Origin of the sequence: Streptosporangium sp. NPDC050855, assembly GCF_044456585.1 — a bacterium.
Taxonomy (GTDB): domain Bacteria; phylum Actinomycetota; class Actinomycetes; order Streptosporangiales; family Streptosporangiaceae; genus Streptosporangium; species Streptosporangium longisporum.
The window spans coordinates 1,381-59,051 of record NZ_JBITFY010000019.1; the positions used below are offsets into that span (position 1 = coordinate 1,381).

Here is a 57,671-nt window from a genome sequence, read left to right on the forward strand (position 1 = left end):
CCGCGGCCGCCCGCCCCCCCCGCCGGCCGCGGCGGGGGGCGCCCCCCCCCCCCCCCCCCCCCCCCCCCCCCCCCCCCCCCCCCCCCCCCCCCCCCCCCCCCCGGCGGGGGGCAGCGAAGGCGACGACGAAGGCCGACGGGTGAAACTTTCATCACACCGGTACGTCCCGCCAGGTGAGGGGCCCTCGAAGCTCCTGCTCCCCGGACACCGCCTGCCGCATCGGATTTCCACGATGCTTCGCACTCTTGACGCCCTCCGTCTTCCCTGTGTTTACTCCACCTCATCGCCGATGTTCTTCCGGAAGACGCCCACCCCGTAGATGTTAACGCTAACACCCTCTCATCCCATTAATTGAGGTGGAATGCCTTCCCGGCAGGCGGATCCGCCGACCGCGGCCGGGACCGACGAAAGACTTTCAGCGTCTCCTGGCTCACCGCGCCGGTCGTAAGCCGTTGCTCTCAGTTCCCGAAGAAGGTTGGGCATGCTTAATTGGAAACGGTTGGTCTCCGCGGCGCTGGGAGCCGTGACGATCCTCGTCCTGACGGTGGGGGTGACGGCGACGTCCGCCGGCGCGGAGTCCAACGGCGGGGTGCGCGTCATGCCGCTGGGTGACTCGATCACCGAGGGCACCCAGGTGCCGGGCGGGTACCGCATCGGCCTGTGGCAGCGTCTCGCCGCCGGCCGGTACACCGTCGACTTCGTCGGTTCGCAGTTCAACGGGCCGGGCTCGCTGGGCGACCACGACCACCAGGGGCACCCCGGCTGGCGCATCGACCAGATCGACGCGAACATCACCGGCTGGGCACGGACCTACAACCCGCGCACGGTGCTGCTGCACATCGGCACCAACGACATCCTGCAGAACTACAACGTGGCCGGTGCGCCCCAGCGGCTGTCCACCCTGATCGACCGCATCACGGCGACCGTGCCTGACGCGGACGTGTTCGTCGCCACCGTCATCCCGCTGTCCAACGCCGGTCAGGCGGCCGCCGCCCGTACCTTCAACGCGGCCGTCCCCGGCATCGTGCAGGCCAAGGTCAACAGCGGCAAGCGCGTCCACCTGGTCGACATGCACTCCAAGCTGACCACGTCCGACCTGATCGACGGCATCCACCCCACCGCCGGTGGCTACGACAAGATGGCCGCCGCCTGGTACGCGGCGCTCCAGGCCGTTCCCGGCAGCATCGGCCGGCCCGGCGCCACCCCCAGCCCGACCCCGTCCTCCCCCGCGGGCCCGATCCGCGGCGTGGCCTCCGGCCGCTGCCTGGACGTGGCGAACGCCTCCCAGGCCAACGGCGCCGCCACGCAGCTCTGGGACTGCAACGGCCAGGCCAACCAGCAGTGGGCCTCCACCTCCGCCGGTGAGCTTCGGGTGTACGGCGGCAAGTGCCTGGACGTCAACGCAGGGGGCACCGCCGACGGCACCGCGGTCAACATCTGGGACTGCAACGGCCAGAACAACCAGAAGTGGCGCCTGAACGCCGACGGCACCATCACGGCCCTCGGCGCCGACAAGTGCCTGGACGTCTCCGCCTACGGCACCGCCAACGGCAGCAAGATCCAGATTTGGACCTGCCACGGCGGCACCAACCAGAAATGGGCCCGCGCCTGACACGAAAATCCGTGAACGCCCTCGCCGGGAGCCCCGACGCTCCCGGCGGGAGGGACCGTCGTTGATCACCCTGTCCCCGACGCTCCCGGCGGGGACGGACCGCCGTTGATCACCTCGTCCCCGCCGACCGGGGAAGAACATTTTCACGTCGCCCCGCCCGGCCGGACGGGTACGGCGGAGCGAATGCGCGCCGCTACGCGCTGCGCCAGGTCGTACTCTTGGACACGTGGCAGAGGAAACAGACGGCGCGAGTGAAACTCCGCGCGCAACGGGCTATCGGCCAGGGTACGAAGTGGCCGCGGAGCGAGTGCTGGAGCTGATCACTCAAATGGGCCTGCAGCCCGGTGATCGGATGCCCACCGAGAATGAGCTGGCCCGCCAACTGGGAACCAGCCGGACGGTCGTGCGCGAGGCGGTGAAAATACTCTCGGCACTGGGCCGCGTACGTGCTCAGAAAGGCCGTGGCCTCTATGTGGCCGCGGATGAGGGAATGCTCGGAAGCGGTCACTGGGCCTCTTCCTTCCTGCCCACGGACCTCGATCACGTCTACATGCTCTTCGAGTTCCGCCGTACCCAGGAGATGGAGACGAGCCGGCTGGCCGCGCGCCGTGCCACGCCCGTGGAACTGGGCGACATAGAAAAGGCCGCCGGGCGCTGCCGTCACGGGTTCGAGATCGGACGCGAGGACATTTTCAACGAAGGCGACGACGCCTTCCACACCGCGATCGCCGTCGCCTCGCACAACATGTTCCTGCAGGCGGCGGTACGGGAGGCCCGCAGGCTTCAGGCCCAGTCCACCATCATCGGGCTACGCGGTTCCATCGGCGGGCACGGGGCCAAGGCCGTCGAGGAGCACGAGGCCATTCACCGGGCGATACGCATGGGTGACGCGGAGGCCGCGGCCCAGGCGGCGGCGGTGCACATAGACAACACGCTGGAGGACTACCGCAAGGAGATCCAGCAGCGCATCTTCTCGCCGGTCCAGTGACCCTCGTGGTCGTTCTCGTCCCTGCTTCGGCGAGCGGGGTGCGGCCGCACTCGCCGAAGCAGGAACCGTGATCCACCCTGTTGAACACACGCGGCCCACGGTCACGTCGCACATGTGATCCGTGTCGTCGGCGAGTGACCGGGACAGCGTTCGTTCACCGTCGACGGCGCATTTTTCTTTTTCGCCGTACGATCACAAAAAATGTCATCGCATGACGGTTCTTCCCACCAATGCGCCGCCGACGGCGAAGGCGACGTCTCCTCGCCGACTCCACCAGACCGGGAGGAACGGCCGCCAGGGACAGTTTGGAAACCATTCCAAGGCCATGTCAAGCCGAGCGAAATTCCGGCCGTATTGATCGTCGCTTCCGATGGACATCGGCCGGGGCGGCCCGGCACACCTCGCCGGACGGGGGTCCACGGGTCCGTCGCCCTGCCTGACCGGCATGTCCTGCGGGAACGAACGGAGAATGTGTCCGATCAATCCCCTGTCGCTCGGCTGGTAAGAGTGGGATTGCAGGGGATGCGTCGGGATGAAAGTTTCAGCGATCCCGGAGGGCCGCCCCACCCTCGGCGCCTCCCGCGAGCCCGGCAACGGGGCCCGCGACCTCTGCTCTCACGTTCGCCGGTGACGGCGGTACCCCTGCCCGGCATCGAACGGGGGCGGTTCACCGCTCCATCCCCGGCCCTCGCGCCGGGAGCGATGAGCGGGCCTTCGGCCGCCGCGCGTCCCGCCGCGGGAGCCCATCGCCGCGGGAACGGGCGCCCGCGGCCTCTCGGCGGCCTCTCGGCGGCCTCGAAAAGCGGCGGCGTCCGCCATGGACGGACCGATGGGACCGGTGGTCAACGGCCACTCGGACGTCATGAATTCGCCCGTCAAGTGGGAAATCGCTTTTCTTGCGTCATGAAAAATCATGCGTCCTCAGGCAGGGACGCGTACGGCATGGACCTTGTCGGCGACCGTGTCCTCCGGGCGGATTCCCCAGCGGATTCCCATCGGCGCCATGAAGGAATTCCCCAGGTCGGGCCGCATTCATCCGCCGCACGGCTCATCGGCCGCCCGGCGCCGGACGGAGAATCGGGACGTGATCTCTGCACGACGGATCATGGCGTGACGGGCTACAGTGAACGAACGTTACGTCTCCATCGCCGATCGTGTCGGTGGAGGCCCATCCTCTGGAGTACCGATGACCGATACCACGAATGGTCTGAGTGCGCAGGCGACCGATCGGCCGCCGGGCGCGCGGATCGACCCGACGATTCCCCATCCGGCACGCATTTACGATTACCTGCTGGGTGGCAAGGACCACTTCGCCGCCGATCGCGAGGCGGCGGAACAGCTCGTCAGGGTCTCACCCGGCACACGCGAGGGCGTACGCGCCCATCGGGCGTTTCTTCGGCGCGTCGTCCGGTATCTCGCCGAGGAGACCGGGACCACGCAGTTCCTGGACATCGGCACCGGCATTCCCACCCAGGGGAACACCCACGAGATCGCTCAAGGCGTGAATCCCGCGTCCCGCGTGGCCTATGTCGACAATGATCCCATCGTCCTGGCTCATGGGCGGGCGCTCCTGACGAGCAGCGAAGAGGGAATGACGACGGTGATCGAGGCCGACATCCGGGATCCCGACCGGATTCTGGCGGACCCGCAGGTCAATGAGGTCATCGATTTCGACCGGCCGGTCGCGCTCATCATGGCCGGTGTTCTGCACTTCATCACCGACGATGACGGACCCGCCGGATTGATCGAGCGATACAAGGCGGCCGTACCGCCCGGAAGCCATCTGCTGCTTTCCCACATAACGCTCGACTTCGCGCCCCAGGTGGACAGCGACGAATTCACCAAGCCCTACGACAAGGGCACGGCGCCCATGGTCCCGCGCACTCACGCGGAGATCGAAGGATTCTTCCGGAACTGGACGATGGTGGACCCCGGACTCGTCGAGGTGGTCGAGTGGCGTCCCGCCGAGGACGAGTACCGGGAGGCCATTCCCGGAGGCGGCCACGCCTGGGCGTACGGCGGGCTGGCCGTCAAGCCGTAGAGGCCCGCACCTCGGCGTCTCGAACCGCACCGGACCACCCGCGGACGATTTTTCACCCCGTTCACGGCCACGATTATGTTAACGCTAACAACATGACGCCCGGGGTGCCGCCGAAGTCGGCGGCACCCCGGGCCTGCGCTGTCCTCTCCGTCGGCGGCGGCCGTGCGGTCCGAGGGCCCCGGAGCCGCGCCCAGGGCCCCGGCACCACGGGCGGAACCGGTGGCCAGGGCCCGTCCCGAAGGGCCGGGGCGTCCGAAGGCGTGAAACCCCCTGTGGCGCCCGGCGGAGCGGTCTCACGAAGGAGAAGGCCCCACCGGCCCGGCTCGTGTCCACCGAAGCCTCAGGTCCACCGAAGGCTCACGGCCACCGAAGGCTCGCCGCCATCGAAGGCTCACGGCCACCGAGGGCTCATCGCCACCGGAACTTCAGAGCCACAGGGGGTTCACGGCCACCGCACGTTCACCACCACCGGAGGTTCGCGGCCACCGGAAGGATCGGCTACTGGAAGGAGCGGCTACTGGAAGGAGACGTCGTCCATGAGGAAGGAGTCGGTTCCCGAGGCGGTCTCGACGTAGAACCTCGCACCGGTCAGGGTCCCGGTCCAGGACACGGTCGCCGTTCCGGTCAGCTGGGTCCAGCCGCCCGTGTTCGCCGTGGCGGCCGGGGTCAGCGCGACGTAGCTCGTCGTGCCGCCGGCCGTGACCGCCAGGGTCGCCCGCACGTCGGGGGTGCCGGACTGGGAGCGGACCCACACGCTTGTCGTGTAGCTCTTGCCGTTGGTCAGTTTGCCGGTGACGTCCTGGCTGGGGCCGTTCCACGAGGCGGTGCGGCCGGTGCTGGCCAGCGACTGCGACCCGCCGTGGGCGGTACCGCTGGAGGCCACCGTGCCGCCGAAGGCGGTCCAGCCGGTGGTGCCGCTCTCCAGGGTGCCGTTCGTCAGCAGGTTCCCGCCGGTGCCGGCCGGGGTGAACTGCCACCAGTTCAGGTTCATCAGGTAACCGCTGCCACCGGTGAAACGCAGGTAGAGGTCGTGGGTGCCGGTCGCGCCGCTCACCGGGCAGGTGACGGTCGACCAGGTCTGCCAGCCACCGGTGCCGGGGACGGTGCAGGTCCCGACGAGGGTGCCGGTGGCACCGCCCAGGCGCAGCTCGATGCGTCCGCCGCTGGTCCCCGACGCGACGCGGGCCGAGTACGAGGACGCGCCGCCACCGAACGCCACGCCCTTCACCTTGATCCAGTCGCCGTTCTCGATGAACCCGACGTTCATCCCGCCCTCGCCGGTGGGCTCGGTCTCGATTCCGCTCCCCCAGGCGATCGTCTCCGCCTCCTGGCGGACGTACGGGTTCAGCGTGCCGATCTGGGGCGCGCCCGCCGCGGTCATGTCGATGGTCGGGATCGTGCCGTTGCCGTTGTAGGTGAACTTCTCCACCGCGACCGAGCGGGTGAAGCCGCCCCCGCCCGGGAGCGCGCCGTTGTGGTAGAAGAAGTACGAACCGCCCTTGAAGTCGATCACTCCGGCGTGGTTGGTGAAGCTGCCGCCCTGCCTGGGCATGATCGTTCCGCGGTACGTCCAGGGGCCGGTGACGCTGGGCGCGGTGGAGTAGGCGATGAACTCACCGCAGCACTCCGCGGCGAACACGTTGTAGTACAGGCCGTTGCGCTTGTAGATCCAGGGGCCCTCCTCGTAGAGCGTCGGACGGCTCGCGTTCCCGGTGCGGGTCCCGAACCCCGCGGGGGTGAGCGGGACGTAGGTGATCCCGCCCGAGTACGAGATCATGTCGGCGTTCAGCCGGACGTACGCGAGGCGCGGGTTGCCCCAGTACAGGTAGGCCTGACCGTCGTCGTCGATGAACACGCTCGGGTCGATCTCACCGTTCTTGACCAGCGGGCGCCCGATGGCGTCGGTGAACGGGCCGGTGGGGCTGTCGGAGACCGCCACCCCGATCGCCATGGCTCCGGTGGCGCGCTCCTTCACCGGGACGTACCAGTAGAACTTGCCGTTGCGGTGGATGGCCTGTCCGGCCCAGGCGTCCGCGCCGGCCCAGCCGAAGGTGGAGACGCTCATCGGGGAGCCGTGGTCGGTCCAGTTCACCATGTCCTCGGAGGACCACACGCGCCAGTCCTTCATGGTGAAGTACGTCGAGCCGTCCTCGTCGTGACCGGTGTAGAGGTAGACCCGGCCGTTGTGCACCAGGGGCGCGGGGTCCGCGGTGTAGATGTGCTGGACGATGGGGTTGTCGGCCCGGGCCGATGCCGGTACGAGGGTCGTGGCCAGCAGCAGGACCACGAGTGTCAGCAGGCGGAGTGCCGGTTTCACGGGCGTGCCTCTTTCCTTGCGGGAGCGTGGGGAGCCCAGGCGCGACCGCGTCGGCGCCCGGACCTGTCGGCGGTCGGCAGGGGAGTCGATCCGGACCGGCGGGACCGTCCGCCGGGGCGGCCGTCGTCATGAGACCTCTCCCTTCGGGCGGGCGACCGGGAGGACGTCGTGCGGCCGATCGGGCACACGGCTTTGTTAGCGTTAACATTCAACGCCCGGCCTCCGTCACCGGACCATCGGGAAACGCGTGTGTGGCGGAGTACATCGAACGTGCCGCCGGCGTGTCAACCGCCGTCCCCGCCCGCGTCCGCCGGACAGGTGCCACCAGGGCGTTTCACAGTACGTTAACGTCCGGCCGGTGAAAGTTTCAAGGACGGCCCCGTGCGACCGGCGCACGTCATGGCACGTCCACCCGGACGGTGCCGGGCCGCTCCGTCCACCGGCGGAAACGCGGTGATCATGTCCGGCCTGCCGTTTCCGGAGGCCCGTCTCACCGATCGATAACTTCTCTTGACAGTAACTTAGCTACCCCCAACACTCCTGCCATGACTTCGGACCGACCGCGGATACGTGTGCGCAACATCGGCACCTGCGCCGGATCGACATCCGCCTCCCCGTCGCGCCGCCCCACCGCCCCCTCCTCCGACGACGGGTCGCGGCAGGCGCCGGCCCACGTGATGGTGACGGGCGACACCGGCTCCCGGCCGCACCTGTCCGCGGACCTGCTGAGGTGGCGTCATCCGGGAGTCATCGGCGTGGTCGGCGTCGATTCCGCCCTGTACGGGCCCACCTCCATCCGGCACGGCATCGAGCGCGCGGCGCGGGCGGCCCAGCTCATGGTCAACGTCCACAACGCGCCCGCCCACTCGGCGGCCGCGGTCGCGACCGGTATCGACGCCCTCCGTGAGCAGATGGCCGACGGTGTGATCGTCATAGCCCCGCTCCACCGCCCGGACCTGGAGCCGATGCCGGCCGACTTCCCGGTCGTCGACGCCGGAGGAGGCCTCGGAGGGCGGGTGCCCATGACCGCGGTCGACCAGCGGCGGGGCGCCGCGCGCGCGACCCGGCACCTGCTCGGCCTGGGCCACCGTACCGTGTGGCACATCGCCGGGCCGTCGTCGTGGATCGACGCCACCGAACGCCTGGCCGGCTGGCGGCAGGCGCTGGAGGACGCGGGCCGTGAGGTGCGCCCTCCCCTGACGGGCGACTGGACGGCGCGTTCCGGTTACCAGCTCGGCAGGCGTCTCGCCCGTGACCACGACGTCACCGCGGTGTTCGCGGCCAACGACTCGATGGCCATCGGTCTCCTGCGCGCCCTGCGCGAGGCCGGCCGCCGCGTGCCCGAGGACGTCAGCGTGGTCGGCTTCGACGACCTGCCGGAGTCCTCCTACACCTGGCCCCCGCTGACCACCGTGCGGCAGAACTTCGCGGAGGTCGGCACGCAGGCCCTGCGCATGCTGCTGCGACGCATCGAGCGACCGCTCAACGGGCGGGCCCGCGCGCACTTCCGCACGTCGGCGACGGTGAATCCCAAGATGGTGTTCCGGGCCAGCACCGGCCGCCCCGCCCGCTGACGCCGTGAGCGCGACGAGCCGCTCCCGGTGCCGCCGTCCGGGAGAGTGCCGCGTGTCACCGTGTCACCGTGTCAGAGCGTGAACGGGTTCTCGCCGGAGGCGACGGCCGCGAACAGCGCCGACCCGGCCTTGGCGTACAGGTGCCGCTGCAGCGACGGCCCGAAGCTCACCCGCGCGACGCCGAGCGCGGCGAGCTCGGCCAGCGACAGCTTCCCGCCGTACCCGACGTTGACCGGCCCGGACACGCCGTCGGTGAGCGCCCGGACCACGTCGGGAGCGCCGGCGGCGATCGGATAGACACAGTCCGCGCCGGCCGCCAGGTAGCGGGCACCGCGCTCGAGGGTCGCGGCGAGCCGCTCCTGCGGTGACCCGGCCTGACGCAGGAACGAGTCCGTGCGGGCGTTGACGACCAGGTCCACGCCCTGCGACGTGGCGGCCTCACGCACCGCGGCCAGGAAGTCCGCCTGCTCACCGATGTCGATCATCTGCCCGGTGGACGGGTCGGAGTCCTCCAGGTTCAGCCCGGCGGCCCCGGTCGCGGCGAACCGTTCGACCAGCTCGGCCGGTGCCAGCCCGTATCCGCGCTCGAAGTCCACCGTCACCGGCAGGCTCACCACCCGGACGATCCGCTCGGTCGCGGCCAGCACCTCCCGTACGGGTGTCGCCTCGCCGTCCTCGTAGCCGAGAACCGCCGCGGTGGCGGCGCTGCTCGTGGCCACGGCCGGGAGACCGGCCGCCTCGACCATCCGGGCCGAGGCCGCGTCCCAGACGTTGGGCAGCACCAGCGGATCGCCGGTCACGTGCAGCGAGCGGAGCAGGGCGGCCTGGGTGGAGGGGGTGGCGGTCGTGGTCGTACCGATCGTGTCGCTCATGTCGTCCTTCACATACACGGTGGTGAGAAAGGCGGGCTTGCGGTGGTGTGCGGAGACGGCGGGCCCCGACCCGCGCGACCAGATCCTGGCGATCTTCGACGCGGTCTTCACCCAGGTGAGCTCCGAGCAGTACCGCGGCTGCCCGATGCTGATGGCGCTGGCCGAGTTCCCCGACGCCGACCTGCCCGCCCATCGCAGCGCGGTCGCGGCGAAGTCCTGGTTCCACGAGACCATGGGCGAGCTGACCGGCCGGCTCGGGGTCGACGACCCCGGCGAGGTGGCCGACCACCTCACGCTGGTCTTCGAGGGCCTGCACGCGTCGGGCCAGTCGCTCGGCCCGCAGGGCCCCGCCCGCCGGGCGCGGAGCCTGGTCGAGCTGATCCTCTCGGCCACCGCACCGCGACCGGACGCGCCGTGAAGCACCCGGTCATGAGCAAAACAGTATGACAGTGGTCATGCGTGACGACAGGATTGCCTCATGACCGACAAACGTATTGATCCCCCCTTCATCGCCGACGAGCGCTCCATGCTCCACTCCTGGCTGGAGTGGCACCGGGAGACCCTGGAGGTGAAGTGCGCCGGGCTCTCCGACGAGCAGCTCCGCCTGCGTTCCGCCGAGCCGTCCTCGCTCTCCCTGCTGGGCCTGGTCCGGCACATGGCCGAGGTCGAGCGGAACTGGTTCCGTAACGTCCTCAACGGCGAGGGGGTCGGCCCGTACTACTACACCGACGACGACCCCGACGGCGACTTCGACAACCTGGAGACGACCAGCGCCGAGGAGGCGTTCGCCCGCTGGCGTGCCGAGATCGCCCACGCGCGCGAGGTGTCGATCACCCTCCCCCTGGACACGATCGGCAAGACGCAGCGCCGCGACAAGGACGTCTCGCTGCGCTGGATCCTCATCCACATGATCGAGGAGTACGCCCGGCACAACGGCCACGCCGACATCATCCGCCAGCGGATCGACGGGGTGGCCGGGGAGTAGGGTCCCATGCCCGTGGAGACCGGCCGGGCGGGCCGCCACGGCCGCCGTGGGCGACCGGCCCGCGGGGGGCGGTTCAGCGCGGGGCGGGCATCTCCGCCAGCACCGCGGTGATCACCCGGTCCAGGCCGGCGAGGTTCGCCGGGCGGGCGACGGCCGCCTCGGCGAACCGGGCGAGCAGCCGGGCGAAGACCTCGCGGTCGGACTCCTCCCAGTCGGACATCAGGTCGTTCAGGTAGGCGCGCCGGTGGCGGACGACCGCCTCCAGCACGCGCAGGCCCCGCTCGCTCAGCACCAGCCGGGCCCGCCTGGCGTCCACGGCCGACTCCTCGCGCTCCACGAACCCGGCGCCGATCGCGTCGTTGACCAGCCTGCTGGCGGTGGAGGGGTCGACGTCCAGCTGCTCGGCGACCGCGCCCACGGTCACCTCGGGCACGTCCAGGCTCAGCTTGTGCACGGCGTGCACGACCATCACGTTCGACATGTGCACCGGCCGCTGCGACTCCGCGGCCCTGCGCGCGCGCAGCGGGCGCGACCAGATCCGGCGGAGCCGGAACAGCGCCACGTCGACCAGCGCTCCGGGCGTGCCGTCGTTCACCGGATCAGCCGGACAGGCGGACGGGGTTGACCAGGTCCGCGTACATCAGCAGGCCCGCCATGATGACCATCAGGAAGGCGATGGCGTACGTGAGCGGAAGGGCCTTGGCGATGTCGACGTGCCCGGGGGCGGGGCGGCGGGTGACGCGGGCGAAGGCGCGCTTGAGCCCCTCCCAGAGGCCGCCGGCGATGTGGCCGCCGTCCAGCGGGAGCAGCGGGATCAGGTTGAACATGCCGATCGCCAGGTTGAAGCCCGCCAGCAGGTTGATGAAGACGACGACCTTGTTCTCCAGCGGGATGGCCGCGGCGGCGATCTCACCTCCGATGCGGCTCACGCCGATCACGCCGATCGGGCCGTTGCGGTCGCGTTCGTCACCGGAGAAGGCGGCGTGCCAGACGCCGACCATCTTCTCGGGGAACCTCATCAGGGACGCGGCGGTGGCGGAGGTGAGGTCCCCCATGTGCGCGGCGACGGCACCGAGGTCCTGCCGCTCGATGACGATCTTCGGGCTGACGCCGAGGTACCCGACGCCCTTCTCGATCTTGCCCGGCTCGTCCAGGGACTCGCGGTCCTGGGCGATCAGGGAGGCGTTGACGGTCAGGTCCTGACCGGCGCGCCTGATGCCGATCGCGATCGGCCCGGCCCCGTGGTCGCGGATGGCGCGGGTGGCGGCCTCCCAGCTCGCGGCGGGCCTGCCCGCCACCGAGACGATGACGTCCCCGGGCCTCAGCCCGGCGACGCTGGCCGGGCTCTGCCGGTCGGCCGCGGTGCACTTCGGGTTCTTGGCGTAGTCGGCGGCGGACTTGACGCACTGCGGGATCGAGGCGATCTCGGTCTTCTGCGTGGGGACGCCGAATCCCATGAGCACCACGCCGAACAGGATGAACGCCAGCACGAAGTTCATCGCCGGGCCGCCGGACATGATGATGACCTTCTGCCACCAGGGCTTGCGGTAGAAGACCCGGTCCTCGTCGCCCGGCCGCACGTCCTCCAGGGCCACGTCGCGCGCGTTCTCGATCAGGCCCTGCCAGGGACCGGTGGAGACCGAGCGCACCTTGCCGGGGGCGTCGGTGGGCCGGGGCGGCAGCATTCCGATCATCCGGATGTAGCCGCCGAGCGGGAGCCACTTGATGCCGTACTCCGTCTCGCCGCGGCGCCGTGACCACATGGTCGGGCCGAAGCCGACCATGTACTGCGTGACCCTGACGCCGAACAGCTTGGCCGGCACCAGGTGGCCGATCTCGTGCAGCCCGATCGACACCATCAGTCCCACGAGGAAGACGACGACCCCGACCACGGAGAGCCAGCTCACAGGTTCATACTCCCATCGCGGTTTCCCCGACAACGCCCCATAAGAGGTTAGCCGAAGTATCCGTCCCGCACGCTCCCCCGCCACCGCGGTGTTCCCCGGCGGATACGTCGCTCCCTTTACCGACGGCAGGGAGATCATTGACAATGAGCGATCGCACGATCACTCTTTGGCAAGGTGAGATGAGGATGGTGTCGAGGTGAGGAAGGAGCGTCTTGATCGGGATCGTGGTCGCCGAACACCTGCCTCTGGTCCGGCGTGGACTGGTGGCGTCCCTGGAGGGCGAGGCCGACATGAAGGTGGTGGCCGACGTGGCCACCGGTGAGGAGGTGCTCGCGGCCGTGCTGCGGCACTCCCCCGAGGTGGCCGTCGTCGATCTCGGCCTGCCACCGGCCGACGGTCTCGACGTCGCGCGGCGGCTGCACGAGGAGGCTCCCGGCTGCGGGGTGCTGCTGCTGTCGCACGACCCCAGCCCGGGCCAGGTGCGGCGGGCCTTCGCCGCCCACGCGCTCGGGTTCATGAGCCTGCGGGTGGGCCCGGAGCAGCTCGCCGGAGGCATCCGCCTGGTCGCGTCCGGCCGCCGCGCGGTCGACTCCGAGCTCGCGGTGGCGGCCCTGAGATCTGCGGAGAACCCCCTGACCCCCCGCGAGCTGGACGTGCTCCGGCTGGTCGCCCGGGGCGCGACGTCGAACGAGATCGCCGAGGCGCTCTTCCTCTCCGTGGGAACGGTCCGAAACCACCTGTCCAGGATCATCTGCAAGACCCAGGCGCGCGACCGTCTCGACGCCGCGCGCATCGCCGGCGAGTCCGGATGGCTCTGACGCCGCCCCGGGGTCTCCCGGAGGGCGAGGTCCCGGGGTCTCCCGGAGGGGCGAGGTCCCGGGGTCTCCCGGAGGGGCGGCCCGGACGGTGATCCGTAAGGCGGCCCGTACGGGTCAGGGGCGCCAGATGAGGATGAGGGCGCAGTCGTCGTTGTGGCCCGCCGACATGGAGGCCACCAGGTTGCGGGCGCCGTCGCGGAAACCGGTGGGCACCAGGCGCTCGGCCTCTCCCAGCAGGCGGTCCAGGCCGGCGTCGATGTCGCGGCCGGGCTGCTCGATCAGGCCGTCGGTGTAGAGCATCAGGGCGTCGCCCTTGCGGAGCATCCCCCGGTCGGTCTCGCAGTGCAGGTCGGGCACGACGCCCAGGACGACGCCCTTGGCCGTGGAGACCTTCCACGTCCCCGTGCCGGACTCGAACTTGACCACCGGGGGGTGGCCGGCCGAGGTGATGACGTACTCGCCCGTGGCCAGGTTCAGCCGCAGGTGGACCGCGGTGACGAAGCCCTCGGCCTCGCGCTGGCGGTGCAGGTAGGCGTTGCAGGCGGGCAGGAAGTCGTCGACCGAGCCGAGCAGGCCGCCGAAGGTGCCCGAGAGCATCAGCGCCCGCGTGCCGGCGTCGACGCCCTTGCCCGACACGTCGACCAAGGCGAGGTCGAGCGTGTCGCCCTCGCGGATGGAGACCAGGAAGTCGCCGCCGAAGGAGGAGCCTCCGGCCTGCTTGAGCACCACCTTGGAGCCCCAGTCCTTGGGCAGCTGAGGCAGGTCCCCCTGGCTTTTCAGGCGGTCGCGCAACTCCAGCAGCATCGCGTCGCCGCGCAGGCCCTGCACGCCGAGCTTTCCGCGGGTACGGGCCATCAGCGCGGCCAGCACGGCGGTGAAGCCGAAGGTGACCAGCAGGCCGGGGCCGATGTGCCCGACCCCTCGTACGACGGCCACGTAGACGAGGGCGGCGGCGACCGCGCAGAGCAGCTTGGCGAGGCTGTTCAGGCGGAGCTGGAGCCCCGCCACGAGCGTGACCGGGATCATGAGCGCCGGGGAGAACCACTCCATGGAGACCCTGGCGGCCAGCCCGCCGATCAGCAGGGTCAGCAGCGTCAGGGTGATGAGCAGGTTGCGGTCGCGCGCCAGCGGGCCCCTGCGCAGCAGGCGCACGAGGGGAACGAGCAGCGGGATCCGGACCAGGAACGCGCGGAGCGCCGGAGGGAGCAGCGGCACCGGACGGGAACTCATGATGCGCCTGACTGTATCCGGCCCTCCCCCCTTTGGGCAGTCCACTTGACCAACGCCTTGATCATTAAGCATGGATATTAGATGGCCGGAACCGTTTGTCCTCTCTACCATCCGAGGGATGAGCCTGAGCCTGCGTCCGGTCGCCGAGACCGAGTGGCCCGACTGGATCGCCCTGGACGAGGAGGCGTTCGGCAACGCGATACCGCCGCACCGCGCGGAGCTGTACCGGCGCAACACCGAGTTCGGCCGCTCGCTCGGCGCCTTCGACGGTGACCTGCTGGTGGGCGTCACCGCGGTGTGCAGCCTCACCATGGCCGTGCCCGGCGGGCCGATCCCGGTCGGCGGCGTCACCGCGGTCGGGGTGCTGCCCTCGCACCGCCGCAGGGGCGTGCTGTCCGCGCTGATGACCCGTCAGCTCTCCGACCTGCACGAGGGCGGCGAGGCCGTGGCCGCGCTGCACGCCTCCGAGGCCGTGATCTACGGACGGTACGGCTACGGCAGGGCCGCCGACGGCCTGAGCGTCCGGATCCCGACCGCGGGCGCGGTCTTCACCCGGCACGCCCCGGCCGATCCCGCGCTGCGGCTGCGCGTCGTCCGGCCCGCGGACGCCAGGGACGTCTTCGAGAAGATTCACGCGGCCGTGCTGGACCGCCGCCCGGGGCTGTACGCCCGCACCCCCGCGCGCTGGGACGCGGTGCTGAGCGACGAGGACTCCGACCGGGGGGAGGGGGCGTTGCGCGCCGTGGTCGCCGAGGACGACGAGGGACCGCGCGGGTACGCGCTGTTCCGGATGAAGGCGAGCTGGGACGAGCACGACGTCCCCGACGGCGAGCTGCGCCTGCGGGACCTGTTCGCCCTGGATCCGGCTGCCTACGCGCTGCTGTGGCGTCACGTCCTCGACCGTGACCTGGTCTCGCACGTCACCGCGGTCCGGCCCGGGGACGACCCGCTGATCCACCTGCTGGCCGACCCCCGCGCGCTGCGCGCGCGCTGGGCCGACGAGCTGTGGTTCCGCCTCGTGCACGTCGGCCGCGCCCTGCCCGCGCGCCGCTACAGCGCGCCGGTGGACGTGGTGATCGAGGTCGAGGACGCGACGTGCCCGTGGAACGCGGGCCGCTGGCGGCTGACGGCCGGCACCTCGGACGCCCGCTGCGAGCCCAGCGCCGACCCGGCCGACGTGACGCTGCCCGTCTCCGCGCTGGGCGCGGCCTACCTGGGCGGACGCCCGCTGGAGGCGCTGCGGGCGGCGGGGCTAGCGCGCGAGTCGCGTCCGGGGGCGCTGCGCGAGCTGTCCGTCGCGATGTCGTGGGAGCCCGCCCCCTGGAGCGGCCTGATCTTCTGAGCATCGTCTCCGGAACCCGGATGTCCGGTACGGCCGGAACGGGGCGGGTTATGGTGGCGGCATGGCACTGCAGAGCTTGCAGATCAACACGATCACCGCGATGCGGGCGCGCGACGTGTCGCGCCCGACGCGCGAGCAGCAGGAGAGCGCGGACCGCCGCCCTCTGCGCGACGAGACGCCCCGTAAGGAGCCCGCCCGCCGCGAGCCGGCGCGCAGGGAGCCCGTACGCGGGGAGACCGCGCGCCGGGAGCCGCCGCGCGGGGAGTCCGCGCACCGCCACCGCTGACCCGCCCGGCCGGGGACCGGACGGTGGAGCGGGACACCGGGATGCGGGACCCCGCGGGATGCGGGGGCGGGGTGCCGGGCGCCTAGGGCGTGTCGTCAAAGTTTCATAGCCACATCAGCAGTGACGCGAGGGTGACTGCGGCCTGGTAGGACTCGGCGGTCTTTTCATAACGGGTGGCGATGCCGCGCCACTGCTTGAGCCGGTTGAAGCAGCGCTCCACGACGTTGCGGCGCTTGTAGATGTGCTTGTCGAAGACCGGCGGCCGCCCGCCCCGGCGGCCGCGCCGGGTGCGGTTGCGGATCTGATCGGCGCGCTCGGGAATGGTATGGGCGATACCGCGCCGCCGCAGCCAGGCCCGGATCGCCTTGGAGCTGTAGCCCTTGTCGCCGATGAGGTGATCGGGCCGCACTCTGGGCCGCCCTGCGCCCAGGCGCGGCACCCGGATGGCCTGCACCAGCTGCATCAAGCGGGTGCAGTCGTTGATGTTGCCGCCGGTCACCAGCAGCGCGAGCGGGCGGCCTCGCCCGTCACAGGCCAGGTGAATCTTGGAGGTCAGGCCGCCCCGGGAGCGTCCGAGCGCCGCCGTCGTGTGCCCCCTTTTCGCGCCCCGGCGGCATGCTGATGGGCGCGCACGATGGTGGAGTCCACCGCGACCAGCCAGTCGATGTCGCCGGCGGCATCGGCCCGGGCCTGAGCCGCCTGCAGCATCGCAGTGAAGGTCCCGTCGGCGGCCCAGCGGCGAAAGCGGGTGTGCAGCGATGCCCACGGCCCATAACGCTCGGGCACATCCCGCCAGGCCACCCCGGCCCGGAACTTCCACACGATGCCGTTGAGAATCCGCCGGTCATCGGCCCTGGGCCGCCCCATCCGCGAGGCCGGCAGCAACGGCTCCAGCGCCTGCCACTCGGCGTCCGTCAGCTCATAGCGTCGCACCACGTCTTACATGCTGCACGATTCCCAACCACTTTGACGACACGCCCTAGGGCAGCGGCGGCAGCAGCCCGTCGGTCTCGTAGGAGGCGAGCTGCGCGATCCTGCGGCCGTGCCGCTCGGCACCGGAGTAGGGGGTGCCGAGGAAGATCTCGACGAACCTCGCGGCCTCCTGCGGCGTGTGCATCCGCGCGCCCAGGCTGATCACGTTGGCGTCGTTGTGCTCGCGGGAGAGCCTGGCAGTCTCCTCGCTCCAGGCCAGGGCGGCGCGGACGCCGCGTACCTTGTTGGCCGCGATCTGCTCGCCGTTGCCCGAGCCTCCGATCACGACGCCCAGGCTGCCGGGGTCGTTCACGACCCCCTCGGCCGCGCGCAGCACGAACGGCGGGTAGTCGTCCTCCGCGTCGTAGACGAAGGGACCGCAGTCCGTCACCTCGTGGCCGTGTTCCTTCAGCCAGGAGACGACGTGGTTCTTGAGCTCATAGCCGGCATGGTCGGCACCGATGTAGACACGCACCGGGCCAGTTTCGCAGGTACGCGGGGACGGCTCCACCCGGCCCCGGCTAGAGTAACGGTCACTGACCTTGCCCGCCCCTTACAAGAGAGAGCCCCCACATGCGTGACATCCGAGTGGTCGGCGACCCCGTCCTGCGCACCCCCGCCGAGCCGGTCGCCGACTTCGACCGCGACCTGCGCCGCATGATCGACGAGATGTTCGACATCATGTACGCCGCGCGGGGCGTCGGCCTGGCCGGGCCGCAGATCGGCGTGTCGAAGCGGCTCTTCGTCTACGACTGCAGCAGCCGCAAGGGGCACATGATCAACCCCGAGCTGGTCGTGGACGACGACACCGAGGTCCTCGACGAGGAGGGGTGCCTGTCGGTGCCCGACCGCGAGACCCGCGCCCCGATCTACGCCCGGACGCCGCGGGCCGCCGGGGTGACCGTGCGGGGCCTGGACCGGCTGGGACGGCCGATCCGGATCAGGGCCAGGGGGATGCTGGCACGCTGCTTCCAGCACGAGACCGACCACCTGGACGGCAGGCTGTACGTGGACCGGCTGGCCAGGGACGCCGCGCGGAAGGTCCTGCTCCAGGCTCCCTGACCCCGCTCCCCCGCGTCCCCGTTCCCCGTTCCCCGTTCTCCGTCCCCCGCCGGCTCCCGGCCCGGCGGGCGCGGCGGCCGGCGAGGACGCGGGCGCCCACCGCCTCAGAGCTGGACGGCCTTGATCTCCAGGTACTCCTCCAGCCCGAACTCGCCCAGCTCGCGGCCGAGACCGGACTGCTTGTACCCCCCGAAGGGGGCACGGGGGTTGAACTTGCCGCCGTTGACCGCCACCTGGCCGGTCCGCAGCCGCCGGGCGACCGCGACCGCGCGCTGCTCGTCGCCCGCCCACACCGCCCCGGCGAGGCCGTACGGCGTGCCGTTGGCGATGGCGACCGCCTCGTCCTCGCCCCGGGTGTAGGGGATGATCGCGAGGACCGGGCCGAAGATCTCCTCCTGCTCGACGACCATCCCGGGCTCCACCCCGGCGAACACCGTGGGCTCGACGTAGAAGCCGCGCTCCGCGGGCCGGTCGGCGCCTCCGGTGACCAGCCGGGCCCCCTCCTCCTGGCCCCGGTTGATGTAGCGGACGACCCTGTCGCGCTGCGCGGCCGACACCAGCGGGCCGAGCCTGGTCGCCTCGTCGAAGGGGTCCCCGACGGTGTACGTCCGCGCGGCCTCGACGGCGAGCCGGACGGCCTCGTCGTACCGGTCACGGTGAACGATCATGCGGGTCCAGGCCGAGCAGGTCTGGCCGGAGTTGAGGAAGGCGTTGGCCACCGTCACCTTGACCGCCGCGCCCAGGTCGGCGTCCGGCAGGACCACGCTGGCGGACTTGCCGCCGAGCTCCAGCGCCACCCGTTTGATCGCCCCGGCGGCGAGCGCCGCGACCCGCCTCCCGGCCGCGGTGGAGCCGGTGAACGACACCATGTCCACGCCGGGATGGGTGACCAGCGCCTCGCCCACCCCGGGGCCGTGGCCGCTGATCATGTTGAACACCCCCGCGGGCAGGCCGACCTCGTCGAGGATGTCGGCGAACGCGAAGGCGGCCAGCGGCGCCACCTCACTGGGCTTCAGCACGACCGTGCAGCCCGCGGCGAGCGCGGCGCCCACCTTGCAGACGATCTGGTGCAGGGGGTAGTTCCACGGGGTGATGGCGGCGACCACCCCGGCCGGTTCCCTGAAGATGCGGGAGTTGCCGACCTGCCCGCCCTCGAAGTCGTAGGTCTCGGCCAGCTGGGCGTAGGAGGCCAGCACCCCGGCCGGCATCAGCGTCTGCACCCTCGTCGCCACGCCGTACGGCGCGCCCATGTCCGTGGCGATGATCCTGGCGATCCGGTCGGAGCGTTCCCGGATCAGCTCCGCCGCCGCGGCGAGGATCCTGCCGCGCTCGGCCGGGGGCGTCTCGGACCAGGAGGGCAGGGCCGCGCGGGCGGCGGTCACGGCCGCCTCGACGTCGGCGGGCGACCCGGCGGGCACCCTGTCGAGCGTTTCCTCGGTCGCGGGATTGATCACGTCGATGCCCTCGTTCGACGCGGACGGCCGCCAGGTCCCGTTCAGATAAAGGTGACGCATGTTCCTCATCCTGGCGTGCGCGCCGTCATAACGCGAGGCCCGCCGCCGTGGGGCGGCGGGCCTCGCGGGCACCGGGGAGAAGGGGACGCGGCGGATCAGCCGAAGATCGGGGACCGCGTCCTGGAGCGCTTGAGCTCGAAGAACCCGTCGGTGCCGGCCACCAGGACCACCCCGTCCCAGAGCCTTCCCGCCTCCTCGCCCTTGGGCGCGGGCGAGATGACCGGGCCGAAGAAGGAGACGCCCTCGACCGAGATCACCGGGGTGCCGACCTCCTGGCCGACCCGGTCGATGCCGTCGGCGTGCGAGGCGCGCACGACCTGGTCGTACTCGGTGGAGTCCATCGCGTCGGCGAAGTCGCGGTCCAGCCCTGCGGCCTCCAGGGCCTCCTCGACGGTCTCGCGGAGGGTGTCACCGCCCTTCCTGTTCTGGTCGTGAAAACGGACACCGAGCTCGGTGTAAAGGCGTCCGACCGTCTCGGAGTCGTACTTCGCCTGCACGGCGGCCACCACGCGGACCGGGCCCATGGCGTCGGCGATCTGCGCGCGGTAGCTCTCCGGGACGTCCTTGTCCTCGTTCAGTACGGTGAGGCTCATGATGTGCCAGCGCGGCTCGATGGGCCGTACCTTCTGCACCTCCAGCAGCCAGCGCGAGGTCATCCACGCCCAGGGGCAGAAGGGGTCGAACCAGAGATCCACCGGGGTTCGCTCTGTCATGTTCTTCGACTTCCTGATAGTGAGGCTCTGTCGATGGCCACAACCGGAAGGACGGAGTTCCCTATTCCGTGCGGGGATTAATACCTTGACGAGCAGATTTATTCTCGAATTTGGGTATCAGTCGGCCGGTTGATCCGAAGCGGCGTTCCACGGCCTTACATGGCAGGATTCAGTCACCCCTTAGCAATGGAGCGGGGGATGTTGTGAAGAGGGAGCGGTAGTGGCAGGCAATCTGACCCGTGACGAGGCGCGCGAGCGCGCACGGCTGCTCAGCGTGCAGTCCTATGCGGTGGAGCTCGACCTGACCGAGGGTGAGGAGCGCTTCGAGAGCGTCACCACGGTCCGCTTCACCAGCACCCGCCCGGGTGCGGGGACCTTCATCGACCTGGCGGGGGCCAAGGTGCGCAGGGCGGTGCTGAACGGCACCGAGCTGGACGTGAGCGGTTACGACCCGGAGACGGGACGGCTGCCCCTGACCGGGCTGGCCGAGACCAACGAGCTGCTCGTGGACGCCGACTGCTCCTACACGCGCACCGGCGAGGGCCTGCACCGCTTCGTCGACCCGGTCGACCGGAGCGTCTACCTGCACAGCCAGTTCGAGACGGCCGACGCGCACCGGATGTACGCGTGCTTCGACCAGCCCGACCTCAAGGCCACCTTCGAGCTGACCGTGCTGGCCCCGTCGGGCTGGGAGGTCATCTCCAACGCGGCGCCGGACGCGGCCGAGGACCTGCCCGAGCACCGGGGCAAGCACGGGGCGCTCCAGGCGGCCAGGCGCTGGCACTTCCCGCCGACCCCGGTGATGTCGACCTACATCACCGCGCTGTGCGCCGGGCCGTACCACCGGGTGACCTCCGAGCACGACGGCATCCCGCTGGGCCTGTACTGCCGGGCCTCCCTGGCCGAGCACCTCGACGCGGAGAACATCTTCGAGGTCACCCGGCAGGGCTTCGACTTCTTCCACCGGATCTTCGGCGTCCGCTACCCGTTCGGCAAGTACGACCAGCTCTTCGTCCCCGAGTTCAACGCCGGGGCGATGGAGAACGCGGGCTGCGTGACCTTCCTGGAGAACTACATCTTCCGCTCGCGCGTCACCGACGCGGTGATCGAGCGCCGCGCCGAGACGATCCTGCACGAGATGGCGCACATGTGGTTCGGCGACCTGGTCACCATGCGCTGGTGGGACGACCTGTGGCTGAACGAGTCGTTCGCCACCTACGCCTCGGTGCTCTGCCAGGCCGAGGCCACCCGGTGGGGCCAGGGCGCCTGGACGACCTTCGCCAACGTCGAGAAGTCCTGGGCCTACCGCCAGGACCAGCTGCCCTCCACGCACCCGATCGCGGCCGACATCGTCGACATGCACGCGGTCGAGGTCAACTTCGACGGGATCACGTACGCCAAGGGCGCCTCGGTCCTGAAGCAGCTCGTCGCCTACGTGGGCCTGGAGAACTTCCTGGCCGGGGTCCGCGCCTACTTCAACGAGCACGCCTGGGGCAACACCACGCTCGCCGACCTGCTGGGCGCGCTGGAGCGCACCTCCGGGCGCGACCTGTCCTCCTGGTCGAAGGAGTGGCTGGAGACCTCCTGGGTCAACACGCTGCGCCCGTCGTTCACCACCGACCCCGAGGGCCGCTTCCTGGAGTTCGACGTGCTCCAGGAGGCGCCCGCCGACCACCCGACGCTGCGCTCGCACCGCGTCGCCATCGGCCTGTACTCGCTCACCGGCGGTGAGCTGGTCCGGGTCCGGCGGGTGGAGCTGGACGTGTCCGGGGCGCGCACGGCCGTGGCCGAGCTGGTCGGCGAGGTCCAGCCGGACCTGATCCTGATCAACGACGACGACCTGACCTACGCCAAGGTCCGGCTGGACGAGCGCTCGCTGCAGACCCTGGTGAACGGCGGCATCACCGCGTTCACCGAGTCGCTGCCCCGCGCGCTGTGCTGGTCGGCCGCCTGGGACATGACCCGGGACGCCGAGATGTCCACCCGCGACTACCTCGCCCTGGTCGTCTCGGGGATCAGGTCGATCACGGACATCACGGTCATGCAGACCGTGCTCCGCCAGGCCCGCCTGGCCGTCCAGCAGTACGCCGACCCGGCCTGGCGCGCCGAGGGCATGGCGCTGCTGACCTCCACGCTGCGCGACCTGGTGGGCTCGGCCGAGCCCGGCTCCGACCAGCAGCTCGCCTACCTCAACGCGCTGGCGGCCGGGGCCACCTCGGACGGGGACCTGGCGTTCCTGCGGGGGCTGCTGGACGGCGAGACCGCGCTGGAGGGGCTGACCGTCGACGACGACCTGCGCTGGACGCTGGTCGGCGCCCTGGTCTCGGGCGGGCTGCTCGGCGAGGAGGACATCGCGCGGGAGCTGCGGCGTGACCCCACCGCCACCGGTGAGCGCATGGCCGCGCTCTCCCGGGCCGCGATCCCGACGCCCGAGGGCAAGGAGGCCGCCTGGTCGGCGATCACCGAGGGCAAGCTCAGCGGGGCCGTGCTCCGGTCGACCGTCATGGGGTTCATGGACCCCAACCACCCGGAGCTGCTGGAGCCGTACCGGGAGAGGTACTTCGCCGAGATCGGCAGGATCTGGAAGACCTGGACCTCCGACAGCGCCCAGAACTTCGCCAACGGCTGCTACCCGGCGCTGTCGATCTCCCCGGAGACGATCGCCAGGACGCAGGACTTCATCTCGGCCGAGGAGCCGCCGCACGCCCTGCGGCGGCTGCTGCTGGAGGGCGCCGACGGTGTCGGGCGCGCGCTGCGCGCCCGGGCCAGGGACGCCTCGCAGGCCTGACCCGTCCGGTCCGGGGGCCTGCCCCGGACCGGCCGCGCACCTGCCCGGGGCCGGCTCGGACCGGTCCCGGGCCGGCTCGGACCGGTCCCGGGCCGGCTCGGACCGGTCCCGGGCCGGCTCGGACCGGTCCCGGGCCGGCTCGGACCGACCCTGGAGTGGATCAGGAACGGCCCTGACCGGCCGGGCCGCGTGAACCTGACGCGGCCCGTCCGGTCAGGGCCGTTCCTGTCGTGTTCATCCGTGCCACCACGCGTCCCTACATGTCCTGCCGTGTCCCTTCATGGACGGACAATTCCTCTGCCGCCTGCCGGCCATGAGAGGGTGACCGGGTGGAATCGGCACGTGATCTGCTCATCTCCCTGGCCCGGCGGTACGCCTTCGGCGACGTCGGGGCCCTCGCCTCGGGCGTGGTGGAGGACGCGGACGACATCGAGGCGACCTGCGAGTTCGCCCAGCGGCTGCTCTCCCTCGACGCGGAGGACTTCGCCATCGAGGCGCGGGCCGTCCCGGGCGACCTGCGCAGGCGGGCACGGGCCTGCACGATGCCGCAGACGCCCCGCGAGCAGCCGCGCGGCGCGCTGGAGTCGCTGCTGCCCGCGTACGAGCTGCTGCTGGAGGTCATCGCGGTCCGGTGGCATCGCCGCGAGCTGAGCCCCATGGTCGCCGCCCTGCACATCGCCAGCGAGTACCTCCCGCTGCTGGCCTTCGAACCGGTGCTCGGCAGCGCCGGTGACCCGGCGCGCTGGCCGGAGGGCCTCACCGCGCCGGGCAGCAGGTTCGGCGTGATCGGCGACCGCGAGTGCGACCACACCAAGCCCGAGCAGTCGGCCGCCAACCGGACCCTGCGCGTGGCGGGAGAGCCCGCCGAGGGCTGGCGCGCCTACTTCGACCGCCAGCACAGCCAGGTGGCCGGGGCGCTGGGCACCTGCGTGGCCGCCTGCCGCAAGCCCTGCACCGCGATGGACTGGGTGGAGCCGGACCGGCGCGAGGACCTCGCCCTGCGCTCCAAGGTGGCCCTGGCCTTCGCCGAGACCCCGCTGGTGCGGCTGCGCCACGCGGCCCCGGTGGGGCACGGGTTCGGGGTGCCCTCGCCCGAGGAGGTCACCGAGGCGTGGGAGCGCAGCCGGGCCGGGCTCGCCAAGTCAGAGGTGGGCCGGCAGGCCTCCCTGGACGACGGGTTCCCGCTGCCGGGACTTCCCTCCCTGTTCTCCGCCGTCGCGAGCGCGCCGGTGGCGCCGTCGACGCTGCTGACGGACATCAGCACCCACCTGGTGGGGCTCCTGCACGCCTGACCCCGGACGCGGACGCCCGGGGGTCCAGGGGCCGGGGGTCCTGCGGACCGGGCGCGGACCGGGCGCGGGACGCGGGACGCGGGCGCGGCACGGTCGCACGAGCCGGGCGCCATCCGGCCCCGGGACGCGGGCGCGGGTCCCCAGGGCGGGTCACGCCCGGTTCACAGCGGGGTGCCGAGGAGCACCGGCAGGACGCAGAAGGCGATGGAGAGCAGCATCAGCAGGACGCTCCGGCGGATGTAGCGGTGCTTGGCGTCCGCCAGGGCGTTGAGCCTGCGGATCTCCAGCACGATCAGGTCGATCCGCGGCCCGCCCCCGGGCCCCTCCCCCTCGGCCCCGTGCGCGGCCCTGAGGCGGCCGGTGAAGCCCCGCAGGTAGCAGCGGCGTCTCTCCAGCGCCCTGCCCGCCAGGTTCGCGATCGGCGGGCACAGGGAGCCGACGAGCACGAGGAGGCCCATGACCCAGAGGAAGGCGCCGGTCCACCACAGCCATCCGGTCTGGCCCGGCAGCTCGCCGGGCCTCCAGTGACCCGTCGTCACCCCGGTGACGACGGCCCCGGCCGCGGCGCCGGTGGCGGCCAGCAGGACGGCCGCCGTCTCGTTCTCCCGGCGCACCCTGCGGCGGGCGTCCGCGAGCGCCTCCCGGACGTAGTCGAGGATCATGTCGGGCCGCCGCGCCCTTTCGGCGGCCTCCCTCGCGATGCGCGCGAGGTGAGAGGCCGGTCCGGTCCACGGGGCCGGACCGGCCGGACCGGCCGGACTCATGGGGTCGGTCCGGCCGGGGAGCCCGTAGGGAGGGGCACCGGCGGGACGGGCCGGGCCGGTGGGACCGCCGAGCCGGACGGGACCGGCCTGCGCGCCGGAGCCCGTGCCCGCGGGCCGGTTCCCGGAACCGGCGGGATCGGCAGGACCGCTGGGATCGACGGCCCCGGCCGCTCCGTCCGGATCGGTGAAACCGGCCGGCGGCGTGTCCCACAAGATCCTCGTCACGAGGTGATTATCCGGGAGAATCACCGTCCCGCGGTGCGGCAGGGCCCACCGGAGGGCGTTCCGGGGCTCGTCACCGGCGATCGCCCCTGCCGAGCGGAGCCGGGGGCGCCCGCGGCGGCGCACGGCCGAGAACGGTATCGGCGGGGTCGGCGGCACGGCCGGTGGCGGGGTCATTCGCGCCGGGCCGCCCGGTCGGCGAGCAGCAGGACCCCGGTGACCAGCCCGCCCACCAGGTCACCCAGGCCGAGGACCGCGGCCATCGCCGTCGCCGCCGACCGGCACTCGGCGTCGGGCAGCCACCGCCTGGCCGCGGTGCCGGTGACGATCTCCAGGGCCCGTGCCCGCTGGTCCACGAAGACGAGCACGGCCCGGTCGGCCTCCTCGCCCAGCGCGGCGTGCAGCCGCTCGCAGAAGTGCCGGCGCGGGCCGATCGCGGGCCCGAGGTAGGCGGCGAAGCGCAGGCCCGTGCGGCGCTCCGCGGCGCGCAGCGCGTCGCGCACGTCGTCCCCCTGCGCCGAGGTCAGTGCCCACATCCCCGTCTCACCCCGTCTCCCCCGCCTCACCCGGCCTCGTCGTGGGTCGTCGGACGTCACCAGGCCGCCGACGCGCCACCGGTGTGACGTCCGGGCTCCGAGGTCTCCGCGAGCGCGACCCAGTCGGTCTCGGGCGCGGCACGGCCGGACGGGGACCTGCTGGTCAGCACCAGCACCGAGCCGGTGATCCCGCGCTCGCTGCCGTGCGGGCCGCCCAGCCAGACCGCGCCCGCCGAGGTGCCCCTGGCGGCCCGGTCGCGCATCCTGCCGGGCATCGTCACGAGCAGGGTGATGAGCAGGAACAGACCGCCGGAGACCCCGATCAGGAAGCCGCAGACCTCGATCGCGCTGTCCACACCTCAAAAGTAACCCGGCGCCGACGATCAGTCGAGGGTCACCACGCGGCGGGCCTGCGCTCCCCCCAGAAACCGCCCCGCGCGGCCTCCAGCTGGGACGACACCGAGATCAGGGTGCCCTCGTCGCCGAACCGCCCGGCCAGCATCACGCCGATCGGCAGCCCGTCGGGGCTCCAGTGCAACGGGAGGCTGACCGCGGGCTGGCCGCTGACGTTGTACATGGCCGGGAAGGCGGCGAACCGCTTCATCCGCTCGAAGGTCTCCTCGGGGCCGTCGACGTCCTCGAACCAGCCGACCGGCCGGGGCGGCTGGGTCACGGTCGGGGTGAGGACCGCGTCGTAGGCGTCGGTGACGAGCAGGCCGAACCGGGTGGCCAGCTGCAGGGCCGACTGGGCCTGCAGGAAGTCCGGGGCCGGGGTGGCGAAGCCGCGCTCGCGCAGCCAGGCGGTGAGCGGCCGGAGCCTGTCCTGCCTGCCCGGCTCCACCGGGTGCATGCAGGAGAAGGCATACCAGAGCGTTACGAACTGGGGCACGATCTCCGGCCCGAACGGCGGCGCGATGTCGACCACCTCGTGCCCGAGCGCGGCCAGCTCCGCCGAGGCGTGCTCGTAGGCGGCCAGCACCTCCGGGTGCACGACGGTGCCGGGCACCGGCGGCTCGGCGTAGCGGGCGATCCGCAGCCGGCCGGGGTCGCGGCCCACGTACGCGCCGAAGGAGCCGAGCTCGGGCTCGGGCGCGTGGTAGAGGTCCCCGGGGTTGTGGTGGGCCATCACGTCCAGCAGGGCGGCGGCGTCGGCGACGGTCCGGGTGATCGGGCCGTTGGTGGCCAGGCCGGCCAGGTCGGGGACGATCGGCGCGGAGCTGATCCTGCCCCGGGTGGGCTTGAGCCCGAACAGGCCGCAGACCGACGCGGGGATGCGGATCGAGCCCGCCCCGTCGCTGCCCTGCGCGGCGGGGGCCAGGCCCGCGGCGACCGCGGCCGCGGCGCCGCCGCTGGACCCGCCGGCCGAGCGGGACGGGTCCCACGGGGTGCGGCTGGGCGGGGACAGGGGCGTCTCGGTGTAGCAGGGCAGCCCGAACTCGGGGGTCGCGGTCTTGCCGAGCATGATCGTGCCTGCGTCCCGGAGGCGCTCGACCAGGCTGTCGTCCACCGGTGCCACGAAGCCCTCGTAGGTGGCCGAGCCGAAGTGGATCGGCACGCCCTTGACGAGGTTGAGGTCCTTGATCGGGATCGGCACCCCGGCCAGCGGCGAGACGTCCTCCCCGGCGAGCACCCTGGCCTCGGCCTTGTGCGCCTGTTCCAGGGCGAGTTCGGCCGTCACGGTCACGTAGGCCCCGACCTGCGCGTCCAGCCGGTCGATGCGGTCCAGATAGTGTTCGGTGAGCTCGACGGGGGAGATCTCCCTGCGCCGCACGGCCGCCGCCTGCTCCAGGGCATTAAGATCGTGAATGTGTGCCACGTCCTGCACAGTAGGGCGCCGGAGCGGTGGTCATCCAGAGCGGAAGCGCTTAGATACCCGATTCACGGCGTCGTCAAGCGGGGGACGACGGTCACAAAAGTATGAGATACGCAATACTAGGCACCCCCGAGGACGTCAGCTACCGTGAGTTACGTGGATTCCGGTCAGGTACCAGAAAACGGTAACACTGCGTCACCGATTTGGGTCGGTGACCGACAGGCCGAGGAGAGGCCGACGTCTCGACCCGCCCCACCGGCGACGACGTACGCGCCGGTCGAGCGCGCCTCGCTGCGCGGCCTGCTCGACCACCCCAAGTACCGCCATCTGCGCAGGCGCGTCGCCGTGTCGGTCGGTGTGGGCGTGCTCGCGGGCATCCTGCTGGCCAGCTGGCAGCTGGGCTTCACCGCCGCGGTGATCGCCGCGATCGTGGACACGGTGCTCCGGGCCCGGTCCAACTCCTCGGTGCCCGCCTGGCGGCGCGCCTCGGTCGCGGAGCGGCGCACCGAGGTGCAGCTCAAGCGGCTGGAGCGCGGGGGGTACCGCACCCTGCACGCGCGCGCGATCCCCGGCAGCGAGGCCCAGATCGACCACCTGGTCGTGGGCCCCACCGGCGTGTACGCGGTCGACTCCGAGAAGTGGGACAAGCGCCTGCCGGTCCGCGTCCAGTCGCACCGCAAGCTGTTCCACGGGCCGTTCAACCAGAAGCCCCGCCTGGACGAGGCCCGCTGGGAGGCGTCCCAGGCGAGCGAGCTGATCGGCGCCGAGCTGGGCCGCGAGATCAGCATCGTGCCCTCCCTGGCGATCTACGGCCCGGCCATCCCGTGGAAGGTCCTCAACGTCCGCGAGGTGGACGTATTCGACGGCAGTCGTGTCCGTAAATGGATCACCAAGCGGGAACGCTCACTCACCGACGCCGAGATCGAGAGCATCTACGAGGCGGCTGCGCGGGTCCTGCCCGCGCGCTACCCGGAGAACTGACCCGCGCGGCCGGTCCCCAGGGCCGGACCGGCCGTCCGGACGGGCCCGTGGCGTCGGCGCCGCGGGCCCTTTCCGCGCGTCCCGCTCCCCGGACCGGCGGCTCGCGGCGGTCCCGTGGCGGTCTCGCGGCAGTCTCGCGGCAGTCTCGCGGCAGTCTCGCGGCATGGACGGGCGTCTCACGCACCGGGCGGTGGCCGTACCATTCGTAGACACGGTCTCGACGATGGGAGAAGGCCCCATGCCCGCCCTCAGGTCTCGTACGGTCACGCACGGCAGGAACATGGCCGGGGCCCGGGCTCTGCTCCGGGCGACCGGTGTGGCCGGGGAGGACTTCGGCAAACCGATCATCGCGGTGGCCAACAGCTTCACGCAGTTCGTCCCGGGGCACGTCCACCTCCGCGAGGTCGGCGACGTCGTCGCCGGGGCGATCCGCGAGGCCGGGGCGATCCCGCGTGAGTTCAACACGATCGCGGTCGACGACGGCATCGCGATGGGCCACGGCGGCATGCTCTACTCGCTGCCCAGCCGCGAGCTGATCGCCGACGCCGTCGAGTACATGGTCAACGCGCACTGCGCGGACGCGCTGATCTGCATCTCCAACTGCGACAAGATCACCCCGGGCATGCTGCTGGCCGCCTTCAGGCTCAACATCCCCACGGTGTTCGTCTCGGGCGGGCCGATGGAGGCGGGCAAGACCCCCAACGGCAAGCTCGACCTGATCGACCCGATGATCGCCGCCGCCGACGACTCCGTCTCCGACGCCGAGCTGCTGGAGATGGAGGAGAACGCCTGCCCGACCTGCGGCTCGTGCAGCGGCATGTTCACCGCCAACTCGATGAACTGCCTGGCCGAGGCCATCGGCCTCGCGCTGCCGGGCAACGGCACGATCCTGGCCACGCACAAGGCGCGCCGCAAGCTGTTCGAGGACGCCGGGCGCGCGCTCGTGGACATCACCCGCCGGTACTACGAGGCCGACGACGAGACCGTCCTGCCGCGCGCCATCGCCACCAGGGACGCGTTCGAGAACGCCATGGCGCTGGACGTGGCGATGGGCGGCTCGACCAACACGATCCTGCACATCCTCGCCGCGGCCCGCGAGGCCCAGGTCGACTTCGGCCTGAAGGAGATCAACGAGATCTCGCTGCGGGTGCCCTGCCTGTGCAAGGTCGCCCCCGCCACCGCGAAGTACCACGTGGAGGACGTGCACCGGGCGGGCGGCATCCCGGCGATCCTGGGCGAGCTGGACCGGGCCGGGCTGCTGCACCGCGACGCCTACACCGTCAACGGCGGCACCATGGGCGACTACCTCGACTCCTGGGACGTGCGCTCGGAGAACGTCCTGCCGGAGGCGCTGGAGCTCTGGCACGCGGCCCCGGGCAACGCCCGTACCGTCAAGCCCTTCTCCCAGGGCGCCCGCTGGGAGGAGCTGGACCTCGACCGCGCCGAGGGCTGCGTGCGCGACTCCGAGCACGCCTACACCCGCGACGGCGGCCTGGCCGTGCTGTACGGCAACATCGCCACCGAGGGCTGCATCGTCAAGACCGCCGGTGTGGACGAGTCGATCTGGCGGTTCGAGGGGCCGGCCGTGGTGTTCGAGTCCCAGGACGACGCGGTCGAGGGCATCCTCGGCAACAAGGTCAAGGCCGGTGACGTCGTGGTGATCCGCTACGAGGGGCCCAAGGGCGGTCCCGGCATGCAGGAGATGCTCTACCCCACCTCGTTCCTCAAGGGCAGGGGGCTGGGCAAGGTCTGCGCGCTGGTCACCGACGGCCGCTTCTCCGGAGGCACGAGCGGGCTGTCCATCGGTCACGCCTCCCCCGAGGCCGCCGAGGGGGGCACCATCGCCCTCGTCCAGGACGGTGACCTGGTCGCGATCGACATCCCGGGCCGTTCGATCGAGCTGAAGGTCTCCACCGAGGAGCTGGCCGCCCGCAGGGAGAGGCTCCTGGCCGAGCTGGGCGGCTACCGGCCGGTCGACCGGCGCCGTCAGGTGAGCGCCGCGCTGCAGGCGTACGCGGCGCTGACCACCTCGGCCTCCACCGGCGCCTCGCGCGACCTGTCGCAGCTGTCCCGCTGACGCCACCCCGCCCGGCGCCGTCCGTTCGACGCCTCCCCGGCCCGCACCTCTTTGACCTGGGCTTCCTGTCGGCGACAGATTCCTTACCCGACAGGAAGTTCGAAAAAATGTCGGTATCGAGACGTATCATCAGGGTATGGCAACTGTCGTGAAGCCCAACGCCTGCCCGCTGACGACCGCCGAGATCGCCGCCCTCGCCCTGTCCATGGCACACCTGGGCTCGGGCCCGCAGGCCGATGCCGCCCGCAGCGGCCTGCGCCACGCCTTCCAGCACCTGGAGGTCGACGACGACGTCGTCGCGGCCACCCTGACCACCCTGATCGAGCCGCTGCCCGCGTCCGTGGCCGACCGCGCCCGGACGATCGCCAACGCCATCACCTCACGCATGGTCATCCGCCTGCACTACCGTGACGTCTCCGGGCGGATCACCGTCCGCGACGTCGACCCGGTGACCTGCATGGTTCATCGTGACCACTGGTATCTCGTCGGGATGTGCCGCATGCGCGGCGCGATCCGGGCGTTCCGGTTCGACCGGATCGTCGCCACCGAGCAGACCTTCGTGCCGGCGCGCCCGCACCGGGCCGAGGGTTTCCTGCCCTTCCAGGGCAAGCGCGCCGAGCGCGCCAGGCACGCCGCCTAGATCCGGTCCCGGGCGAGGTCGTCCCCGCCCGGTTCCGGAGGCGTCGTCCGGTCTCGTCACCCTGCGCCCTCGTCCGGCGCGGGCCGGGTGACGGGGCCGGACGCCAGGGCGGGCCGACGGGACGGGGTCGCCGCGGGCGTCCGCTGACGGCGCCGCGCGCGACGCGGCACCGGCCCTCGTGCCGGTGGGACGGCTAGCCGCAGCATCCTCCACCGCAGCACCCGCCACCGCCACCGGCGGCGGGCCTGGGGGCGGCGGCGGACGAGGCCGCCGAGCCGCCGGTCACCGCGACCGTGGAGAGCAGTTTCACGGTGTCGTCATGACCTTCGGGGCACGGGGCGGGCTCGCCGGAGCGGGCCATCGGCCGGGAGACCTCGAAGCTGGATCCGCAGGCGCGGCACCGGAAGTCGTATCGGGGCATGCGTCAAGCCTACCCAGGCCCGCCCGATCGTTCACCCGAAGGTGACCGAGGCGTGCTCGGCCACCGGCCGGTAGCCGATCGTCCGGTAGATCGAGTTGGACGTGGGGTTGGACAGGTCGGTGAAGAGCAGCACCTCGTCGGCCCCCTCGGCCCTCGCCCGGGCGCTCAGGGCGTGCGAGAGCGCGGTCCCGTACCCCTTCCCGCGGAACGGCGGGGGCGTGTAGACCGGGCCGACCCTGGACATCCCTCCCAGCGGGGCGGACGCACCGGCGAACGCGACCGGCCGGCCGTCCACCTCCCAGACGGCCAGTTCCCGCCTGGTGATCCTGCTGGCGACCAGCGGGGTCATGCCGGCGGGGGCGATGCCCTCGGCCTCGATCTGGAACTCCTCGCTCCACCGGACCAGCAGGTCGAGGTCACCGGCGCCCGCGACCCGGAAGGTCCCCTCGGCGGGCGGATCGGGGGGGACGGGCGAGGCGAGCCGGTAGAGGCGCTCGGAGCGGCGCCCGGTCTCGGGCCGCCACCAGCGGGCGGCGAACGCCTCGACCTGCGCGAGCGGCCCGTTCACCCCGGGGATCACCCGTTCGTCCTCGATCAGGCGGGTCACGAGGCCGGGCACGGTGTCGACGGGGATGTCGGGGAGCAGCAGGAAGTGGGGAGGCGTCTGCAGCACGACGGCCTCGGTCCGGCCGTCACGCTCCAGAAGGCCCAGCAGCGGGCCGTCGCCCCACAGTCCCAGGCGCACCGCGCGCAGGAGGGTGAGGGGGACGGTGTTGCGCACCGGATCCCGCAGCAGCCACGGCTCCGCCGTCGCGGCGAACGCCTCCACGTCGGAGGTGAGTGTCCACGTCATCCGACGATGATCCCCGCCCGCGATCGTCGGTGCCAGCGGATATCCGCCGGCCGGCCGGACACGGCGACGCCGCCGCGGCGCGTCCGGGGACGCGACCGCGACGGCGTCGGCGGCGTCGGTGGCATCGGCATCGTCGACGTCGCCGTCAGGCGGCGCTCTCCTGGAGGTAGGGCGCCCACTGCGGGTCACCGACGGTGTGCGCGCCGATCAGCCGCCAGTGGACGCCGCGTGGCACCACCGGGGCGACGCTGAGCGTCCACCCCAGTTCCTCCAGCATCCGGTCGGCCTTGCGGTGGTTGCACGTCGTGCACGACGCCACGCAGTTCTCCCAGGTGTGGGGGCCGCCCCGGGAGCGGGGGATGACGTGGTCGATGGTCTCGGCCCGCTGGCCGCAGTAGGCGCACCGGTAGTCGTCCCGGCGCATCAGCGCGGTCCGGGTCAGCGGGATCCGCGACCGGTAGGGGATACGGACATATCTCCGAAGCCTGATCACCGAGGGGACGTCGAGCGTGCGGCTCGCCGAGCGGAACACGGCGCCCCGCCCGTCGCGGTGCACGACGTCGGCCTTCTCCCGCAGCACGAGCACGACGGCCCGGTGCAGCGACAGGGTGGTCAGGGGTTCGTAGGTTGCGTTCAAGAGCAGGACCTGGCGCATCAGCGGGCCTCTCCCGCCGTACGACACGTCTGTTGAGGGGGCACGCCACTGCGTGCCCCGGCTGGCGGCCCCTCCTGGGGCCCGGGTGCTTCCGTCACGAGGACCTCCGCCGGACGGCCCAGCGGATGCTCACCACGGCACCGTCCTTCACCAAGTTTGGCTTCTGCAACGCGGTTCCCGCCACCCATAAATGACTGGAGAGACACCTGGTACGTTTTATGCCCGCATTACCACTTTTTAACTCCTCCCGCCGATGATCTGCTACGCCCGCCGCGCAATGCCCCGCCACCACCCCCGTACGGTCGCCCGGAGGTCGTAGGGTTTCGGCCATGACGCGACAGCCATACCCTCCCGCCAGCCGTGTTGACCTCGTCGAGGAGTTGCACGGGGTCCCCGTCCCCGATCCCTACCGATGGCTGGAGGATCCCGACGATCCGGCCACGAAGGACTGGCTCGTGGGGCAGGAGAGGCTGCTGGAGACCGAGCTGGACGCCCTTCCGGGGCGCGACGCCTTCAAGGCGCGGATCGCCGAGCTGCTCGCCTCGGGCTCGATCGGCGCACCGACCTGGCGCGGAGGGCGGCGGTTCTTCATGCGCCGCGCCCCCACCCAGGAGCACGCCGTGCTCTACACCGTCGACCCCGACGGCAGCGAGCGGGCGCTGCTCGACCCGATGGCGCTCGACCCGACCGGGCTGACCACCCTGGACTCCTGGCAGCCCGACAAGGAGGGCCGCCTGCTGGCCTACCAGGTCTCGGTGGGCGGTGACGAGGAGTCGAGCCTCTACCTGATGGACGTCGCGCTCGGCGAGCGCGTCGAGGGGCCGATCGACCGCTGCCGCTACTCCCCGGTGGCCTGGCTGCCGGGCGGCGAGGCGTTCTACTACGTGCGCAGGCTGCCCGCCACCGAGGTGCCCGAGAACGAGGAGCAGTTCCACCGCCGGGTCTACCTGCACCGGGTCGGCACCTCCACCCAGGAGGACGTCCTGATCTTCGGTGAGGGCCTGGAGAAGACCAACTACTACGGCGTCTCGGTCTCCCGCGACGGCCGCTGGCTGCAGATCTCCGCCTCCCGGGGCACCGCGCCGCGCAACGACCTCTGGGTCGCCGACCTGCACGCCTCCGCCCCCTCCTCGCCGGACCTGAGGGTCGTCCAGCAGGACGTCGACGCCCAGACCGCCCTGTACTTCGGCCGCGACGGGCGGCTGTACGTCTTCACCGACCGCGACGCGCCCCGTGCCCGCGTCTGCGTGACCGACCCCTCGGACGCGCGCTTCGAGAGCTGGCGCGACCTGATCCCGCAGGACCCCGAGGCGGTGCTGACGGACTTCGCGATCCTCGACGACCTCGACCGGCCGGTCATGCTGGTCGCCTGGACCCGCCACGCGATCAGCGAGATCACCGTCCACGACCTGGTCTCCGGCGAGCGCGTCGGGGAGGTGCCGACCCCCGGCCTGGGCACCATCGGCGGCATCAGCGAGCGGCCCGAGGGCGGTCACGAGGCCTGGTTCGGCTACACCGACAACACCACGCCGCCGACCATCCAGCGCTACGACGCCCGCAGCGGGGAGACGACCCTGTGGGCCGCCTCCCCCGGCGCCGTCGAGGTTCCGGCCGTCGACACCAGGCAGGTGACCTACCGCTCCGCCGACGGCAGCGAGGTCCACATGCTGGTGATCTCCCCTCCCGGCGCCGAGGGCCCGCGCCCCACCGTCCTGTACGGCTACGGCGGCTTCGGCATCTCGATGACCCCGGGCTACTCGGCGTCCATCCTGAGCTGGGTCGAGTCGGGCGGCACGTACGCGATCGCCCAGCTGCGCGGCGGCGGCGAGCAGGGCGAGGAGTGGCACCGGGCCGGGATGCTGGCCCACAAGCAGAACGTCTTCGACGACCTGCACGCGGCGGCCGAGCACCTGATCGCGACCGGTGTGACCACCTCCGCGCAGCTGGCCATCTCCGGCGGCTCGAACGGCGGCCTCCTGGTCGGCGCGGCCCTGACCCAGCGTCCCGAGCTGTACGCCGCGGTGGTCTGCTCGGCACCGCTGCTCGACATGATCCGCTACGAGCTGTTCGGGCTGGGCGCGACGTGGAACGTCGAGTACGGCTCCGCGGAGAAGCCTGACGAGTTCGCCTGGCTGCACGCCTACTCGCCGTACCACAACGTGCGGGAGGGGGTCTCCTACCCGGCGACGCTGTTCACCGTCTTCCAGTCCGACACCCGGGTCCACCCGCTGCACGCCTGGAAGATGTGCGCGGCCCTGCAGCACGCCCAGGCCGGGGACCGGCCGATCCTGCTCCGCAACGAGATGGAGGCCGGTCACGGGGCCCGCGCGGTGAGCAAGACCGTCGAGCTGGTCGCCGACCAGCTCACCTTCCTCGCCCACCACACCGGCCTGACCTCCTGAGGAGGGCGCCGAGAACGGGCGCGTCCGGCCCCGGGACGCGCCCCGGGCGTCCCGGGGCCGAACCGTCGGTGGGGCCGGTTATGGTCGGGGCGTGCACGACGACGCGAACGAGACGGGGGCGGCCGAGGGCCTGAGCTTCACCGTGGGGGAACCCGGTTCCCTCCTGCGTCCCCATGTCACCGAGATGTCGGCCTACAGCGAGCGGTACGCCCTGCCCAGGGCCCGGAGGCAGCCGCCCTTCCCCGGCATCGTGATGATCTTCGGGTTCGGCGCGCCGCTCGCGCTAAGCGGGCCCGGGGGTGACCGTAGGCTGGCCTCGTTCGCCGCGGGCCTGCACGACACCTACGTCGACACCGTCACCGCCGGGACCGCCGAGGGACTGCAGGTCGACCTCACGCCTTTCGGGGCCAGGAGGCTGCTCGGGGTGCCCCTGCGGGAGCTGGCCAACCGGGTGGTGTCCCTGGAGGAGGTCCTGGGAGGCTGGGCCACGACCACGATCGAGCGGCTGGCCGAGACCCCCGGCCGGGCGGCCCGCCTGGCCCTGCTGGACGCGGTGCTCGGCCGGCGGATCGGCGAGGCCCCCGCCCCCGACCGCCGCGTCGCCTGGGCCTGGGGCCGGCTGGTCGCCGCCCGGGGCGCGGTGCCCGTGGCGTCCCTCGCCGCCGAGCTGGGATGGAGCCACCGCCACCTGGTCTCCCGCTTCCACGACCAGATCGGGCTGGCTCCCAAGGCCGCGGCCAGGGTCCTGCGGTTCCAGCACGCCACCGGCCGCCTGAGATCCGGCCTGTCCGCGGCCGACACCGCCGCCGCCTGCGGCTACTACGACCAGGCCCACATGAACCGCGACTTCCGGGCCATGGCCGGGGCCACTCCCGGAGAGATGACGGCGCCCGCGTTCCCCGTCCCGGGGTGACCAGGTCAGATTCGTCCAATCCCTCCGTGTTCTCCGGTGGCATCGTGATCGGGAACCACCACGGAGGAGAGAGACATGCGCACGGTGTATCCACTGGTCATGTACCGCGACCCGGTCAAGGCCGTCGACTGGCTGACCCAGGCGTTCGGATTCGAAGTCAAGGAACTGCACACCTCCCCCGAGGGGAGGGTCGAGCACGGTGAGCTGCTCGTCGGCACCGGGATGATCATGACCGGCACGGGAGAGCCCGGCGGGCCGGGGGTCTACGTCGTCGTTGACGACCCCGACGCCCACCACGACAGGGCCGTCACGGCCGGCGCCGTGGTCACCAGGGAGCTGAGCGACCAGTCCTACGGATCCCGCGACTACGCCTGCAAGGATCCCGAGGGGAACGAGTGGTACTTCGGGACGTATCAGCCCTGATCCGGGGGGCCGGCCCTGATCTCGGGGTCCGCTCCTGATCCCGGGGGTCCCGGGAGCGTCGCGGGTCGTGTCCATGGGGGCGGTCACGACCCGCACGTCCCGGACGAAAAGACCGCGTCAATGATCAGAGCTTTGCCTCGGGTTGCCGAACCGGGGGTGTCGGCCCCGGGGCGGCCGATCGTACTGTGACGGCTACCGTGGAGAATACGGAGCGTCGACATGACCGCAGCAGCGAGTACGCGAGCAGTGCCCGTCCCGCCGCCGGTCACGGCCGCCCGCGTCGGCGCCCCTGACGTCCGGATCGCCGGCGCCCCCGGCACCGGTGGGGCCTGATGCCCGCCCCTCCCCCGGCCCCGGGACGTCCTCGCGGCGCCGTTCCGCGTCCTTGCGGCGCCGTTCCGCGTCCTCCCACGGTCGTAGCCCGGGATCTCCACGCTGGAGGTATTCGATGAGCGTGCCGATGGACATCGCGCGGCGGCTGGCGGAGGCGGTGCTGTACGAGGGGCGCCTGCTCTACCCCCACCTCACCCCGGCGGCCAAGGACCAGGTGCGCCGGCGGTTCGGGGTCCTGGTACCACCGGGGTTCACGGCCACCGCCGACCACTCGGCCAGCGTGACCGAGTGCCTCCTCGAAGGGGCCGCGTACGCCGTGGTCCACCTGAACCTGCGTTTCCTGCACGTCAGGACGCGCTGCGTCGAGCGGGCCGAGGACGACGGCTACTGGCCGGTCCAGCAGCTGCGCAACGGCCACCGCACCTACCTCACCTTCGACGAGGCCACCGAGCGGGAGGTGGAGGCGGTCTTCCCGGTCGCCGGTCTGCTCGGCACGCCCGCCCGGGTGGTCGAGGTGCGGATCCCCGGCGATCGCGTGATCGAGCCGATCGCCTCCCCGTCCGGGGAGATCGTGGGCCGGCTCGTCTCCGAGCACCTGCCGCTGCACGCGGCCCTCACGGTCTCCGCCGAGCGCGTTCCGGGACCGTACGGTCTGATCAGGTTGCGTGCCCGGGTGGAGAACACCGACGACTGGAAGCCGCTGGGAGCCCCGCGCGAGCAGGCGCTCCGGCACTCGCTGATCTCGGCGCACCTGATCGTCGCGGTGACCGCCGGCGCCTTCGTCTCCCTGCTCGACCCGCCCGAGTGGGCGCGGCCGGCCGTGGAGACCTGCCGTAACGAGCACACCTGGCCCGTCCTGGTGGGAGAGCCGGGCCACCGGGACGTGGTGCTCTCCTCGCCGATCATCCTGCACGACCATCCGGACGTCTCACCGGACAGACCCGAGGGTCTCCTCGACGCCGCCGCGCTCGACGAGCTGTTCCACCTGCGCACGCTCACGCTCACCGAGCAGGAGAGCCGCGCCGCCGACACCCGGGCGGCCGGGTTCGCCGAGGCGGCCGGGGACGCGCCGCCCGAACCGGCCGAGGGGGCCGTCACCGACGGGACGGACGGGCACGGGACGGTCGCCTGAGGCCCACGTGAGAGGCACGCGACGACCGCACCGGTCACGTGACGAGCGCGGTGATCACATGACGGTCGTACAGGCCACGTGACGACCGCACCGGTCAGGTGGCGATCACGGTGGTCAGCGGGGGAAGACGATCGTCTTGTGGCCGTCGAGCAGGACCCGCTGCTCGGTGTGCCAGCGGACCGCGCGGGCCAGGGCCTGGCACTCGACGTCGCGTCCGATGGCGGCGAGATCCTCGGCGGAGTGGGTGTGGTTCACCCGGGCCACCTCCTGCTCGATGATCGGCCCTTCGTCGAGGTCGGCGGTCACGTAGTGCGCCGTCGCGCCGATCAGCTTCACGCCCCGCGCGTGCGCCTGGTGGTAGGGCTTGGCCCCCTTGAACGACGGCAGGAACGAGTGGTGAATGTTGATCACGTTGCCGGCGAGCTTGCCGCAGAGATCCTCCGACAGCACCTGCATGTAGCGGGCGAGCACCACCAGATCGGCCCGGTAGTGATCGACGAGGGTGAGCACCTCCGCCTCCTGCCTGGGCTTGGTCTCGGGGGTGACCGGCAGGTGGTGGTAATCGATGCCGTACGACTGGGTCAGCGGGCGCAGGTCGGGATGGTTGGAGACGACCGCGACGATCTCTATGTCGAGCAGGCCGGAACGGGTCCGGTAGAGCAGGTCGTTCAGGCAGTGGCCGAACCTGCTGACCATCACCAGCACGCGCGGCTTGACCGAGACGTCGCGCAGCCTGAAGTCCATGCCGAGTTCCGGGGCCAGCGCCGCGACGGCCTCGCGCAGTTCCGCGTCGGGCAGCGGGGAGGCGAACTGCACCCGCATGAAGAACCGCTCGGCCACGGCGTCCCCGAACTGCTGGCTCTCGATGATGTTGCATCCTCGTCCGGCCAGGAGACCGGAGACCGCGGCCACCACGCCGGGACGGTCCGGGCAGGAGAGCGTCAACACATACTCGGCCCTGGAACTCATGCCTTCACCCTTGAGCTTGAGGAGGTGGATCGTACGGTGCTCGCACCTGACCTGGGCAGGGTACAGCGAATCCCGGCGCCGCATCCGCCGGTCCGGAACGCCGTCCACGACGCCGTCCACGACGCCTTCCGGGACGCGGGCCGCCACGGGGCCGTCACCGGGTCACACCGGGCTCCGGCCCGGCGGGGTACGGGTGGTAGCGTCCCTGGCCCATGGGGGACTCTCAGCCGAACGACCGGCCCGCGGCCAGGGTGATCTGTGTGGACGCCTCCGGACGGGTGCTCCTGATGCACTGGCGTGACACCACCAGCGGCCACACCCTGTGGGAACCGCCCGGTGGCGGTATCGACCCGGGCGAGACCCCCCTGCAGGCCGCCCGGCGGGAGCTCACCGAGGAGACGGGCCTGCCCGGGGAGGCGGTGCTGGACCGGTGGGTTCCGGTACGCCGGGAGTTCGACTGGCTCGGCGTCCACTACGCCAAGACCGAGCGGTTCTACCTGGCCAGGTTCGGGGACGGCCCTGAAGCGGGCGCGGTGTCGCTGACCGCCGAGGAGGACACCACCTTCCTGGGCTCCGGCTGGTTCTCCGTGGCGGAGATGGCGGACCTGCCCGGTTTCCTGGAGCCCCCCGACCTGCCGGAGGTCGTCCGCCGCCTCACCCTGCTGGGCTGACCGGCGGATCATTCCGCCGCCCCGCCCGGACGCCCGAGGAAGAGCCGTCCGGATCGTCCCGCCCGCGGACCCCCTGCCGGACCGACCGGGACACGCCCTGGACCGACCGGACACACCTTGGACCGGCCGGGACACGTCCTGGACCGATCGGGACACCCCGCTGGAACCGGCCGATCCGCTTGGGGCCGTAATGCACCCGACGCGGGACCGGAAATCCATACAAACGTGTCACACCTCAGGGGCCCGCATATTCCTCGACGCCATTACAGACCGAAAAAGGCCATCACAGGGCCGTAAAGTATGACGCAGAAGGGCGCGAGAGTGGTCCCCGATCCCATGGACCGGGGCCGCCCTCCCTCGCCGAAAAGACCTTCACCCCTTGTGGATGACTCCGGCGACACCACCGAGTCGGGAAACGCCGGGCTTGTGAACAATGATCTTTTTCATCGTACGCACCAGAGAATGTCGACGGATGAGAAGACCCAGTATTCCGCTGTTTTCGCGATCGGCAATACCTGGAGCGAAGCGGTTCACCAACTTACTGCGTTAAAGAGGACATAGCGGATATAAGGTCTTTTTCTCCGTAGATAACGGTGCATCCTCCTCGCTCCTCCCGGCGAATCTCCCGCCATCCGAATCTGCGGTAGAGCTCCATCGCCGCGGGCTGGTTCAGGGTGGTGTCCCCGCAGAGCCGGGCGTACCCCAGCTCGACCGCGCGGGCCTCCAGGGCGAGGGCCATCTGTGCACCGAACCCGCGCCGCTGGAACTCCGGATGGACCCGCAACCGGCACATCTCGGCGCTTCGGTCGTCGACGCGACGGAGCCCTCCCATCGTGACGATGCGCCCGCCGGGCATCTCGCCCACCAGGAACTCCCCCCGGTCGGCGAGATAGACCTCGCCGATCCTGGGGAAGTCGTCCTCGTAGTAGACGCCGTCCCCGGGCGCGAGCCCCACCTGGGCGAGGCATATCTGGTGCAGCGCCCAGACGGTTTCGAGGTCGGACCAGCGATAACGCCGGAGCGTCGGCCTCAACTCTCCCTCCCGTCGGCCACCGGATCCGCCACCGGGACGCCGCGGCTGCGCAGCGAGTCCAGGTAGATCCTGAGCTTGGGATGGCCGGGAGCCTTCACCTCGGCCTGCCGGGCCACCTCGTGCGCGCGCTGCATGAGGATGTCGGGCCTGCACTCGTCGTCGAGGCCCTCGATCGTGCGCTGGGCGATGTCCAGGGCCTCCTCCACGTCGCCTTCGAGGATCTTGCACTGGGCGCGGTCGAGTTTGATGATGGTCGGATCCAGCCAGTCGGCCGGGCCGTACTTGGTGAGCGCCTGTTCCAGGATGAGGTCGGCCTCCATCGCCTGCCCGAGCTTGACCAGCGCGTCCCCCTGGTGGAAGTACAGCTGGCGCTCGGTGTAGCCGAAGGTGGAGTCGTCCTGTTCGGCGGCGGTCATCTGGGAGAAGGCCGCCCTGGCCCGGGACAGGGCCCGTTTGGCCTGGTCGACCACGTCCTTCTTGCCCGCGCCCGACATCATCGCCAGCGCGCGGGCCTCCACCACCGGGGCCATCGCCTGAGCCGCGCAGGGGGTCTGCCCGGCCAGGTCCCGGCTCTTCTTGGCCAGGTTGAGCGCCTCGCGCGGATCGCCGTAGTAGAGCGGGACCAGGGCCTCCCTGGCCGTGACCCACGCCCGCAGCGCGCGGTCCCCGGTCTCGTCGGCGGCGGTCCTGCCGGTACGGAAGAACGACCGGGCGAGCCGGTGGTCACCGAGATTGATCATGATCATACCGCTCAGCCCGGCGAGCTGGGCGGCCATCCGGCAGAGCCGTTCCTGCAGGTCGACCGGCTGGCGCCGCTCCATCGCCTTGCGCACCGCACTGAACTCCAGCATGACGTCGCACAGCAGCCGGAGCGGCGGGGTGTTCATGTACTGGCGGCCGAAGCCGATGGTCGACTCCTCCCACTGGTCGAGCATGGCGGGCGAGACGGTGGCCGAGACCAGCGTGTCGTCCATCCTCCTGCGGATGCTCTCCACCGATCCGAGCACCTGGCCGTCCAGCGCGATGCCGCTGCCCGCCAGGAGCTGTAAGAGTGTCCTCCGTAGCACGTTCTCGTCCTCCTCGCCCCCGTCCGCGGAAAGGCCGAGGCCGATCGGCTGGATCAGCAGCTCTCGCGGACCAGGGGAAGTGTCGGGTCTTCCATCCTGGAGATCGCCTCGGACGACACCGGGCATCTTGTGGCCGTGGCCGCAGATGCACGGGCCGTCGTACCCGAGGGAGGCCGGCTCGACCCGGTAGGCGGAGCACAGGTAGTGCAGGTACTCGGGACCGGGCCGCTTCAGCCCGCTCTCGTACGCGGACAGGAGCGTCTCGCCGATGCCCGGGGCCGACTTGCCGTCGCGTTCGAACAGCGCCCGTATCTGTTCGATGACGTCCGCGAGGGCGACGCCGTGCGCGAGCCGGTGACCTTTAATCCGTGTGGTCCCGAATTGCGCACTGCATTTGTCGTGAATTTCCTCGGCTATCTGCGCCGAGGACTTCCCGGACGCCAGGCCACGAGCCCGGATCCGTCGTGCCAACTCTGTCTCCCTGTGCTGCCTGCCGGACATACCGGCCCCTCTCTCGTGGCCAGCCGGGGCTGGCCGGCACACGTTGTCCCGACCGGTCCTCTCCCCCTTGACTCAGTGTGATCTTTCTGTCGCACTGCGCCTACCGAGAATGATGGACCACGTTTGACTCATCCGGAACGCACAAATAAAGCCATGGGCTAAGAATCGTCCTCCCGGGGACTGTTTCTTTCAACCCACTTGGCACAACGTCCACCCTGAACTGGGTTTTCCCCGAATTGACCCATGGGCCCACCGTGAGTCATCTTTGGCGAGCAGCACCGAATGCGTGATCGAGCGAACACGGTTCGGCGCCGGCAACCGACATCACGAGGAGGGACGAGGTGGGTGAAGACGATTTCCGGCACCTGGAACGACTGGTGACGGAGCTTGACTGCCGCGGGCTGCACGCCCGCGTGGTACGGACCCACTCGGGCCGCACGTTCGTGCGTGTGATCAACCCCAAGGCGACCAGCCTGGCGGAGAACGTCACCTGCCGAGCCCAGGCCGCCCCCAGCCATCGGGATTGGTACTACTGGTGGTCCTGGGGCGAGAAGATGCACACGGTGGAGGACCCCGCCGGTGCCGCGACCAAGGTCGCACGCGTACTCGCCGCGGTAGGAGAGTGAGGTGAGCGGCGCAACGGCCGGTGTTCCGGCCGGTGCGCCGCGCCTGCCGCGGCTCGACGGAGCCGGCGGGGCGACCGGTGCGGAGCGTCCTCGGACGCTGGTCGTCCCGCCGGCTCCGAATCGGCCGGACGGGCCCGCCCCCTCGGGCCCGTCCCGGCCCGGCGGCCACCCTCGCAGGGTGCGTCGCCCGCACGGACCGGCCTTGCGAACCGGTCACCCGCGGGACCTCCCGCGACACGCCTCGGCTCCGTCGGGCCGAGGCCCCCGAACCGATCCGAAGCACAGACTGCCGTCCGGCCTCTCGTCCGGACGGTGACAGGAGGGGATTCCTCTCGGGAACGACACGGGACACGCTTCCGGGTGCGTGTCCCGTCCGGGCCACCCGTCACCGGGGCATCCGGGTCCGCCCCCCGCGGCCCCTGATCCGGATGTCCCCGTCTTCCCCGGCGTGATGTGACGGAGGCCGGTTCGATCGGCAAGATGGGTGGGTCATCAGACGCGCCCGGCCGGCCATCGATCCGATCCGAGAGGGATCCACTCCGTGTTCCTGCTTTCCCCCACGCCCGTTCCCACCCCGAGTCCCAGCCCGTCCCCCGTCCCGACCCCGACCGTCACGACGACGCTGGATCCAGCCGAGAGCGTCAAGGGGCTTTTGGACATGAGCGCGGGCCTGACGAGGGGATGCGGGGACGGCGGGGGGATACTCTGCGATCTCGTGCAGACCATCATCCCGGCCAACTGGGCCCCCGTGGTCGCGGCCGCCCTCGCCCTCGTGCTCGTGATCGTGATCGCGCTGATCCTGCGCAACGTGGCGCACCGGCTGATCAACCGCGTGGTGCGGCGGGCGTCCTCCGGGCGTACCTCACTGGCGGGACGGCTGCGCGGCAGGGACACGCCGGCCCCCGAGGGCCTGGACGCGATCCTGGCCGAGCGGCGCAGGCAGCGGTCCGAGACCATGGGCTCGGTGCTCAAGCACATCGCCTCCATCATCATCCTCGGCACCGCCGTGCTGACCGTCCTGGAGCGGCTCACGATACCCATCGCCCCCCTGCTGACCAGCGTCGGAATCGTGGGCGTGGCGATCGGCTTCGGCGCCCAGGAGCTCGTCAAGGACTTCATCGCCGGGATGTTCATGCTCCTGGAGGACCAGTACGGCGTGGGCGACGTGATCGACGCCGGTGCCGCGGTGGGCACCGTGGAGGCGGTCACCCTGCGCATCACCCGCCTGCGCGACGCCGACGGCCGGGTCTGGTACGTGCGCAACGGCACCATCACCCGGGTCGGCAACGAGTCCCAGGGCTGGTCGCGCGCCACCGTGGACGTGCCGGTGGCCTACACCTCCGACGTCCCGGCCGTCCGCGACCTGCTCAAGGCGACCGTCGAGGAGATGTGGGAGGACCCGGACCTCCGCTCCGTCATCGTGGAGGAGCCGCAGGTCTGGGGCATCGAGCAGATCTCCGACACCTCGGTCATCTTCCGGATCAGCGCGAAGACCCTCCCCTCCAAGCAGGCCGAGATCGCCCGCGAGCTCCGCCTCCGGGTCAAGACGGCCCTGGACCGGGCCTCCATCCCGATCGCCGGCTGACGTCGATTAGGCTGGAGCACGTGTCCGCCACCCCCGAGGAACCAGAGTCCTTCTACGACGCCGTCGGCGGCGAGGAGGCTTTCAGGCGTCTGGTGCACCACTTCTACCAGGGAGTGGCCACCGACCCGCTGCTCCGGCCGCTCTACCCCGAGGACGACCTCGAAGGCGCCGAGGACCGGCTGCGGCTGTTCCTCATCCAGTACTGGGGCGGCCCCAACACCTACAGCACCCAGCGGGGGCACCCGCGCCTGCGGATGCGGCACAACCCGTTCGTCATCCGCTCGGCCGAGCGCGACGCCTGGCTCAGGCACATGCACGACGCGGTGGCCTCCCTGGAGCTCCCCGAGGACCTGGAGAAACGCCTCTGGGACTACCTCGTGTACGCGGCGCACAGCATGGTCAACGCCCCCGACGCATAAACCCCGCCGACCGGGGGCAACCCATGCTCATGGAAACCCCCTGGTGGCGTGACGCCGTCGTCTACGAGATCTACGTTCGCAGCTTCGCCGACGCCTCCGGAGACGGCGTCGGCGACCTGCCCGGCATCAGGCGACGCCTGCCGTACCTCGCCGAGCTCGGCGTGGACGCGATCTGGCTGACCCCCTTCTACCGCTCCCCGATGGCCGACGGCGGCTACGACGTGGCCGACTACCGCGACGTCGACCCGCTCTTCGGCACGCTCTCCGACTTCGACGACCTGGTGGCCGACGCGCACCGGCTGGGCCTGCGGGTCATCGTGGACATCGTCCCGAACCACAGCTCCTCGGCGCACGAGTGGTTCCAGGCCGCGCTGCGCGGCGAGGGACGCGACCGCTACATCTTCCGCGACGGAGGGGACCTGCCGCCCAACAACTGGCAGTCGACCTTCAGCGGCCCGGCCTGGAGCAAGGCGCCCGACGGGCAGTGGTACCTTCACCTCTTCGCCCCCGAGCAGCCCGACTTCAACTGGCGCAACCCCGAGGTGCACGCCGAGTTCCTCGACGTGCTGCGGTTCTGGCTGGACCGGGGGGTGGACGGGTTCAGGATCGACGTGGCGATGGGCCTGTACAAGGCCGAGGGGCTGCCGGACACGCCTCCGGAGGACCAGGCGTTCAAGGCCGAGTCCCCGATCTGGGGACGGCCCGAGGTGCACGAGGTCTACCGCGAGTGGCGCAAGGTGCTCGACTCCTACGACGGTGAGCGGATGGCCATCGGCGAGGTCTGGACCGACTCCGCCGAGGACCTCGCGCTCTACGTCCGTCCCGACGAGCTGCACCAGAGCTTCAACTTCGCCTGGCTGGAGGCGCCCTGGTCCGGGGCCGCGTTCAAGAAGGTCATCGACGACACGCTGGCCGCCGTGACCGCCCCCACCTGGGTGCTCTCCAACCACGACGTGGTCCGGCACGTGACCCGGTACGGCGACGGCCTGACGAACTCCACGACGGGCCTGGCCCGCGCGCGTGCGGCGCTGCTCGCCATGCTCGCCCTGCCGGGATCGGCATATCTCTACCAGGGGGAGGAACTGGGCCTCCCCGAGGTGAAGGATCTTCCCCCGGAGGCCCGCCAGGACCCGATCTTCGCCCGGTCCGAGGGGAAGCTGCCCGGCCGGGACGGGTGCCGGGTCCCGCTGCCCTGGTCGGGGGTGTCCGAGCCGTACGGCTTCTCCCCGGACGGGACGCGGCCCTGGCTGCCCCAGCCGGTCGAGTGGGTGGTGCTGTCGGCCGAGCGCCAGTCGAACGACCCGGGCTCGACGCTGAGCTTCTACCGGGAGGCCCTGCGCGCCCGCCGCGACCTGCGCGGCACCCTGCCCGACGAGATCACCTGGCTGGAGAGCTCCGGGGACGCTCTTGTCTTCAGGCGGGGACCGCTGACCTGCGTCATCAACTGCGGCATCGAGCCGGTGAAGCTGCCCCCGCACGACCGCGTCCTGATCGGCAGCGCTCCGGTCGAGGGGCACCTGCTGCTGCCGGACACGGCGGTCTGGCTGGCCACCTCCGGCGCCTGACGCCCCGGCGCGCCGCCCTCACCGGCGGCGCGCCCACCGGCCGGGCATTCCGCCTTGGCGTGCGCCGGGACTCCCGCGGTACGGGTTCCGGACGCGGTACGGGGTTCCGGGTTACGGGGTTCCGGGCGCGGTACGGGTTCCGGCGTGCGGCGGCCTCGGGAGTCCCCGCCGGGTGCCCCGCGGCGGCGTCACCGGGCCGCCCTCAGCCGTCGGCGGTGAACCTGCGCAGGTAGTCCAGCTCGTCCTGGTTCAGCCGCCGGGGGGAGGCCTGCTCCACGTCATAGGCGACGAGCACCGACCCGGCCCTGACGAAGACCTCCTCGTCGTCGCGGATCTCGTACGCGAGGGTGAACCGCACCGGCCTGATCTCCGTCACCCAGGACTCCACCCGGACGGGGTCGAGGCGGAAGGTGAGCGGACGCCGGTAGTCGATCTCGTGGCGGGCGACCACGAGTCCCCGGAACGGGGCGATGCCCTCGTGGTGGGGGTCGATGTGGAACATCGCCAGCCGCGCGTCCTCCAGGTAGTCGAGGAACCGCACGTTGTTGACGTGTCCCAGCGAGTCGATGTCGGCGAACCTGACGGCCCTGGAGAACACGTGCCGGTGATCCCGGCCGACCCCGTCCGCGACGCTCTGTTCAAACACACCCGAAACCGTAGCGACCCTTCGGCGGCCACCGCACGCCGGGGCGCGTCCCGGAATGACCGGGGGCCGGCCGCCTCGATCGGCGGCCGGCCCCTGATCCCGTCCGTACGGCCCGTTCCCGCACCGGCCCGGACGGCCCTTCACTCGCGCCCGTCCGGGCGCCGGGAACGGTGGAGCGGCCCTCAGTCCCGGGTGAGCTTGCGGTAGGTGACGCGGTGCGGCCGGGCCGCGTCGGCCCCCAGGCGCTCGACCTTGTTCTTCTCGTAGTCGGCGTAGTTGCCCTCGAACCAGAACCAGTTCGAGCCCTCCTCCCACGCCAGGATGTGGGTGGCGATGCGGTCCAGGAACCACCGGTCGTGCGAGGTGATCACGGCACAGCCGGGGAACTCCAGCAGCGCGTTCTCCAGACTGGAGAGCGTCTCGGTGTCGAGGTCGTTGGTGGGCTCGTCGAGCAGCAGCACGTTGCCGCCCTGCTTCAGGGTCAGGGCGAGGTTGAGCCGGTTGCGCTCTCCACCGGAGAGGATGCCCGCCTTCTTCTGCTGGTCCGGCCCCTTGAAGCCGAAGGCCGCGATGTAGGCGCGGGACGGCATCTCGACCTGGCCCACCTTGATGTAGTCCAGCCCGTCGGAGACGACCTCCCAGACGTTCTTGGACGGGTCGATCCCGCCCCGGCTCTGGTCGGCGTAGGAGATCTTGACGGTGTCGCCGATCACGATCTCACCGCTGTCGGGCGTCTCACTGCCGGTGATCATCCGGAACAGGGTGGTCTTGCCGACACCGTTCGGGCCGATGATGCCGACGATGCCGTTGCGCGGCAGGTCGAAGGAGAGGCTCTCCATCAGCACCCGCTCCTCGAAGCCCTTGGTGAGCTTCTCGGCCCGGATGACCGTGGTGCCCAGCCGCGGGCCCGGCGGGATCTGGATCTCCTCGAAGTCGAGCTTGCGGTGCTTGTCGGCCTCGGCGGCCATCTCCTCGTAGCGCTGGAGACGTGCCCGGCTCTTGGTCTGGCGGGCCCTGGCGTTGGAGCGGACCCACTCCAGCTCCTCCTCCAGGCGCTTCTTGCGCTTGGCGTCCTTCTGTCCCTCGAGCTTGAGCCGCGCCGCCTTGGCCTCCAGGTAGGTGGAGTAGTTGCCCTCGTAGGGGTGGCAGCGGCCCCGGTCGAGCTCCAGGATCCAGTTGGCCACGTTGTCCAGGAAGTAACGGTCGTGGGTGACCGCCAGGACGGTGCCCGGATACTTCTCCAGGTGTGACTCGAGCCACTGGACGCTCTCGGCGTCGAGGTGGTTGGTGGGCTCGTCGAGCAGCAGCAGGTCGGGCTGCTCCAGGAGGAGCTTGCACAGGGCGACCCGGCGGCGCTCGCCACCGGAGAGCTGGGTGACCTCGGCCTCCGGCGGGGGGCAGCGCAGGGCGTCCATCGCCTGCTCCAGCTGGCTGTCGAGATCCCAGCCGTTGCGGTGGTCGAGGGCGTCCTGCAGCTTGCCCATCTCGTCGAGCAGTTCGTCGCTGTAGTCGGTGGCCATCAGCTCGGCGATCTCGTTGAAGCGGTCGAGCATCGCCTTGGTCTCGGCGACGCCCTCTTCGACGTTGCCGAGGACGGTCTTGGATTCGTTGAGGGGGGGCTCCTGCTGAAGCATGCCGACGGTGAAGCCGGGCATGAGCCGGGCGTCGCCGTTGGACGGCTGCTCCAGGCCCGCCATCATCTTCAGCAGCGTCGACTTTCCGGTGCCGTTGGGGCCCAGGACACCGATCTTGGCGCCCGGCAGGAACGACAGCGTCACATCATCGAGGACGACCTTGTCGCCATGCGCCTTGCGCACGCGCTGCAGTGTGTAGATGTACTCCGGCATGCCTTTAGTTTAGGGCCTGGAAAGTTCAGCTAGGGGCGGCCTCGGATCCGGGCCTGCGGGCCGGGGGCACGACCGTGGCGGGCAGGCAGATCTGGTCGCGGCCGAGCTCCTTGGCGCGGTAGAGGGCTAGGTCGGCCGCGGCGAGCAGTTCGATCAGGTCGTCCCCGTGCACGCTCATGATCGCCACACCGACCGAGATGGTCACGGTGATCATGTTGTCGTCGGCCGGGACGGCCATCCTGCCCACCCGGGAGCGGAGCCGCTCGGCCACCCTGCGCGCCTCGGTCACGTCGGCCCTGGGCAGCAGGACGACGAACTCCTCGCCGCCGAACCGGCCCACCACGTCGTAGTCGCGCAGCTGGCTGCGGATGGTGTCGGCCACGCCGACCAGGACCTGGTCGCCGATCAGGTGGCCGTAGGTGTCGTTGACCCGTTTGAAGTGGTCGATGTCGACGATCAGCAGGGCGAGCGTCTCCCCGGTGCGCCGGGCCCTGACGATCTCGGTGTCGGCCTCGCGGTGCCAGGCCGCGGCGTTCAGCAGGCCGGTCTTGAGGTCGGTGCGGGCCGCCGCCTGGAGCTGGGCGTGCAGCAGGCTGCGCTGGAGCAGCACCACCGGTGGCAGGGCCAGGACCAGCAGCGCCAGGTTGATCCCGCAGGTGATGGAGACCAGGACGCCCAGGCAGAGCTCCACGACGTCCAGGAGCAGGTTCTCCCGGTTCCACAGGACCTCCCGCCAGTGGCTCTCGGGGTCGGCGGTGTGGGCGGCGACGGCGATCAGGGCGGTGTTGATCACCGTGAACAGGACCGCGCAGCCGACGGCCACCAGGATCGGTCTTCCGTCGCCCCTGACCAGCGCGTTGAGGTCACCGGCGGTGGCGTGGAAGAGCAGGGAGGCCGCGCATCCGGCGAGCCCGATCGCCGCCGAGCTGACGACCCGCCGGTAGACCACGGTCGCGCGCACCCGTTTCTGCAGCAGGAACTGCAGCGGTATGGGCGCCAGGAGGGCGTACAGCGGCGGCAGGAGCAGCGCGGCGGGCAACCACCAGGCGGAGAGCAGGTCCCGGTAGACGCCCGCGGGCATGCCGAGCCTGCGGGTCGCCTCGATGCACACGGCCCCGCACGCCATCAGCGCGGTGAAGGTCAGCAGATCGGACCAGCGGAAGACACCGGACGTCGCGAAGTACACGATCACGACGGCGTCCAGCGTCACCAATCCGCACAGATAGGCGACCAGCGGGCGACGCTGCCCGAGCAAGGGCCATCGATCGACCAAGGCCGTCACGCCGTCGCGCGCTTTCACCGAGGTGTGACCGGGAGCCGCCATGTCGTCCCCCTCTCCGACTAACGATGTGTAACACAATAGTTGCGGAGTGTGCGTCGCGCGACGGCAACCGCTACGTTGACGAAGTGGGTCAACCCGCCGGTTGATCCATGACTTGGAAACCGCTCGCCCGCGAGCGGGCCGTGTGGGAAAGGAGCAAGCCATGCTGCGGGGCGTGACCTGGACCTAACGGATGTCTCGGCATCTGACACGGGCAAGACCATCGGCCGGTTCATCTCGGCGTCGCCGCCTGCCGCGGCGGGCGCCGACCGCGTCCGGCCGATGCCCCCTCGCTCAGCCCGTCCCAGGCCCTCTCTTTCACCCCGGAGCCCTCTTTCCCCCCGGCTTCCCCTTGCCTCCTGTATTCCCCTTCCGCCCCGGAGCTCCCCTGCGCCTCGACCCTTTTTCTTTTCCACCTTCTCCCCCGTCCCAGGTCAACGATCTGGCGCCGGCGTCCGCCACCGGACGACAGGCCCAGGACCGGGCCCGCGACCTGGCCGCGACCGGACCCACGACCGGACCCACGACGGGACGACGGGCCGCCTGCCGGACGGGAAGGCCCGCGGCCCGGGCCTTCCCGTGGTGGCACGGCTCAGGCCGCCACGTGCTCCCGTACCGGCCAGGGGACCTCGTCGTCCACGGCGGGGTAGACCTTCTCCTCGTCCGGCATGGTCGCGAGCGCCCCGGCCTCCCGGGCGGGACCGCTTCCCGCCGTGGCGTCCGCTCGCCTCGCCGCCCCCTTCGCCGTCGTCCTGCGCCTGCGGCTCGGGACCTCCCCCTGCGCGGGCTCCGCTGCCGGGACCCCGTCCCCCATCGCGTGCGGGGTGCTCCCGGCGATCTCCGCGAAGATCTCGGCCGTCACGGCCGGCTCGGCGCCCGGGACGGCCTGCGCCCCGATCTCCCACGGCACCGCACCGGCGGACCCGGTCTCCCCGATCTCCCCGGCCTCCCAGATCCCCCCGGCCGCCACGCCTGCGGACCCGCTCTGCGCGGCCCCGTCCTCCTCGGACGGCGCCTCCCCGGTCGTCTCACCACCGGCTCCGGACCCTCCGGTGATCTCACCGTCGGATCCGGGCTCCCCGCCCGGCCGGGCACCGGAGTCGGGCCTCGCCGCGGCCAGGGCGTCGGAGCCGACGGGAACGCCGCCGCTCATGGCCCAGTCGGACGTCTCGCGGTCGAGCTCGCTCCGCTCCGCGCTGCCCAGGGCAGGGATCGGCCCGCCACGCTGTGGCTTGCTGAAGCTTCCGAGCCCCCAGCGCAGGTCGTGGCCCAGCGAGCCGGCCTCCACCTCGGGCATGAACCGGCGCTCCCCCTCATGCGTGAACTCGCGGATGCGCAGCCTGCCCTGGACGATGACGGGCTGGCCCAGCCGGACCGACTGGGCGACGTTGTCGGCCAGCCCGCGAAAGCAGCGGACCCCGAAGTAGGTGGTCTCCCCGTTGCGCCACTGCTGGTTCTCGCGGTCGAAGTAGCGGCTCGTCGAAGCGATCTTGAGCGAGGTGACCCGGGAACCGTCGGGGAAGGTGTGCTGGCGCGGCGGGGCCGCGACGTTACCGGTCAGCGTGACATGGATGTCGTTCATCGTGCCTCCCATGGGAGCCGGCTGACTGCCGGCGGCTGAGAGACACGATGGCTCCTACCGTCCCTCCCGCAGGCCCCCGAACCTGGTTCTGTGGAAAACCCCGGATCCCGGGGCGAGGCTGTGGACGGTCGGCGACGGCCGACACCGCCCCCTCGATCGGCACGACCGAAGGGGACGACTCGGCACAGGGGTCTCGGCGGGGAGAACCGGACGGGATCAGCCCCGCAGGCTCCGCATGGCCGAATAGAACTCGTTATAGCGGGTCAGCTCCCGCTCCACCGGTTCGATCACCATGCTCTCGGCGACGCCGCCGACCCTGCGGCGCATCTCGCGCTCCAGCGCGTCACGCTCGTTGCCCGCGCCGAGCACCACGAAGTTGCGGCTGGCCAACGCGGTCAGCACCCCGAGCCCGAGAACGGAGAACATCATCAGCCCGACCCAGGGCAGCGAGGTCACGTCGGCGAAGAACTCCAGCGCCTCGGGCGGGGTCCCGAGCTCGAACACACCGTAGGCCAGCGCCACGCCGACCCAGACGAGCCCGGCCAGGAAGAGCACCACCAGCAGGTACTGCCAGACCAAGAGCAGCCGCCACCAGCCGGGAACCCTGTCCAGGCGGGGCGCCACCTCCGACAGCTCCTCCGAGAGCACCTGGGGCAGCTGGGCCACCCGGGAACGGGCCGCGTCCCTGATGGCGTTCCGCCACGCCTCGTGCATACCGGAGGTGAGGCCGTCGGCGAGGGCCTGGACGGCGGTGTCCACCTCGGCGGGCTGCGCGCTGACCGAACCACCGGTCAGGCCGCGGATCTCGTCCCTGAGGTCCCCCAGCCGCAGGCTGTTCAGGGGGTCCGGGCGGAGCCTGGCGATCCAGCGGCCGTAGGGCCAGCCGACCCATTCGGCGGAGCGCGCGGCGTACACGTTCTCCATCGCCTCACCGACGGCGGGGACGCCGACCGCGTCGCAGAGGGCATCGGTCAGGCCGATCCGGCGGGCGTCGTCGAGGGAGGAGGGCGGGGCGGGGTCCCCGTCGGCGGGCACGGCCTTCGCCAGGCGGAGCGTCAGCCGGTCCAGGTCGGCCTCCAGCCGCTGGACCGCGGCCCTGCGCTCGGAGACGGTCTCGGCGAGGACGGACGTGAGCTCGTCGACGCCGCTGCCCGTGATCGCCGAGGTGGTGACGATCACGGGATGCTCGACCCCCTCCCGGCGGAGCAGGCCGTCCAGGTCCGCGACGCACTCGGCCAGCTCGTCCTCGTCGAGCCGGTCCGACTGGTTGAGGACGAAGATCGTCACAGCCTCGTGCCCGGCCAGGTCGGTCACGTAGCGCCGGTGCGTGGAGGCGTCGGCGTACTTCTGCGGATCGAGCACCCACACGACGAGGTCGGCGACCTGGATCAGCCGGTCGGCCTCGGTGTCGGTCAGCGCGCGGATGGAGTCGTGGTCGGGCAGGTCGAGCAGGATCAGCCCGTTCAGCCGGCCCTCGCCCCGGTCCAGGGCACTGGCCCGCGCGAACCGGTGCCGCCACTGGATCTGCAGCCAGTCCAGCAGCGGGCCCGCACCGTCCAGCCCCCACACGCAGGCGTGGGTACGGGCCGTGGTCGGGCGGCGGACCCCCGTGGGTGACAGCTCCAGGCCGGAGATCGAGTTGAACAGCGTGGACTTGCCGCTCCCGGTGCCCCCGGCGAGCGCGACCACGGTGTGGTCGGAGGAGAGCTTGAGCCGCTCACCGGCACGGAGCAGCAGCCGCCCCGACTCGGCGAGCAACGCGGGTTCGACCCTGCCCGGGCCCAGCTCCACGATCCGTGCCAGCGCGGCGAGCCGTCCGCCGAGCCCCTGGCGTGCCTGGGTGGTGCCAACACTCATCGGGCGACCTCAAGGTTGTACGTTGCCTGGTAGAGACGCGTGGCCGCGGCCTCGTCGGGTATGCCGGCCCCGTCGAGGGCCTGGACGTAACGGGCCGTCTCGTCGTCGAAGAGCAGGCCGATCCGGGCACGGAGATCGCTCCGGGCCTTCACCCCGATGTTGCGCAGCGACTCGGCGCCGAGCAGCGCGTGCACCAGGCGCTGCGGCAGCGCGCCGGGACCGCTCCGCGCGTCCGAGGAGCCGTACCCGAGCAGCCCTATGGTCAGGATCAGCGACAGGGACTCGACGTCGAACGAGATCACCCTGGCCACCGACCGCTTGGTCACGCCCTCGGTGCGGATCAGCTCGATGATGTGATCCTGCCAGGCCCCGATGGTCCGGCCGGCCCGGCGCAGCAGCTCGTCGGACGCGCGGCCCGAGTCGGGGACCGCCGCCAGGACCTCCTGCGCGCCCGGACGGTTCAGCCAGCGCGAGGCCGCCTCCTCGGCCGCCCGATGCGCCGCCGAGACGACGACCGACTCCAGCCCCGCCCGCAGCGCGGACTTCAGGGCGCTGAGCCGTTCGGGCGCCTGCTGGCTCGCCTTGCCCGCGAAACGACCGGGCCTGCGCAGGTGAAGGGTGCGCATGAGGTCACCGGAACCGGCGAAGTCCTGCCAGCGGGCGAGCACCTCCCCCTGGAGCAGCGAGCCGTTGCCGGTTTTCTCGTCGATCTCGGCCAAGGCGCGGGCGTAGGCGGTGTCCACGTCCGCGCGCAGGTCCCTGCGCAGGGCGACCTGGACCTCCAGCTGCCTGGCCAGAGCCGGTATCCGGGTACGGAAGCTGTTGAGCACCCCGTTCAGGGTGGCCGTCACGGCCTGCTCGCGGCGGCGCTCGTCGACCGAGAGCTCGTCCAGCCAGCGCCGGAGCTCGGTCACCTCGTCGTCGGGGAGCATGCCGTCGACGACCTTGCTCTCGTGGACGACGAACCGGTCGACCTCGCCGAGGCCGTACTCGGTGAGCATCCTCACGAAGTGCTTGTCGATCACTTCGCGGGACTTGGGAGGCACCCGGGAGAGCACGATGGCCAGCCGGGCACCGCGCTCCTTGGCCAGGCGCAGCAGCCGCCACGCCGGGGCGTCGGCGTACCGCGCGGCTGTGGTGACGAAGATCCACAGGTCGGCCACGTCGAGCATGCGGTGGGCGATCTCGTGGTGCTCCTCGACGACCGAGTCGATGTCGGGGGTGTCCAGCAGGGCCACGCCCGCGGGAAGGTGCTCGGTGGAGACGAGCACCAGACCGCCCGAGGACATTTCGGGGTCGGGTTCGCCGAGCCGCCGCAGGCCGCCGAGCAGCTCGCCCTTGGCGAACCACTCGTGGTCGTCGGGGTGGCAGGCCAGGACGGGCGTACCGGTCGTGGGACGGCGTACGCCGGTCGCGCTGACCTTGGCGTTGGCCAGGGTGTTGAGCAGCGTGGACTTGCCCGCGCCGGTGGAGCCCGCGACCACGATGAGCGCGGGCGCGGTGCTGGTGTGGACGCGGGGGATCACGTAGTCGTCGAGCTGGGCCAGGATCTCGCCCTGGACCTTCCTGGCCTCGTCGGCGCCGGGGAGGTCCAGGCCGAAGGTGAGGTCGGTCACGCCGATGCGGACGGCGGTGAGCGCGCTGCTCAGGGCCTTGGAGACGGCGGCCGGAAGCGGCGTCTCCCGTACGCGCTCCTGCGGCTCCGCGCCCGCTGCGTCCCGGGCCTTCTCGCCGCTGCCTTCCTCCTCCTCGTGGCCGCTCTCGTGACCACCGTCACCGTCGCCGGACGCCTCGGTGTCGGAGGGCTCGCTCCCGGGGTGGTCGGAGGTGCCGGTGTCGGCCGGGGTGCCGGTGTCGGCTGGGGTGTCGGTGATGGTGTCGGTGTCGGCCGGGGTGTCGGTCTCGGTGGAGGCGCCATCGGCACCGTCGTCTTCGGAGGTGGCGGACCCTGCTCCGTCCTCGCCCCCGGCCCCGATGTCGGCCCTGACCTCGTCATCGGTCCCGCCGCCGGTCCTGCCGTCGACCCCGTCGACCCCGTCGGCCTCGTCCCGGACTCGTTCCCCGGTCTCGGCGGGCCGTTCCCCGCTCCGGGACTCGGTGCTCTCGGGCTCGCCGTCACGGAGTTCGCCGTCGATGACGCCGGTACCGGTGCCGTCTCGTACGTCGTTCCGGATCTCGAGGATCTCGAGGATCTCGACGATCTCGTGCTCGTCCGAGGGCGTGACCTTGTCACGCGAGGGCGGGATGTCCGCGGAGTCGTTTTCGACACCCTCGGCGTTCGGCGCCTCGGCGTTGCCCCTCGCGGCGTCTCCGGAACGCTCACCTGCGGGGCGATCGTCCGTGGAACGCTCGTTCCCGGCGTCGTCGGAGCGTTCGTTCTCCGAGCCGTCGTAACGCTCGTCCCCGAAGCCGTCGGACCCGGGCTCACCGGACCCGGACTCGCCGGCCCCGGGCTCATCGAGCCCAGGCTCGCGGGACCCGGAACCGGACTCGTCGGTCTCGGGACCAGTGGTCTCAGAACCAGCAGTCTCGGGAGCAGCGGTCTCGGGAGCAGCGGTCTCGGGAGCAACGGTCTCGGGAGCAGCGGAACGCTCCTGCCGGGACGCCTCCTCGGTGCCTTCGGACAGGCCGGAACCCTCGCCCGGTGTCGCGTTCTGGTCCTGCTCGGGTCTGCCCTGCTCAGGCCCGTTCTGCTCGGGCTCTTCCCGCGGCCTGCCGGCGCGGAGCGGTGGGGCGGCGTCCGCGTGGGGCCGCTCCTGCTGGGCACCGGGGAGGAACGTGGCCGGGCCCCCGCTCCGGGGAGCGCTCGGAGGGACCGGGGCTCCCGGACGGAAGAGCGCTCCCGGCGCCCCGGGAGAGGCCGTGGCGACGTCACCCGGGTCACCGGTGGCGGGACGGGCCTGCGGCGGGAGCGGGGTCGCCGGTGGTACGGGGGCACCAGGCCGGAAGATCGCACCGGGACCGTCGTGGGGGACGGGGACGGGACCCGGGGGTCGCGCACCGGGACCGGCGGGGTAGGGAGCGTGCGTGCCCGGCGGTACGGGGGCGGCCGACGGCACGGGGGCGCCCGGCCGGAAGACCGCGCCCGGGGCGGCGGGCCCGCCTTCTCGCGGGCCGCCCGGGGCGCCCGCCTGCTGGTGCGGCGCACCCGTGCGCCGGGGAGAGCCGGGAGCATCCGCACCGGGCGCTCCCCCCTGCCGGGCCGCCGGGTGAGCGGGGGCCGGGGGCCCGGGACGGGCGGGAGCCGGGGCTCCGGGACGGGCGGGAGCACCCGGGACCGTACCGGGTGCGACGGGGCCACCCCCACGCGAGCCGTACGGGGGAACGGAGGTGCCGTGACCTGGCGGGTGAGGAGGGGGGCCGGAGGCGGGGGCGCCGTGTGAGGCGTCAGGACGCCCGCCGGGTGGAGCGGATCTGGGGACCGCGTCCCGGGATGCGGTGAGGGCGTCGATCGTGGCCTGGGCGGCGGCGGCGGCGGCGCGGAAAGCCGCCATGGCCTCGGCA

The 57,671-nt window shown here is 71.5% G+C and carries 49 protein-coding genes; 24 read left to right on the plus strand and 25 right to left on the minus strand.

What is annotated here, in order from left to right:
- The first annotated feature begins 481 nt into the window (after positions 1-481).
- From ACIBCT_RS31035 to ACIBCT_RS31045, 3 genes are all read left to right on the plus strand, one after another.
- A complete protein-coding gene (locus ACIBCT_RS31035) occupies positions 482-1,612 on the plus strand; it encodes an RICIN domain-containing protein (protein WP_399194617.1) in 1,131 nt (376 codons plus the stop codon).
- Between the two features lie 292 nt (positions 1,613-1,904).
- Complete coding sequence (locus tag ACIBCT_RS31040; RefSeq protein ID WP_399194926.1) at positions 1,905-2,600, plus strand: FadR/GntR family transcriptional regulator; 696 nt, start codon at positions 1,905-1,907, stop codon at positions 2,598-2,600.
- 1,186 nt (positions 2,601-3,786) lie between these two features.
- The gene (locus tag ACIBCT_RS31045) at positions 3,787-4,641 is read left to right on the plus strand and encodes an SAM-dependent methyltransferase (protein ID WP_399194619.1); all 855 of its coding nucleotides are present in this window, start codon (positions 3,787-3,789) and stop codon (positions 4,639-4,641) included.
- Between the two features lie 514 nt (positions 4,642-5,155).
- On the opposite strand, the gene ACIBCT_RS31050 is transcribed toward ACIBCT_RS31045, so the two are convergent.
- On the minus strand, positions 5,156-6,958 hold the full coding sequence (locus ACIBCT_RS31050; RefSeq protein ID WP_399194621.1) for a family 43 glycosylhydrolase: 1,803 nt from the start codon (positions 6,956-6,958) through the stop codon (positions 5,156-5,158).
- A gap of 545 nt (positions 6,959-7,503) precedes the next feature.
- On the opposite strand from ACIBCT_RS31050, the gene ACIBCT_RS31055 reads away from it, so the two are divergent.
- Positions 7,504-8,532, plus strand: coding sequence for a substrate-binding domain-containing protein (locus ACIBCT_RS31055; protein ID WP_399194623.1), 1,029 nt, complete (start codon positions 7,504-7,506; stop codon positions 8,530-8,532).
- 71 nt (positions 8,533-8,603) lie between these two features.
- Here ACIBCT_RS31055 and ACIBCT_RS31060 read toward each other — a convergent pair whose 3' ends face one another.
- On the minus strand, positions 8,604-9,404 hold the full coding sequence (locus ACIBCT_RS31060; protein ID WP_399194625.1) for an isocitrate lyase/phosphoenolpyruvate mutase family protein: 801 nt from the start codon (positions 9,402-9,404) through the stop codon (positions 8,604-8,606).
- Here ACIBCT_RS31060 and ACIBCT_RS31065 point away from each other — a divergent pair.
- Positions 9,403-9,822, plus strand: coding sequence for a hypothetical protein (locus ACIBCT_RS31065; RefSeq protein ID WP_399194627.1), 420 nt, complete (start codon positions 9,403-9,405; stop codon positions 9,820-9,822). The two genes, ACIBCT_RS31060 and ACIBCT_RS31065, sit on opposite strands and share 2 nt — an antisense overlap.
- Before the next feature lie 60 nt (positions 9,823-9,882).
- Positions 9,883-10,389, plus strand: coding sequence for a DinB family protein (locus tag ACIBCT_RS31070; RefSeq protein WP_399194629.1), 507 nt, complete (start codon positions 9,883-9,885; stop codon positions 10,387-10,389).
- Between the two features lie 73 nt (positions 10,390-10,462).
- On the opposite strand, the gene ACIBCT_RS31075 is transcribed toward ACIBCT_RS31070, so the two are convergent.
- On the minus strand, positions 10,463-10,984 hold the full coding sequence (locus ACIBCT_RS31075; protein ID WP_399194631.1) for a MarR family winged helix-turn-helix transcriptional regulator: 522 nt from the start codon (positions 10,982-10,984) through the stop codon (positions 10,463-10,465).
- 4 nt (positions 10,985-10,988) lie between these two features.
- Positions 10,989-12,296 carry a M50 family metallopeptidase gene (locus tag ACIBCT_RS31080; RefSeq protein ID WP_399194633.1) on the minus strand — a complete coding sequence of 436 codons (1,308 nt, stop codon included), beginning with the start codon at positions 12,294-12,296 and terminating at the stop codon, positions 10,989-10,991.
- A gap of 212 nt (positions 12,297-12,508) precedes the next feature.
- Here ACIBCT_RS31080 and ACIBCT_RS31085 point away from each other — a divergent pair, with 212 nt between their 5' ends.
- Positions 12,509-13,114 (plus strand): LuxR C-terminal-related transcriptional regulator, encoded by a 606-nt coding sequence (locus tag ACIBCT_RS31085; protein ID WP_399194635.1) that lies wholly within the window; start codon positions 12,509-12,511, stop codon positions 13,112-13,114.
- Positions 13,115-13,228: 114 nt separating this feature from the next.
- Here ACIBCT_RS31085 and ACIBCT_RS31090 read toward each other — a convergent pair whose 3' ends face one another.
- Positions 13,229-14,344 (minus strand): PP2C family protein-serine/threonine phosphatase, encoded by a 1,116-nt coding sequence (locus tag ACIBCT_RS31090; RefSeq protein WP_399194637.1) that lies wholly within the window; start codon positions 14,342-14,344, stop codon positions 13,229-13,231.
- Between the two features lie 118 nt (positions 14,345-14,462).
- On the opposite strand from ACIBCT_RS31090, the gene ACIBCT_RS31095 reads away from it, so the two are divergent.
- Both ACIBCT_RS31095 and ACIBCT_RS31100 read left to right on the plus strand, forming a co-directional pair.
- Positions 14,463-15,686 carry a GNAT family N-acetyltransferase gene (locus tag ACIBCT_RS31095; protein WP_399194639.1) on the plus strand — a complete coding sequence of 408 codons (1,224 nt, stop codon included), beginning with the start codon at positions 14,463-14,465 and terminating at the stop codon, positions 15,684-15,686.
- A gap of 61 nt (positions 15,687-15,747) precedes the next feature.
- Positions 15,748-15,972 carry a hypothetical protein gene (locus ACIBCT_RS31100; RefSeq protein ID WP_399194641.1) on the plus strand — a complete coding sequence of 75 codons (225 nt, stop codon included), beginning with the start codon at positions 15,748-15,750 and terminating at the stop codon, positions 15,970-15,972.
- A gap of 103 nt (positions 15,973-16,075) precedes the next feature.
- Here the strand turns inward: ACIBCT_RS31100 and ACIBCT_RS31105 are convergent.
- Together ACIBCT_RS31105 and ACIBCT_RS31110 are read right to left on the minus strand one after the other, a co-directional pair.
- A protein-coding gene (locus ACIBCT_RS31105; protein ID WP_399194928.1) for an IS5 family transposase occupies positions 16,076-16,905 on the minus strand; the annotation gives its coding sequence in 2 pieces (ribosomal slippage) (positions 16,076-16,551 and positions 16,551-16,905; 831 coding nt in all).
- Positions 16,906-16,951: 46 nt separating this feature from the next.
- Positions 16,952-17,419: a ribose-5-phosphate isomerase gene (locus ACIBCT_RS31110; protein ID WP_399194643.1), complete on the minus strand. Its 468-nt coding sequence runs from the start codon at positions 17,417-17,419 to the stop codon at positions 16,952-16,954.
- A gap of 98 nt (positions 17,420-17,517) precedes the next feature.
- Here ACIBCT_RS31110 and def point away from each other — a divergent pair, with 98 nt between their 5' ends.
- Complete coding sequence (gene def, locus ACIBCT_RS31115) at positions 17,518-18,006, plus strand: peptide deformylase (protein WP_399194645.1); 489 nt, start codon at positions 17,518-17,520, stop codon at positions 18,004-18,006.
- Between the two features lie 104 nt (positions 18,007-18,110).
- On the opposite strand, the gene ACIBCT_RS31120 is transcribed toward def, so the two are convergent.
- Positions 18,111-19,520, minus strand: coding sequence for an aldehyde dehydrogenase family protein (locus ACIBCT_RS31120; protein ID WP_399194647.1), 1,410 nt, complete (start codon positions 19,518-19,520; stop codon positions 18,111-18,113).
- 95 nt (positions 19,521-19,615) lie between these two features.
- Positions 19,616-20,233, minus strand: a complete 618-nt coding sequence (locus ACIBCT_RS31125) for a disulfide bond formation protein DsbA (protein ID WP_399194649.1) — start codon at positions 20,231-20,233, stop codon at positions 19,616-19,618.
- A 220-nt stretch (positions 20,234-20,453) separates the two neighbouring features.
- On the opposite strand from ACIBCT_RS31125, the gene pepN reads away from it, so the two are divergent.
- Together pepN and ACIBCT_RS31135 are read left to right on the plus strand one after the other, a co-directional pair.
- The gene (gene pepN, locus ACIBCT_RS31130) at positions 20,454-23,021 is read left to right on the plus strand and encodes an aminopeptidase N (RefSeq protein WP_399194651.1); all 2,568 of its coding nucleotides are present in this window, start codon (positions 20,454-20,456) and stop codon (positions 23,019-23,021) included.
- A 329-nt stretch (positions 23,022-23,350) separates the two neighbouring features.
- A complete protein-coding gene (locus tag ACIBCT_RS31135; RefSeq protein ID WP_399194653.1) occupies positions 23,351-24,313 on the plus strand; it encodes a hypothetical protein in 963 nt (320 codons plus the stop codon).
- A gap of 161 nt (positions 24,314-24,474) precedes the next feature.
- Here ACIBCT_RS31135 and ACIBCT_RS31140 read toward each other — a convergent pair whose 3' ends face one another.
- The 4 genes from ACIBCT_RS31140 to ACIBCT_RS31155 form a co-directional block, all read right to left on the minus strand.
- On the minus strand, positions 24,475-25,302 hold the full coding sequence (locus ACIBCT_RS31140; protein ID WP_399194655.1) for a hypothetical protein: 828 nt from the start codon (positions 25,300-25,302) through the stop codon (positions 24,475-24,477).
- A gap of 170 nt (positions 25,303-25,472) precedes the next feature.
- Positions 25,473-25,835 (minus strand): DUF5130 family protein, encoded by a 363-nt coding sequence (locus ACIBCT_RS31145; RefSeq protein WP_399194657.1) that lies wholly within the window; start codon positions 25,833-25,835, stop codon positions 25,473-25,475.
- 56 nt (positions 25,836-25,891) lie between these two features.
- Positions 25,892-26,191, minus strand: a complete 300-nt coding sequence (locus ACIBCT_RS31150; protein WP_399194658.1) for a hypothetical protein — start codon at positions 26,189-26,191, stop codon at positions 25,892-25,894.
- Between the two features lie 38 nt (positions 26,192-26,229).
- Complete coding sequence (locus ACIBCT_RS31155) at positions 26,230-27,651, minus strand: amidase (protein WP_399194660.1); 1,422 nt, start codon at positions 27,649-27,651, stop codon at positions 26,230-26,232.
- Between the two features lie 153 nt (positions 27,652-27,804).
- Here ACIBCT_RS31155 and ACIBCT_RS31160 point away from each other — a divergent pair, with 153 nt between their 5' ends.
- The 3 genes from ACIBCT_RS31160 (at position 27,805) to ACIBCT_RS31170 (ending at position 31,346) form a co-directional block, all read left to right on the plus strand.
- The gene (locus ACIBCT_RS31160; protein WP_399194662.1) at positions 27,805-28,629 is read left to right on the plus strand and encodes a nuclease-related domain-containing protein; all 825 of its coding nucleotides are present in this window, start codon (positions 27,805-27,807) and stop codon (positions 28,627-28,629) included.
- 238 nt (positions 28,630-28,867) lie between these two features.
- Positions 28,868-30,706 (plus strand): dihydroxy-acid dehydratase, encoded by a 1,839-nt coding sequence (gene ilvD / locus ACIBCT_RS31165; protein ID WP_399194664.1) that lies wholly within the window; start codon positions 28,868-28,870, stop codon positions 30,704-30,706.
- A gap of 136 nt (positions 30,707-30,842) precedes the next feature.
- Positions 30,843-31,346 carry a WYL domain-containing protein gene (locus ACIBCT_RS31170; RefSeq protein ID WP_344895608.1) on the plus strand — a complete coding sequence of 168 codons (504 nt, stop codon included), beginning with the start codon at positions 30,843-30,845 and terminating at the stop codon, positions 31,344-31,346.
- 193 nt (positions 31,347-31,539) lie between these two features.
- Here ACIBCT_RS31170 and ACIBCT_RS31175 read toward each other — a convergent pair whose 3' ends face one another.
- The 3 genes from ACIBCT_RS31175 to ACIBCT_RS31185 form a co-directional block, all read right to left on the minus strand.
- Positions 31,540-31,767 carry a zinc ribbon domain-containing protein gene (locus ACIBCT_RS31175; RefSeq protein WP_344895605.1) on the minus strand — a complete coding sequence of 76 codons (228 nt, stop codon included), beginning with the start codon at positions 31,765-31,767 and terminating at the stop codon, positions 31,540-31,542.
- Between the two features lie 31 nt (positions 31,768-31,798).
- On the minus strand, positions 31,799-32,620 hold the full coding sequence (locus tag ACIBCT_RS31180) for a GNAT family N-acetyltransferase (protein WP_399194667.1): 822 nt from the start codon (positions 32,618-32,620) through the stop codon (positions 31,799-31,801).
- Between the two features lie 145 nt (positions 32,621-32,765).
- Entirely contained in the window at positions 32,766-33,275 is a 510-nt protein-coding gene (locus ACIBCT_RS31185) for an HNH endonuclease (RefSeq protein WP_344895599.1), read from the minus strand.
- Positions 33,276-33,604: 329 nt separating this feature from the next.
- Here ACIBCT_RS31185 and ACIBCT_RS31190 point away from each other — a divergent pair, with 329 nt between their 5' ends.
- The 4 genes from ACIBCT_RS31190 (at position 33,605) to ACIBCT_RS31205 (ending at position 38,478) form a co-directional block, all read left to right on the plus strand.
- Positions 33,605-35,677 carry a prolyl oligopeptidase family protein gene (locus ACIBCT_RS31190; protein ID WP_399194669.1) on the plus strand — a complete coding sequence of 691 codons (2,073 nt, stop codon included), beginning with the start codon at positions 33,605-33,607 and terminating at the stop codon, positions 35,675-35,677.
- A gap of 91 nt (positions 35,678-35,768) precedes the next feature.
- Positions 35,769-36,590, plus strand: coding sequence for a helix-turn-helix domain-containing protein (locus ACIBCT_RS31195; RefSeq protein ID WP_399194671.1), 822 nt, complete (start codon positions 35,769-35,771; stop codon positions 36,588-36,590).
- A gap of 75 nt (positions 36,591-36,665) precedes the next feature.
- On the plus strand, positions 36,666-37,013 hold the full coding sequence (locus ACIBCT_RS31200) for a VOC family protein (RefSeq protein ID WP_399194673.1): 348 nt from the start codon (positions 36,666-36,668) through the stop codon (positions 37,011-37,013).
- A 448-nt stretch (positions 37,014-37,461) separates the two neighbouring features.
- Positions 37,462-38,478: a hypothetical protein gene (locus ACIBCT_RS31205; protein WP_399194675.1), complete on the plus strand. Its 1,017-nt coding sequence runs from the start codon at positions 37,462-37,464 to the stop codon at positions 38,476-38,478.
- Between the two features lie 114 nt (positions 38,479-38,592).
- Here the strand turns inward: ACIBCT_RS31205 and purU are convergent, their stop codons facing one another.
- Positions 38,593-39,447, minus strand: coding sequence for a formyltetrahydrofolate deformylase (gene purU / locus ACIBCT_RS31210; RefSeq protein ID WP_399194677.1), 855 nt, complete (start codon positions 39,445-39,447; stop codon positions 38,593-38,595).
- 212 nt (positions 39,448-39,659) lie between these two features.
- Here purU and ACIBCT_RS31215 point away from each other — a divergent pair, with 212 nt between their 5' ends.
- Positions 39,660-40,118, plus strand: a complete 459-nt coding sequence (locus tag ACIBCT_RS31215; protein WP_399194679.1) for an NUDIX hydrolase — start codon at positions 39,660-39,662, stop codon at positions 40,116-40,118.
- Positions 40,119-40,656: 538 nt separating this feature from the next.
- Here the strand turns inward: ACIBCT_RS31215 and ACIBCT_RS31220 are convergent.
- Both ACIBCT_RS31220 and ACIBCT_RS31225 read right to left on the minus strand, forming a co-directional pair.
- Positions 40,657-41,151 (minus strand): GNAT family N-acetyltransferase, encoded by a 495-nt coding sequence (locus ACIBCT_RS31220; protein WP_399194681.1) that lies wholly within the window; start codon positions 41,149-41,151, stop codon positions 40,657-40,659.
- Positions 41,148-42,719, minus strand: coding sequence for an XRE family transcriptional regulator (locus tag ACIBCT_RS31225; protein WP_399194683.1), 1,572 nt, complete (start codon positions 42,717-42,719; stop codon positions 41,148-41,150). Before ACIBCT_RS31225 ends, ACIBCT_RS31220 begins: the two co-directional genes overlap by 4 nt.
- A gap of 341 nt (positions 42,720-43,060) precedes the next feature.
- Between ACIBCT_RS31225 and ACIBCT_RS31230 the strand changes: the two genes are divergently transcribed.
- The 4 genes from ACIBCT_RS31230 (at position 43,061) to ACIBCT_RS31245 (ending at position 46,914) form a co-directional block, all read left to right on the plus strand.
- A complete protein-coding gene (locus ACIBCT_RS31230) occupies positions 43,061-43,345 on the plus strand; it encodes a hypothetical protein (RefSeq protein WP_344895571.1) in 285 nt (94 codons plus the stop codon).
- A gap of 715 nt (positions 43,346-44,060) precedes the next feature.
- On the plus strand, positions 44,061-44,930 hold the full coding sequence (locus ACIBCT_RS31235; protein WP_399194685.1) for a mechanosensitive ion channel family protein: 870 nt from the start codon (positions 44,061-44,063) through the stop codon (positions 44,928-44,930).
- 20 nt (positions 44,931-44,950) lie between these two features.
- On the plus strand, positions 44,951-45,349 hold the full coding sequence (locus ACIBCT_RS31240) for a globin (protein ID WP_344895565.1): 399 nt from the start codon (positions 44,951-44,953) through the stop codon (positions 45,347-45,349).
- 23 nt (positions 45,350-45,372) lie between these two features.
- Complete coding sequence (locus tag ACIBCT_RS31245; protein ID WP_399194687.1) at positions 45,373-46,914, plus strand: glycoside hydrolase family 13 protein; 1,542 nt, start codon at positions 45,373-45,375, stop codon at positions 46,912-46,914.
- A 202-nt stretch (positions 46,915-47,116) separates the two neighbouring features.
- Here ACIBCT_RS31245 and ACIBCT_RS31250 read toward each other — a convergent pair whose 3' ends face one another.
- The 6 genes from ACIBCT_RS31250 to ACIBCT_RS31275 form a co-directional block, all read right to left on the minus strand.
- Positions 47,117-47,560: an acyl-CoA thioesterase gene (locus tag ACIBCT_RS31250; protein WP_399194689.1), complete on the minus strand. Its 444-nt coding sequence runs from the start codon at positions 47,558-47,560 to the stop codon at positions 47,117-47,119.
- A 182-nt stretch (positions 47,561-47,742) separates the two neighbouring features.
- On the minus strand, positions 47,743-49,407 hold the full coding sequence (gene ettA / locus ACIBCT_RS31255) for an energy-dependent translational throttle protein EttA (protein ID WP_399194691.1): 1,665 nt from the start codon (positions 49,405-49,407) through the stop codon (positions 47,743-47,745).
- Positions 49,408-49,432: 25 nt separating this feature from the next.
- Entirely contained in the window at positions 49,433-50,662 is a 1,230-nt protein-coding gene (locus tag ACIBCT_RS31260; RefSeq protein WP_399194693.1) for a GGDEF domain-containing protein, read from the minus strand.
- 658 nt (positions 50,663-51,320) lie between these two features.
- The gene (ssb, locus tag ACIBCT_RS31265) at positions 51,321-52,310 is read right to left on the minus strand and encodes a single-stranded DNA-binding protein (protein WP_399194695.1); all 990 of its coding nucleotides are present in this window, start codon (positions 52,308-52,310) and stop codon (positions 51,321-51,323) included.
- A gap of 216 nt (positions 52,311-52,526) precedes the next feature.
- Positions 52,527-54,167 carry a GTP-binding protein gene (locus ACIBCT_RS31270; RefSeq protein ID WP_399194697.1) on the minus strand — a complete coding sequence of 547 codons (1,641 nt, stop codon included), beginning with the start codon at positions 54,165-54,167 and terminating at the stop codon, positions 52,527-52,529.
- Positions 54,164-57,226 carry a GTPase gene (locus tag ACIBCT_RS31275; RefSeq protein ID WP_399194700.1) on the minus strand — a complete coding sequence of 1,021 codons (3,063 nt, stop codon included), beginning with the start codon at positions 57,224-57,226 and terminating at the stop codon, positions 54,164-54,166. Before ACIBCT_RS31275 ends, ACIBCT_RS31270 begins: the two co-directional genes overlap by 4 nt.
- Positions 57,227-57,671 lie beyond the last annotated feature (445 nt).

What these genes read in the sequence shown, in the direction of transcription:
- ACIBCT_RS31035 (WP_399194617.1), top strand. Translation starts at nt 482, where the DNA reads ATGCTTAATTGGAAACGGTTGGTCTCCGCGGCGCTGGGAGCCGTGACG.
- ACIBCT_RS31045 (WP_399194619.1), top strand. Translation starts at nt 3,787, where the DNA reads ATGACCGATACCACGAATGGTCTGAGTGCGCAGGCGACCGATCGGCCG.
- ACIBCT_RS31055 (WP_399194623.1), top strand. Translation starts at nt 7,504, where the DNA reads ATGACTTCGGACCGACCGCGGATACGTGTGCGCAACATCGGCACCTGC.
- ACIBCT_RS31065 (WP_399194627.1), top strand. Translation starts at nt 9,403, where the DNA reads ATGTCGTCCTTCACATACACGGTGGTGAGAAAGGCGGGCTTGCGGTGG.
- ACIBCT_RS31060 (WP_399194625.1), bottom strand. Translation starts at nt 9,404, where the DNA reads ATGAGCGACACGATCGGTACGACCACGACCGCCACCCCCTCCACCCAG.
- ACIBCT_RS31070 (WP_399194629.1), top strand. Translation starts at nt 9,883, where the DNA reads ATGACCGACAAACGTATTGATCCCCCCTTCATCGCCGACGAGCGCTCC.
- ACIBCT_RS31090 (WP_399194637.1), bottom strand. Translation starts at nt 14,344, where the DNA reads ATGAGTTCCCGTCCGGTGCCGCTGCTCCCTCCGGCGCTCCGCGCGTTC.
- ACIBCT_RS31095 (WP_399194639.1), top strand. Translation starts at nt 14,463, where the DNA reads ATGAGCCTGAGCCTGCGTCCGGTCGCCGAGACCGAGTGGCCCGACTGG.
- ACIBCT_RS31100 (WP_399194641.1), top strand. Translation starts at nt 15,748, where the DNA reads ATGGCACTGCAGAGCTTGCAGATCAACACGATCACCGCGATGCGGGCG.
- def (WP_399194645.1), top strand. Translation starts at nt 17,518, where the DNA reads ATGCGTGACATCCGAGTGGTCGGCGACCCCGTCCTGCGCACCCCCGCC.
- ACIBCT_RS31120 (WP_399194647.1), bottom strand. Translation starts at nt 19,520, where the DNA reads ATGCGTCACCTTTATCTGAACGGGACCTGGCGGCCGTCCGCGTCGAAC.
- ACIBCT_RS31125 (WP_399194649.1), bottom strand. Translation starts at nt 20,233, where the DNA reads ATGACAGAGCGAACCCCGGTGGATCTCTGGTTCGACCCCTTCTGCCCC.
- ACIBCT_RS31145 (WP_399194657.1), bottom strand. Translation starts at nt 25,835, where the DNA reads ATGTGGGCACTGACCTCGGCGCAGGGGGACGACGTGCGCGACGCGCTG.
- ilvD (WP_399194664.1), top strand. Translation starts at nt 28,868, where the DNA reads ATGCCCGCCCTCAGGTCTCGTACGGTCACGCACGGCAGGAACATGGCC.
- ACIBCT_RS31170 (WP_344895608.1), top strand. Translation starts at nt 30,843, where the DNA reads ATGGCAACTGTCGTGAAGCCCAACGCCTGCCCGCTGACGACCGCCGAG.
- ACIBCT_RS31175 (WP_344895605.1), bottom strand. Translation starts at nt 31,767, where the DNA reads ATGCCCCGATACGACTTCCGGTGCCGCGCCTGCGGATCCAGCTTCGAG.
- ACIBCT_RS31180 (WP_399194667.1), bottom strand. Translation starts at nt 32,620, where the DNA reads ATGACGTGGACACTCACCTCCGACGTGGAGGCGTTCGCCGCGACGGCG.
- ACIBCT_RS31185 (WP_344895599.1), bottom strand. Translation starts at nt 33,275, where the DNA reads ATGCGCCAGGTCCTGCTCTTGAACGCAACCTACGAACCCCTGACCACC.
- ACIBCT_RS31190 (WP_399194669.1), top strand. Translation starts at nt 33,605, where the DNA reads ATGACGCGACAGCCATACCCTCCCGCCAGCCGTGTTGACCTCGTCGAG.
- ACIBCT_RS31200 (WP_399194673.1), top strand. Translation starts at nt 36,666, where the DNA reads ATGCGCACGGTGTATCCACTGGTCATGTACCGCGACCCGGTCAAGGCC.
- ACIBCT_RS31205 (WP_399194675.1), top strand. Translation starts at nt 37,462, where the DNA reads ATGAGCGTGCCGATGGACATCGCGCGGCGGCTGGCGGAGGCGGTGCTG.
- purU (WP_399194677.1), bottom strand. Translation starts at nt 39,447, where the DNA reads ATGAGTTCCAGGGCCGAGTATGTGTTGACGCTCTCCTGCCCGGACCGT.
- ACIBCT_RS31215 (WP_399194679.1), top strand. Translation starts at nt 39,660, where the DNA reads ATGGGGGACTCTCAGCCGAACGACCGGCCCGCGGCCAGGGTGATCTGT.
- ACIBCT_RS31225 (WP_399194683.1), bottom strand. Translation starts at nt 42,719, where the DNA reads ATGTCCGGCAGGCAGCACAGGGAGACAGAGTTGGCACGACGGATCCGG.
- ACIBCT_RS31245 (WP_399194687.1), top strand. Translation starts at nt 45,373, where the DNA reads ATGCTCATGGAAACCCCCTGGTGGCGTGACGCCGTCGTCTACGAGATC.
- ettA (WP_399194691.1), bottom strand. Translation starts at nt 49,407, where the DNA reads ATGCCGGAGTACATCTACACACTGCAGCGCGTGCGCAAGGCGCATGGC.
- ssb (WP_399194695.1), bottom strand. Translation starts at nt 52,310, where the DNA reads ATGAACGACATCCATGTCACGCTGACCGGTAACGTCGCGGCCCCGCCG.
- ACIBCT_RS31270 (WP_399194697.1), bottom strand. Translation starts at nt 54,167, where the DNA reads ATGAGTGTTGGCACCACCCAGGCACGCCAGGGGCTCGGCGGACGGCTC.